This is a genomic window from Pseudaquabacterium pictum (assembly GCF_005403045.1).
Lineage (GTDB): Bacteria > Pseudomonadota > Gammaproteobacteria > Burkholderiales > Burkholderiaceae_C > Pseudaquabacterium > Pseudaquabacterium pictum.
In genome coordinates, this window is the sequence record NZ_BJCL01000020.1 from 1 (window position 1) to 54,789 (window position 54,789).

General features: G+C 70.6%; 54 protein-coding genes, 2 pseudogenes and 1 riboswitch (1 of these 57 only partly in view). Of the genes and pseudogenes, 26 read left to right on the forward strand and 30 right to left on the reverse strand.

Translation table 11 applies throughout. The features are described from left to right. Window positions 1-121 (forward strand): annotated as a pseudogene (locus FFT10_RS27850) (IS110 family transposase); the annotation flags it as partial. A gap of 248 nt (window positions 122-369) precedes the next feature. Here the strand turns inward: FFT10_RS27850 and FFT10_RS24250 are convergent. After that, a complete protein-coding gene (locus tag FFT10_RS24250) occupies window positions 370-1,212 on the reverse strand; it encodes a phytanoyl-CoA dioxygenase family protein (RefSeq protein WP_137735466.1) in 843 nt (280 codons plus the stop codon). Between the two features lie 93 nt (window positions 1,213-1,305). Between FFT10_RS24250 and FFT10_RS24255 the strand changes: the two genes are divergently transcribed. Continuing rightward, on the forward strand, window positions 1,306-2,589 hold the full coding sequence (locus tag FFT10_RS24255; protein ID WP_137735467.1) for an amidohydrolase family protein: 1,284 nt from the start codon (window positions 1,306-1,308) through the stop codon (window positions 2,587-2,589). Window positions 2,590-2,705: 116 nt separating this feature from the next. Next, a complete protein-coding gene (locus FFT10_RS24260; RefSeq protein WP_137735468.1) occupies window positions 2,706-3,317 on the forward strand; it encodes a glutathione S-transferase family protein in 612 nt (203 codons plus the stop codon). A gap of 85 nt (window positions 3,318-3,402) precedes the next feature. Here the strand turns inward: FFT10_RS24260 and FFT10_RS24265 are convergent, their stop codons facing one another. Both FFT10_RS24265 and FFT10_RS24270 read right to left on the reverse strand, forming a co-directional pair. Next, window positions 3,403-3,954, reverse strand: a complete 552-nt coding sequence (locus tag FFT10_RS24265; RefSeq protein WP_137735469.1) for a PEP-CTERM sorting domain-containing protein — start codon at window positions 3,952-3,954, stop codon at window positions 3,403-3,405. Window positions 3,955-4,020: 66 nt separating this feature from the next. Continuing rightward, the gene (locus FFT10_RS24270) at window positions 4,021-5,766 is read right to left on the reverse strand and encodes an FMN-binding glutamate synthase family protein (RefSeq protein ID WP_137735470.1); all 1,746 of its coding nucleotides are present in this window, start codon (window positions 5,764-5,766) and stop codon (window positions 4,021-4,023) included. A gap of 78 nt (window positions 5,767-5,844) precedes the next feature. Further along, window positions 5,845-5,920: riboswitch (SAM riboswitch) on the forward strand. 66 nt (window positions 5,921-5,986) lie between these two features. On the opposite strand from FFT10_RS24270, the gene metX reads away from it, so the two are divergent. The 4 genes from metX to FFT10_RS24290 all read left to right on the forward strand — a co-directional run bounded on the left by metX (window position 5,987) and on the right by FFT10_RS24290 (window position 9,694). Next, complete coding sequence (metX, locus tag FFT10_RS24275) at window positions 5,987-7,123, forward strand: homoserine O-succinyltransferase MetX (protein WP_137735471.1); 1,137 nt, start codon at window positions 5,987-5,989, stop codon at window positions 7,121-7,123. Beyond that, window positions 7,120-7,707: a methionine biosynthesis protein MetW gene (gene metW / locus FFT10_RS24280; protein WP_137735472.1), complete on the forward strand. Its 588-nt coding sequence runs from the start codon at window positions 7,120-7,122 to the stop codon at window positions 7,705-7,707. The genes metX and metW overlap by 4 nt, the downstream gene beginning before the upstream one ends. Window positions 7,708-7,780: 73 nt before the next feature. Beyond that, window positions 7,781-8,149, forward strand: a complete 369-nt coding sequence (locus FFT10_RS24285) for a VOC family protein (protein WP_137735473.1) — start codon at window positions 7,781-7,783, stop codon at window positions 8,147-8,149. A gap of 57 nt (window positions 8,150-8,206) precedes the next feature. Further along, window positions 8,207-9,694: a M20 family metallopeptidase gene (locus FFT10_RS24290; RefSeq protein ID WP_137735474.1), complete on the forward strand. Its 1,488-nt coding sequence runs from the start codon at window positions 8,207-8,209 to the stop codon at window positions 9,692-9,694. Window positions 9,695-9,774: 80 nt separating this feature from the next. Here FFT10_RS24290 and FFT10_RS24295 read toward each other — a convergent pair whose 3' ends face one another. Then, window positions 9,775-10,116 (reverse strand): DUF4148 domain-containing protein, encoded by a 342-nt coding sequence (locus FFT10_RS24295; protein ID WP_137735475.1) that lies wholly within the window; start codon window positions 10,114-10,116, stop codon window positions 9,775-9,777. Window positions 10,117-10,159: 43 nt separating this feature from the next. Beyond that, entirely contained in the window at window positions 10,160-10,501 is a 342-nt protein-coding gene (locus tag FFT10_RS27855) for a DUF4148 domain-containing protein (RefSeq protein WP_162520908.1), read from the reverse strand. Between the two features lie 241 nt (window positions 10,502-10,742). Between FFT10_RS27855 and FFT10_RS24305 the strand changes: the two genes are divergently transcribed. Next, the gene (locus FFT10_RS24305; protein WP_137735477.1) at window positions 10,743-11,738 is read left to right on the forward strand and encodes a LysR family transcriptional regulator; all 996 of its coding nucleotides are present in this window, start codon (window positions 10,743-10,745) and stop codon (window positions 11,736-11,738) included. On the opposite strand, the gene FFT10_RS24310 is transcribed toward FFT10_RS24305, so the two are convergent. After that, on the reverse strand, window positions 11,727-12,824 hold the full coding sequence (locus FFT10_RS24310) for an aminoglycoside phosphotransferase family protein (protein WP_137735478.1): 1,098 nt from the start codon (window positions 12,822-12,824) through the stop codon (window positions 11,727-11,729). The genes FFT10_RS24305 and FFT10_RS24310 overlap by 12 nt on opposite strands. Window positions 12,825-12,935: 111 nt before the next feature. Between FFT10_RS24310 and FFT10_RS24315 the strand changes: the two genes are divergently transcribed. Genes FFT10_RS24315 through rsmA form a run of 3 tightly spaced genes read left to right on the forward strand, consistent with a single transcriptional unit; the run spans window position 12,936 to window position 17,379 of the window. Then, the gene (locus tag FFT10_RS24315) at window positions 12,936-15,272 is read left to right on the forward strand and encodes an LPS-assembly protein LptD (protein ID WP_228027290.1); all 2,337 of its coding nucleotides are present in this window, start codon (window positions 12,936-12,938) and stop codon (window positions 15,270-15,272) included. After that, window positions 15,269-16,612, forward strand: coding sequence for a peptidylprolyl isomerase (locus tag FFT10_RS24320; RefSeq protein ID WP_137735479.1), 1,344 nt, complete (start codon window positions 15,269-15,271; stop codon window positions 16,610-16,612). The genes FFT10_RS24315 and FFT10_RS24320 overlap by 4 nt, the downstream gene beginning before the upstream one ends. After that, entirely contained in the window at window positions 16,609-17,379 is a 771-nt protein-coding gene (gene rsmA / locus FFT10_RS24325; protein ID WP_228027291.1) for a 16S rRNA (adenine(1518)-N(6)/adenine(1519)-N(6))-dimethyltransferase RsmA, read from the forward strand. The genes FFT10_RS24320 and rsmA overlap by 4 nt, the downstream gene beginning before the upstream one ends. 295 nt (window positions 17,380-17,674) lie before the next feature. Here rsmA and FFT10_RS24330 read toward each other — a convergent pair. From FFT10_RS24330 to FFT10_RS24350, 5 genes and pseudogenes are all read right to left on the reverse strand, one after another. Beyond that, window positions 17,675-18,064 (reverse strand): annotated as a pseudogene (locus FFT10_RS24330) (barstar family protein); the annotation flags it as partial. A 51-nt stretch (window positions 18,065-18,115) separates the two neighbouring features. Continuing rightward, on the reverse strand, window positions 18,116-18,451 hold the full coding sequence (locus FFT10_RS24335) for a guanyl-specific ribonuclease (RefSeq protein WP_228027297.1): 336 nt from the start codon (window positions 18,449-18,451) through the stop codon (window positions 18,116-18,118). A gap of 333 nt (window positions 18,452-18,784) precedes the next feature. After that, the gene (locus FFT10_RS24340) at window positions 18,785-21,079 is read right to left on the reverse strand and encodes an NADP-dependent malic enzyme (RefSeq protein ID WP_137735483.1); all 2,295 of its coding nucleotides are present in this window, start codon (window positions 21,077-21,079) and stop codon (window positions 18,785-18,787) included. A 103-nt stretch (window positions 21,080-21,182) separates the two neighbouring features. Then, window positions 21,183-22,532 carry a heavy metal sensor histidine kinase gene (locus tag FFT10_RS24345; protein WP_137735484.1) on the reverse strand — a complete coding sequence of 450 codons (1,350 nt, stop codon included), beginning with the start codon at window positions 22,530-22,532 and terminating at the stop codon, window positions 21,183-21,185. Continuing rightward, a complete protein-coding gene (locus FFT10_RS24350; RefSeq protein ID WP_137735485.1) occupies window positions 22,529-23,215 on the reverse strand; it encodes a heavy metal response regulator transcription factor in 687 nt (228 codons plus the stop codon). Before FFT10_RS24350 ends, FFT10_RS24345 begins: the two co-directional genes overlap by 4 nt. A gap of 181 nt (window positions 23,216-23,396) precedes the next feature. Between FFT10_RS24350 and FFT10_RS24355 the strand changes: the two genes are divergently transcribed. From FFT10_RS24355 to FFT10_RS24395, 9 genes are all read left to right on the forward strand, one after another. Beyond that, on the forward strand, window positions 23,397-23,738 hold the full coding sequence (locus FFT10_RS24355) for a DUF4148 domain-containing protein (RefSeq protein WP_137735486.1): 342 nt from the start codon (window positions 23,397-23,399) through the stop codon (window positions 23,736-23,738). 73 nt (window positions 23,739-23,811) lie between these two features. Then, complete coding sequence (locus FFT10_RS24360) at window positions 23,812-25,920, forward strand: two-component system sensor histidine kinase NtrB (protein ID WP_137735487.1); 2,109 nt, start codon at window positions 23,812-23,814, stop codon at window positions 25,918-25,920. Between the two features lie 57 nt (window positions 25,921-25,977). After that, window positions 25,978-26,634: a response regulator transcription factor gene (locus FFT10_RS24365; protein ID WP_137735488.1), complete on the forward strand. Its 657-nt coding sequence runs from the start codon at window positions 25,978-25,980 to the stop codon at window positions 26,632-26,634. Further along, the gene (locus tag FFT10_RS24370; protein WP_137735489.1) at window positions 26,634-29,909 is read left to right on the forward strand and encodes a transporter substrate-binding domain-containing protein; all 3,276 of its coding nucleotides are present in this window, start codon (window positions 26,634-26,636) and stop codon (window positions 29,907-29,909) included. The genes FFT10_RS24365 and FFT10_RS24370 overlap by 1 nt, the downstream gene beginning before the upstream one ends. Window positions 29,910-29,949: 40 nt before the next feature. Next, the gene (gene thiL, locus FFT10_RS24375) at window positions 29,950-30,927 is read left to right on the forward strand and encodes a thiamine-phosphate kinase (protein ID WP_174246146.1); all 978 of its coding nucleotides are present in this window, start codon (window positions 29,950-29,952) and stop codon (window positions 30,925-30,927) included. Continuing rightward, a complete protein-coding gene (locus FFT10_RS24380) occupies window positions 30,924-31,463 on the forward strand; it encodes a phosphatidylglycerophosphatase A family protein (RefSeq protein WP_137735490.1) in 540 nt (179 codons plus the stop codon). The genes thiL and FFT10_RS24380 overlap by 4 nt, the downstream gene beginning before the upstream one ends. Window positions 31,464-31,487: 24 nt before the next feature. Next, window positions 31,488-31,994 (forward strand): CinA family protein, encoded by a 507-nt coding sequence (locus tag FFT10_RS24385; protein WP_137735491.1) that lies wholly within the window; start codon window positions 31,488-31,490, stop codon window positions 31,992-31,994. Then, on the forward strand, window positions 31,991-32,932 hold the full coding sequence (locus tag FFT10_RS24390) for a 2-hydroxyacid dehydrogenase (RefSeq protein ID WP_137735492.1): 942 nt from the start codon (window positions 31,991-31,993) through the stop codon (window positions 32,930-32,932). Before FFT10_RS24385 ends, FFT10_RS24390 begins: the two co-directional genes overlap by 4 nt. Window positions 32,933-32,962: 30 nt before the next feature. Then, window positions 32,963-33,487, forward strand: a complete 525-nt coding sequence (locus tag FFT10_RS24395; RefSeq protein ID WP_137735493.1) for a YybH family protein — start codon at window positions 32,963-32,965, stop codon at window positions 33,485-33,487. 4 nt (window positions 33,488-33,491) lie between these two features. Here the strand turns inward: FFT10_RS24395 and holA are convergent, their stop codons facing one another. Genes holA through FFT10_RS24430 form a run of 7 tightly spaced genes read right to left on the reverse strand, consistent with a single transcriptional unit; the run spans window position 33,492 to window position 40,326 of the window. Further along, window positions 33,492-34,598: a DNA polymerase III subunit delta gene (holA, locus tag FFT10_RS24400; protein WP_137735494.1), complete on the reverse strand. Its 1,107-nt coding sequence runs from the start codon at window positions 34,596-34,598 to the stop codon at window positions 33,492-33,494. Between the two features lie 13 nt (window positions 34,599-34,611). Next, window positions 34,612-35,070 carry an LPS-assembly lipoprotein LptE gene (locus FFT10_RS24405; RefSeq protein WP_228027292.1) on the reverse strand — a complete coding sequence of 153 codons (459 nt, stop codon included), beginning with the start codon at window positions 35,068-35,070 and terminating at the stop codon, window positions 34,612-34,614. Between the two features lie 56 nt (window positions 35,071-35,126). Beyond that, window positions 35,127-37,817 (reverse strand): leucine--tRNA ligase, encoded by a 2,691-nt coding sequence (gene leuS / locus FFT10_RS24410; protein ID WP_137735495.1) that lies wholly within the window; start codon window positions 37,815-37,817, stop codon window positions 35,127-35,129. Between the two features lie 38 nt (window positions 37,818-37,855). Further along, window positions 37,856-38,287 (reverse strand): ExbD/TolR family protein, encoded by a 432-nt coding sequence (locus tag FFT10_RS24415; protein ID WP_137735496.1) that lies wholly within the window; start codon window positions 38,285-38,287, stop codon window positions 37,856-37,858. 1 nt (window position 38,288) lies between these two features. Beyond that, a complete protein-coding gene (locus tag FFT10_RS24420) occupies window positions 38,289-38,960 on the reverse strand; it encodes a MotA/TolQ/ExbB proton channel family protein (RefSeq protein ID WP_137735497.1) in 672 nt (223 codons plus the stop codon). Window positions 38,961-38,968: 8 nt separating this feature from the next. Next, window positions 38,969-39,772: a 4-hydroxy-tetrahydrodipicolinate reductase gene (dapB, locus tag FFT10_RS24425; protein ID WP_137735498.1), complete on the reverse strand. Its 804-nt coding sequence runs from the start codon at window positions 39,770-39,772 to the stop codon at window positions 38,969-38,971. Further along, window positions 39,769-40,326: an outer membrane protein assembly factor BamE gene (locus tag FFT10_RS24430; protein WP_228027293.1), complete on the reverse strand. Its 558-nt coding sequence runs from the start codon at window positions 40,324-40,326 to the stop codon at window positions 39,769-39,771. Before FFT10_RS24430 ends, dapB begins: the two co-directional genes overlap by 4 nt. A gap of 109 nt (window positions 40,327-40,435) precedes the next feature. Here FFT10_RS24430 and fur point away from each other — a divergent pair, with 109 nt between their 5' ends. After that, on the forward strand, window positions 40,436-40,888 hold the full coding sequence (gene fur, locus FFT10_RS24435; protein ID WP_137735500.1) for a ferric iron uptake transcriptional regulator: 453 nt from the start codon (window positions 40,436-40,438) through the stop codon (window positions 40,886-40,888). A gap of 13 nt (window positions 40,889-40,901) precedes the next feature. On the opposite strand, the gene hprK is transcribed toward fur, so the two are convergent. The 3 genes from hprK to hpf all read right to left on the reverse strand — a co-directional run bounded on the left by hprK (window position 40,902) and on the right by hpf (window position 42,900). Then, a complete protein-coding gene (gene hprK, locus FFT10_RS24440; protein ID WP_137735501.1) occupies window positions 40,902-41,855 on the reverse strand; it encodes an HPr(Ser) kinase/phosphatase in 954 nt (317 codons plus the stop codon). 34 nt (window positions 41,856-41,889) lie between these two features. Then, window positions 41,890-42,360, reverse strand: coding sequence for a PTS sugar transporter subunit IIA (locus FFT10_RS24445; protein ID WP_137735502.1), 471 nt, complete (start codon window positions 42,358-42,360; stop codon window positions 41,890-41,892). Window positions 42,361-42,558: 198 nt separating this feature from the next. Then, a complete protein-coding gene (hpf, locus tag FFT10_RS24450; RefSeq protein ID WP_137735503.1) occupies window positions 42,559-42,900 on the reverse strand; it encodes a ribosome hibernation-promoting factor, HPF/YfiA family in 342 nt (113 codons plus the stop codon). Window positions 42,901-43,304: 404 nt separating this feature from the next. On the opposite strand from hpf, the gene FFT10_RS24455 reads away from it, so the two are divergent. The 4 genes from FFT10_RS24455 to FFT10_RS24470 all read left to right on the forward strand — a co-directional run bounded on the left by FFT10_RS24455 (window position 43,305) and on the right by FFT10_RS24470 (window position 46,218). Next, on the forward strand, window positions 43,305-43,931 hold the full coding sequence (locus tag FFT10_RS24455; RefSeq protein WP_137735537.1) for a response regulator: 627 nt from the start codon (window positions 43,305-43,307) through the stop codon (window positions 43,929-43,931). A 145-nt stretch (window positions 43,932-44,076) separates the two neighbouring features. Then, complete coding sequence (locus FFT10_RS24460; protein ID WP_137735504.1) at window positions 44,077-44,448, forward strand: response regulator transcription factor; 372 nt, start codon at window positions 44,077-44,079, stop codon at window positions 44,446-44,448. Between the two features lie 209 nt (window positions 44,449-44,657). Then, window positions 44,658-45,620 carry a magnesium/cobalt transporter CorA gene (corA, locus tag FFT10_RS24465; RefSeq protein ID WP_137735505.1) on the forward strand — a complete coding sequence of 321 codons (963 nt, stop codon included), beginning with the start codon at window positions 44,658-44,660 and terminating at the stop codon, window positions 45,618-45,620. A 130-nt stretch (window positions 45,621-45,750) separates the two neighbouring features. Next, a complete protein-coding gene (locus tag FFT10_RS24470) occupies window positions 45,751-46,218 on the forward strand; it encodes an energy transducer TonB family protein (RefSeq protein ID WP_228027294.1) in 468 nt (155 codons plus the stop codon). Between the two features lie 4 nt (window positions 46,219-46,222). Here the strand turns inward: FFT10_RS24470 and FFT10_RS24475 are convergent, their stop codons facing one another. The 9 genes from FFT10_RS24475 to FFT10_RS24515 all read right to left on the reverse strand — a co-directional run bounded on the left by FFT10_RS24475 (window position 46,223) and on the right by FFT10_RS24515 (window position 54,285). Beyond that, window positions 46,223-46,657 carry a nuclear transport factor 2 family protein gene (locus FFT10_RS24475; RefSeq protein WP_137735539.1) on the reverse strand — a complete coding sequence of 145 codons (435 nt, stop codon included), beginning with the start codon at window positions 46,655-46,657 and terminating at the stop codon, window positions 46,223-46,225. A 10-nt stretch (window positions 46,658-46,667) separates the two neighbouring features. Beyond that, on the reverse strand, window positions 46,668-47,453 hold the full coding sequence (locus tag FFT10_RS24480; RefSeq protein ID WP_137735506.1) for an SDR family NAD(P)-dependent oxidoreductase: 786 nt from the start codon (window positions 47,451-47,453) through the stop codon (window positions 46,668-46,670). Between the two features lie 22 nt (window positions 47,454-47,475). Then, window positions 47,476-48,048: a DUF3833 domain-containing protein gene (locus FFT10_RS24485; RefSeq protein WP_137735507.1), complete on the reverse strand. Its 573-nt coding sequence runs from the start codon at window positions 48,046-48,048 to the stop codon at window positions 47,476-47,478. Next, window positions 48,045-49,349 (reverse strand): MFS transporter, encoded by a 1,305-nt coding sequence (locus FFT10_RS24490; protein ID WP_137735508.1) that lies wholly within the window; start codon window positions 49,347-49,349, stop codon window positions 48,045-48,047. The genes FFT10_RS24485 and FFT10_RS24490 overlap by 4 nt, the downstream gene beginning before the upstream one ends. 22 nt (window positions 49,350-49,371) lie before the next feature. Then, entirely contained in the window at window positions 49,372-49,965 is a 594-nt protein-coding gene (locus FFT10_RS24495; protein WP_228027295.1) for a chalcone isomerase family protein, read from the reverse strand. Then, window positions 49,965-51,206 (reverse strand): SAM-dependent methyltransferase, encoded by a 1,242-nt coding sequence (locus tag FFT10_RS24500; protein ID WP_137735509.1) that lies wholly within the window; start codon window positions 51,204-51,206, stop codon window positions 49,965-49,967. The genes FFT10_RS24495 and FFT10_RS24500 overlap by 1 nt, the downstream gene beginning before the upstream one ends. Before the next feature lie 38 nt (window positions 51,207-51,244). Beyond that, window positions 51,245-52,042 carry a DUF1365 domain-containing protein gene (locus FFT10_RS24505; protein ID WP_137735510.1) on the reverse strand — a complete coding sequence of 266 codons (798 nt, stop codon included), beginning with the start codon at window positions 52,040-52,042 and terminating at the stop codon, window positions 51,245-51,247. A 17-nt stretch (window positions 52,043-52,059) separates the two neighbouring features. Then, window positions 52,060-53,406 (reverse strand): NAD(P)/FAD-dependent oxidoreductase, encoded by a 1,347-nt coding sequence (locus FFT10_RS24510; RefSeq protein ID WP_137735511.1) that lies wholly within the window; start codon window positions 53,404-53,406, stop codon window positions 52,060-52,062. Window positions 53,407-53,697: 291 nt separating this feature from the next. Beyond that, window positions 53,698-54,285, reverse strand: coding sequence for a glutathione peroxidase (locus FFT10_RS24515; protein WP_137735512.1), 588 nt, complete (start codon window positions 54,283-54,285; stop codon window positions 53,698-53,700). Between the two features lie 161 nt (window positions 54,286-54,446). On the opposite strand from FFT10_RS24515, the gene FFT10_RS24520 reads away from it, so the two are divergent. Next, window positions 54,447-54,789 carry the 5' portion of a ferritin family protein gene (locus FFT10_RS24520; protein WP_137735513.1) on the forward strand. It continues 530 nt past the right edge of the window, so the window shows 343 of its 873 coding nt (coding positions 1-343); the start codon lies at window positions 54,447-54,449; the stop codon falls past the right edge of the window.

Consider the following 54,789-nt stretch of genomic DNA (forward strand, 5'->3'; position numbering starts at 1 on the left):
AGGCAAGCCGGGCAAGGTGATCGTGGTGGCGTGCATGCACAAGCTGCTGGCCATCGCCTACGGCGTGCTGCGATCTGGCAAGCCCTTCAATGCTGACCATCTGAAGCCAAGCGCCGCTTGACACGCACAACGGTGTCTTGACCTCCGCAAAGCAGGCCCTCCCGGCCCGGCGCTCAGCCACCACTGGGACCTTCGCCGCGCGCGGAGACGGTGGCTGGACGAGGACGGCGGGTGACTGGCTGACGTAAGTGGAGGAGGAGTCCTATGCGCCGCTTGCGGCGTGTAGGACGGGGGACATGGAGTCAGCCAGTCACCCGCCGGCCTCGTCCTCGCGCAAATCAAGGCATGTCCGCAACGAGCCCAAGCCCGTCAATCAAATCCTCTGACCGGGAACCCCGCAGCCCGCTGCAGCCAGTTGTGCGCTGCGTAGGTGGCACGGCCATCGGTGGCATGCAGGGTGTACGCGTGCCGCGACCGGTCGGACCGGTTCGGTGCGCTCCAGTGCGGCAGCAGGCCGTGGAAGACCACCAGCGTGCCCGCCTCGGCCGGCACCGGCACGGCGGTGGACCTGTCGGGCCAGGGCGTGGTGTCCAGTGCCTCCATGCGCACCGCATCGCCCTCGCGCACGAAGCGCTCGCGCAGCGGCCCGCAGTGGCCGCCAGGTTGCATCCACAGACAGCCGTTGTCCACCGTGGCGTCTTCCAGCGCAAACCAGAAGCCGGTCACCGTCGATGGCGTGGTGTCGAAGAAGCTGGCGTCCTGGTGCCACTTCACCTCGCCACCGATGCCCGGCTGCTTGAAGATGTACATGCTCTGCCACAGCTGCGGCTGCTGCAGGCCCAGGTCGGCCGCCAGTTCGGCCAGTGCCGGCCCGCGTGAGAAGGCGGCGAATACCGGGTCCAGGTCGTGCATCGCATGGCCGATCTTGTTGATCGACAGCGCCTTGGCCTGCCGCAGCCGGCCGGTGGCGTCGAACGCTTCCTCCTCGAAGAAGCACTGGATGCCCCCGGCCGAGGCCAGGAAGTCATCGCTGGCCGCACGGCGCGCCTGGTCGCTGGTGGAGAAGATGGCGCGGTGGCTGTCGGCGTCGAAGGCGTCGACGATCTCGCCGGCGCGCTGGCGAAGCGCCGCCACCTCGGCGGCCGACTTGAAGCCGGGCAGCACCAGGAAGCCGTCGGCCTGGTATCGCAATTGCTGTGCAGGGCTGAGCATGCGCCGATGTTGCCACCGCACGCACCAACCTGGAGACACTGCCGGCCCGCCGGGCGACACTGCCGGCCTCTTCCGACCACCGACACGCCCGCCATGCTGATCCGCAACGCCACCCTGCCCGACGGCCGCACCGGCATCGACATCCTGGTGCAGGACGGCCGCATCGCCGCCCTGGGCGACCACCTGTTCCACGGCCAGCCGGCCCCGGCCGGCAGCGACGACATCGACGCCGCCGGCTGGCTGCTGAGCCCGCCCTTCGTCGACCCCCACTTCCACATGGACTCGACGCTGAGCTACGGCCAGCCACGGGTCAATGCCAGCGGCACGCTGTTGGAGGGCATCGCGCTGTGGGGCGAACTGAAGCCGCTGCTGACCGAAGAGGCCCTGATCGAGCGCGCACTGCAGTACTGCGACTGGGCGGTGGCCCGCGGCCTGCTGGCCATCCGCAGCCATGTGGATGTGTGCGATGCGCGCCTGCTGGCGGTGCGCGCGCTGCTGGAGGTCAAGCGCCGGGTGGCGCCCTATCTGGACCTGCAGTTGGTGGCCTTCCCGCAGGACGGCGTGCTGCGTGCGCCCGGCGCGCTCGACAACCTGCAACGCGCGCTCGACCTGGGCGTGGATGTGGTCGGTGGCATCCCGCACTTCGAGCGCACCATGGCCGATGGCGCCGAGAGTGTGAAGATCCTCTGCGAGCTGGCCGCCGCGCGCGGCCTGCGCGTGGACATGCACTGCGATGAAAGCGACGACCCGCTGTCGCGCCACATCGAGACCCTGGCCTTCCACACCCGGCGCCTGGGCCTGCAGGGCCGCGTCACCGGCTCGCACCTCACGTCCATGCACTCGATGGACAACTACTACGTCAGCAAGCTGCTGCCGCTGATCGCCGAGGCCGGCGTGCATGCGGTGGCCAACCCGCTGATCAACATCACGCTGCAGGGCCGCCACGACACCTACCCCAAGCGCCGCGGCATGACCCGCGTGCCCGAGCTGATGGACGCCGGCGTCAACGTCGCCTTCGGGCAGGATTGCGTGATGGACCCCTGGTACGCGCTGGGCTCGGGCTGCATGCTGGAGGTGGCCTCGATGGGCCTGCATGTGGGCCAGATGACCAGCCAGGCCCGCATGCGCGCCTGCTTCGACGCGGTGACGGTGAACGCTGCCCGCGTGCTGGGCCTGCCGGCCGACGGCCTGGTGGTGGGCGCGCCGGCCGACATGGTGCTGCTGCAGGCCCGCAACCCGGTGGAGGCGCTGCGCCTGCGGGCCACCCGGCTGCTGGTGGTGCGGCGCGGCCAGGTGCTGGCCCGCACGCCGGCGGCGACGGCCAGCCTGGCGCTGCCGGGGCGCCCGGCGCGGGTCGACTGGACGCTGCCGCGATGATCCCCACACGCCGGTGCCTTGTCCGCGGCGCCCGGGGCGCCTTGGCTAGAATGAATTTCAGCGTTGTTTCCTGCCAGCGTGCTTCCCTCCAAACCCGGGCGACCTGACCCCCCACCATGAAACTCATCGGATCCCTCACCAGTCCCTACGTGCGCAAGGTCCGCGTGGTGATGGCCGAGAAGAAGCTCGACTACCAGCTGGTGATCGAGGATGTCTGGGGCAGCGACGCGATGCTGAAGATGAATCCGCTGGGCAAGGTGCCTTGCCTGGTGCTCGACGGCGGCGAGGCGGTGTTCGACAGCCGGGTGATCGTCGAATATGTCGACACCCTGTCGCCGGTGGGCAAGCTGATCCCGCCGTCCGGCCGTGAGCGGGTGGAAGTGCGCACCTGGGAGGCGCTGGCCGATGGGCTGTGCGATGCCGCGCTGCTGGCGCGCATGGAGGCCACCTGGGGCCCGCGCGAAGGCGCCCGCAGCCAGGCCTGGATCGACCGCCAGATGAGCCGCATCAAGTCGGCCGTCAAGGCGATGAGCCTGGGCCTGGGCGACAAGCCCTGGTGCAACGGCAACCACTTCACCCTGGCCGACGTGGCGGTGGGCGTGGCGCTGGGCTACCTGGATTTCCGCTTCAGCCACATCGACTGGCGCGGTGACCACCCCAACCTGGCCAAGCTGGCCGAGAAGCTGGCCGCGCGGCCCAGCTTCATCGACACCGCCCCGCCGGCCTGACGCGCCGCGTGCAGCGCCCATGCAAAAGGCCGGCATCTGCCGGCCTTTGCACTGGTGCGGCGCGCCAGGCGCGGCTGGCGCGCGATCAGCCGGCGCGGCGGCGCAGCTTCAGACCCAGGGCGGCGATGCCGCCCAGCATCAGCGCCAGGGTTTCGGGCTCGGGCACCGGGGCGGCCACGCCATTGAATTGCAGTTCACCGACGCTGTAGGAGCCGTCGCCAGCCAGCGCGGTCACGCGGGCAAGGCGGTAGAAGTCAGCGGTGGCCGGCTTGCTGGGGGTGAAGGTGTCCATGCCGAAATCGGCCGCGCCATCGAAGGCCAGCACCGTGTGGTAATCGACCCAGCTTGTGCCGTCGGTCGACAGGTCGACACGGTAGAAGTCGTTGTTGTCGACATTGATGGTGATGCCGGTGATCTGGTAGGCCTGGTCGAAGGTGAAGGTCAGGGCCTCGTCCAAGCCGTACCACCAGGCGGTTCCCTCCTGCCATGGCGTCTCGAATGCTGGCGTTTCGCCATCGGCCGCGAAGATGTCGTTGTTCACACCGGCCGAGCCGACCACCGTCATGCCCACCGTGGCGGCCTGCGCACCCACCGCACCCAAGGCCGCGACGACGGCGGCGATCTTCAACAGCTTCATGACCTGATCCTGGTTGGACTGCAAAACGGGCCGCCGGACAACCAGGCGACCACAATTCACCAGATGCTAGCTGTGGACGGCGATGGTGTGGGTGCTGCCAATCCCCGCGTCTGCGGGGGCGCTGGCACCCGGTTCGCGGTGCCGTCCGGCCGTGCGGCGGTCTGCCTGCTGCGCAAAGCTGTCCGCGCTGGCCTGCGGCCAGTAGGTGCTGAACACCGCATGCGGCCACGGCGTCTCGCCGCGCTCGGCCGCCAGCAGTTCGCCCGGCGCCACTGTCTGCAGCAGGCTGCTGAGCAGGCGCACCTCCTGGTCGCCGGTGCGGCGCACGATGTGGCTGGCGGTGATCTGCCGCGGATGCTGCAGGCCCGCGGCCTGCACCAGCTCGCGCAGCGCCTCCAGCGTGTTGCGGTGGAAGTTGGCCACGCGCGTCATCTTGTCGGGCACCACCAGCGCCTGCTGGCGCACCGGGTCCTGCGTGGCCACGCCGGTGGGGCAGGTGCCGGTGTGGCAGTGCTGGGCCTGGATGCAGCCCAGCGAGAACATGAAGCCGCGCGCCGAGTTGCACCAATCGGCACCCAAGGCCATCGCGCGGGCGATGTCGAAGGCGCTGACGATCTTGCCGGCGCAGCCGATCTTGATGCGCTGGCGCAGGTTCATGCCGACCAGCGTGTTGTGCACCAGGCGCAGGCCCTCCTGCATCGGCGCGCCCACATGGTCGGCAAACTCCAGCGGTGCGGCGCCGGTGCCGCCCTCGGCGCCGTCGACGACGATGAAGTCGGGCAGCAGGTCGGTGGCAGCCATGGCCTTGACGATGGCGAACCATTCCCAGGGATGGCCGATGCACAGCTTGAAGCCCACCGGCTTGCCGCCGGACAGGCTGCGCAGCCGGTCCATGAAGCGCAGCATCTCGATGGGCGTGTCGAAGGCGCTGTGCGCCGCCGGGGACACGCAATCCTGCCCCACCGGCACGCCGCGGGCGGCGGCGATCTCGTCGGTCACCTTCGGGCCCGGCAGCATGCCGCCGTGGCCGGGCTTGGCGCCCTGGCTCAGCTTCAGCTCGATCATGCGCACCTGCGGGTCGCGCGCATTGGCGCTGAACTTGTCGGCGCTGAACGTGCCGTCGTCGTTGCGGCAGCCGAAGTAGCCCGAGCCGATCTCCCAGATCAGGTCGCCGCCGTGCACCCGGTGGTGCTGGCTGATCGAGCCCTCGCCGGTGTCGTGCGCAAAGCCGCCGGCCTTGGCGCCGCCGTTGAGCGCCATGATGGCGTTGGCCGACAGCGCGCCGAAGCTCATCGCCGAGATGTTGAACAGGCTGGCCGCATACGGCCGGGTGCAGCGCGCTCCGCCGATGGACGTGCGGAAGTCGTGGCTGGCCACCGTGCTGGGTTGCAGGCTGTGGTTGATCCACTCGTAGCCCACGCCGTGCACGTCCAGCTGGGTGCCGAAGGGCCGCTTGTCGCTCTCGTTCTTGCTGCGCTGGTAGACCAGGCTGCGCTGGGCGCGGCTGAAGGGCACGGCCTCGCGGTCGCTCTCCAGGAAGTACTGGCGGATCTCCGGCCGGATCCACTCGAACAGGAAGCGCAGGTGGCCGATGACCGGGTAGTTGCGCAGCAGCGCATGGCGGGTCTGGCGCAGGTCGCTGATGCCGATGGCCAGGCCCGCGGCGCCGGCGGCCACCAGGGCCAGCGGCCAGCCCGGCACCGGCTGCACCAGCCACAGCGCCAGCCCGCCGGCGAGCAGCAGCGCCGCGGTGGCGAGGGTGAGGTAGCGGATCGGGAAGTACCGGTCCAGCGTGATCAACCAGGAGGGCATGCGGTCGATTGGACGCCGCGAGGTCGGCACCGATCGGTCGAACAGCGCCGGCCAAAGGCTGCATTTCCCGCTGATAGACTCCGGCGCAGCGCCGATTTGGTCCTGATTGCGGGCGCTTTAAAAATGCCGCTAAAAGTGTGACGCCCGACCCGGTGGACCGCTTGGCTAGCGGCACCGGGTTTTTTCTTGGCAGCTGTCACACACGCACTCGTCATCCACCATGGGCGCCCTCGGCCACGTCACTCCCCAGACCCAGCGCTTCGACGCGCCGCTGCCGCTGCGCAGCGGTGCGCAGCTGCCCGGCTATGAACTGGTCTACGAGACCTATGGCACGCTGAACGCCGCGCGCAGCAATGCGGTGCTGGTCTGCCATGCGCTGAACGCCAGCCACCACGTGGCCGGCACCTACGCCGGCCAGGACAAGAGCGAGGGCTGGTGGGACAACCTGGTGGGCCCCGGCAAGCCGCTGGACACCGACAAGTTCTTCGTCATCGGCATCAACAACCTGGGCTCCTGCTTCGGCTCGACCGGGCCGATGCACATGCATCCGGCCACCGGCCGGCCCTGGGGCGCCGACTTCCCGGTGGTGACGGTGGAAGACTGGGTCGACGCCCAGGCCCGCCTGCTGGACGTGCTGGGCATCGACCGCCTGGCCGCCGTGCTGGGCGGCAGCCTGGGCGGCATGCAGGCGCTGAGCTGGACGCTGCGCCACGGCCAACGCGTGGGTGAATGCGTGGCCGTGGCCACCGCGCCCAACCTGTCGGCGCAGAACATCGCCTTCAACGAGGTGGCGCGCCGCGCCATCATCACCGACCCCGACTTCCACGGCGGCCACTTCTACGCCCATGGCGTGGTGCCGCAGCGCGGCCTGCGGGTGGCGCGCATGATCGGCCACATCACCTACCTCAGCGACGACTCGATGGAGGAGAAGTTCGGCCGCCAGATGCGCGCCGCCGAGCTGGGCTATTCCACCCAGGACATCGAGTTCCAGATCGAGAGCTACCTGCGCTACCAGGGCGACAAGTTCAGCACCTACTTCGACGCCAACACCTACCTGCTGATCACCCGCGCGCTGGACTACTTCGACCCCGCGGCGGCGTTTGGCGGCGATCTGTCGGCGGCGTTCGCCGCGGCCCGGGGCAAGCGCTTCACCGTGGTCAGCTTCACCACCGACTGGCGCTTCTCGCCGGCACGCAGCCGCGAGATCGTCAAGGCCCTGGTCGACAACCGCATCGACGTCAGCTACGCCGAGATCGCCGCACCCCACGGGCACGACGCCTTCCTGCTGGAGGACCCGCGCTACCACGGCGTGCTGCGCGCCACCTTCGACCGCATTGCCCGGCAGGTGCAGCGATGAACGGCGTGACCACCGAAATGGAACTGATCGCCGACCTGGTGCCCGCCGGCAGCCGGGTGCTCGACCTGGGCTGCGGCGATGGCGCCCTGCTGGCCCACCTGCAGCAGGCCAAGGGCTGCACCGGCTACGGCGTGGAGATCGCCGACGAGAACGTGCTGGCCTGCGCCCGGCGCGGCGTCAACGTGGTGCAGCTGAACCTGGAGGACGGCCTGGCGCTGTTCGATGACCACAGCTTCGATGTCGTGCTGCAGCTGCAGACCCTGCAACACCTGCGCAACACCGAGAAGATGCTGCGCGAGACGGCGCGGGTGGGCCGCATCGGCATCGTCAGCTTCCCCAACTTCGCCCACTGGCCCAACCGGCTGAGCGTGGCCCAGGGCCGGATGCCGGTGACGCGGACGCTGCCTTACCAGTGGTACGACACGCCCAACATCCGCGTCGGCACCTTTGCCGACTTCGAGGTGCTGGCCCGCCGCAACGGCCTGCAGATCCTCGACAGCTTCGGCTTCCACGCCGGCCGCGCGGTGCGCCGCTGGCCCAACCTGCGCGCCAGCGTGGCGGTGTTCAAGATCGCCCGCGGCTGAACCGGGGCCAACCCGCTGGCGCGACCGGGGCCACCGGCCGTACGCTGGCCACCCCTGCACACCGGAGATCCCCATGATCGGTTACGTCTGCCTCGGCACCAGCGACCTGGAACGCGCCACCGCCTACTACAACGCCCTGCTGGCCCCGATGGGCGGCAAGATGCTGATGGACTTCGGCCGCGGCCGCGCCTGGGGCACCGCGCCCGACCAGCCGATGGTCAGCGTGATCCTGCCGTTCGACGGCAAGCCGGCCCACCCCGGCAACGGCACGATGACGGCGCTGATGTGCGGCAGCAAGGCGCAGGTCGACGCGCAGTACAAGCTGGCCATCGACCTGGGCGGCACCGACGAAGGCCCGGCCGGCCAGCGCGGCGAGGGCTTCTACGCCGGCTACTTCCGCGATCTGGACGGCAACAAGCTCTGCTTCTGCCACTTCGGCTGACCTGCACCGGCCCGCCGGCGCGGCGCTACGATGGCGGCTTCCCGCAAGGAGCCCCGCATGAACGCCCGTGATCCCCACCTGCCGCTGCAGCCCGACGAGGCCAGCGCGCTGGGCAGCTTTTCCCGCCAACGCTGGGACGAGGCCATCGTCCCGGCGCTGACCGACTACATCGCCATCCCGGCCAAGAGCCCGATGTTCGATGCCGACTGGGCGGCCCATGGCCACATCGAGCGGGTGGTGCGCGATGCCGCGCAGTGGGTGGAGGGCCGCAAGGTGCCCGGCCTCGCCCTGGAGGTGGTGCGCATCCCCGGCCGCACGCCGGTGATCTTCTTCGAGATCGCCGGCACCAAGCCCGGCGCCAATGACGCGGGTGCCGACACCGTGGTGGCCTACGGCCACCTCGACAAGCAGCCCGAGTTCACCGGCTGGCGCAACGACCTGGGCCCGTGGACGCCCAAGTACGTCGATGGCCTGCTGTACGGCCGCGGCGGCGCCGACGACGGCTATGCCGTCTACGCCACCATCACCGCGGTCGAGGCGCTGAAGGCCCAGAACCTGCCGCACCCGCGCATCGTCGGCCTGATCGAGACCTGCGAGGAAAGCGGCTCGCACGACCTGCCGGCCTACCTGGACGTGCTGCGGCCCCGCCTGGGCAACGTCAGCCTGGTGGTGTGCCTGGACTCGGGCGCCGGCAACTACGACCAGCTCTGGCTCACCACCAGCCTGCGCGGCATGGTCTCGGGCGTGCTGAAGGTGGAGATCCTCACCGAGGGCGTGCACTCGGGCGACAGCTCGGGCGTGGTGCCCAGCAGCTTCCGCATCCTGCGCAACGTGCTCGACCGGCTGGAGGATTCGGCCACCGGCCGGCTGCTGCCGGAGTTCTTCCACTGCGCCATCCCGGCCGACCGCGTCGCCCAGGTGCAGGACGCTGCCAAGATCCTGGGCGACCAGGCCTGGAAGACCTTCCCCTGGGCCTGCGGTGCCGACGGCACGGCCACGCTGCCCACCACCACCGATCCGGCCGAGGCCCTGCTGAACCGCCACTGGCGGCCCACGCTGTCGGTCACTGGCGTTGACGGTTTCCCGGAGATGAAGAGTGCCGGCAACGTGCTGCGGCCCCACACCGCCTTCAAGCTCAGCCTGCGGCTGCCGCCACTGGTGGATGGCAACGAGGCTTCGGTGAAGCTCAAGGCGCTGCTGGAAGACAACGCGCCCTACAACGCCAAGGTCACCTTCCATCCCGACGGCCGCGCCGGTGCGCTGGGCGCCAACGGCTGGAACGCGCCCAGCCTGGCGCCCTGGCTGGAATCGGCGCTGGACACGGCGTCGCGCGCGCAGTTCGGCGCGCCGGTGGCCTACATCGGCCAGGGCGGCACCATCCCGCTGATGAGCATGCTGCAGCAGGGCTTCCCGCGGGCGCAGATGATGGTCTGCGGCGTGCTGGGCCCCAAGAGCAACGCCCACGGGCCCAACGAGTTCCTGCATGTGCCGTATGCGCAGAAGCTCACCGCGGCGGTGGCCCAGGTGATCGCCGCGCATCCCTGATCGGCAGGCGCCGCCAGAAACACCAACGGGCCCCGCGGGGCCCGTTGTCATGCCTGGCCCTTGCGGGCCTGGGTGCTCGCTCAGCGCGCGGCCTGCGACAGGCGCACCGGGGCGGCCGGCGTGTAGCCGTAGACCTCGGCATTGATCGCCTTGATCTCGCCGCTGCCGATGGCCTGCAGCGTGGCAGCCTTGATCTCGGCGCGCAGGGCGCTGGAGCGCACCGGCTCCATGTAGCCGGCCGACCAGGCCTTGGTCAGGCCCGACTGGCGGGCGGCGGTCAGTTCGGCGCTCACGTCGGCACGGCTCTTGGTGCTCTGCGCGCTCTGCAGCCAGGTGTCGGGCGTGGCTTCCTGGGCGAAGGCGGCGCTGGCGCCCAGCAGGGCGATGGCGGCGGCGGCGATGCGTTGGCGGGTGGTGGTCATGGTGGTGTCCTGTGGATGGGTTGGATGCGGTGGGGCTGTCGGCTTACTTGGCGGCCAGGGTCGGGGCGGCGGCCGGCGTGAAGCTGTAGACCTCGGCGTTGATGGCCTTCAGTTCGCCGCTGGCGATGGCCTGCAGCGTGCTGGCCTGGACCGTGGCGCGCAGGGCGCTGGTGCGCACCGGCTCCATGTAGCCGGCCGACCAGGCCTTGGTCAGGCCCGACTGGCGGGCGGCGACGAGCTCGGCGCTCACGTCGGCGCGGCTCTTGGTGCTCTGCACCTGCAGCCAGGTGTCGGGGGTGGCTTCCTGGGCGAAGGCTGCGCCGGCGCTGAGCAGCGATGCAGCGGTGACAGCGGCGACGGCGAGGAGTTGGCGGGTGTGGGTCATGATGATTTCCAGTGGTTGCGTTGAACGAAAGCCGGAGCGTCGGGGCCCGTCAGGGCGGCGGTTCTGTCCGGTCTCGGTGAGTCGCTTGGTGTGTTCCGGCTCATCGATGGGGTGAACTGTAGAGATCAACCCTGATGGGAAAAACCAGCAGATCCGCAATGGTTCGTTGCTGATTTGGGAATAATCGCCTTTCAGAACCCAGATTACCGAAAGATTACAACTTTGTAATCCATAATCAGCCATGGACCAATTGCGTGCAATGCGGGTGCTGGCCAAGGTGGCCGACGAGGGCAGCTTTGCCGGTGCCGCCCGGGTGCTGGACATGGCGCCGGCCGTGGTGACGCGGGTGATCGCCGAGCTGGAAGAGCACCTGGGCGCGCGGCTGATGAACCGCACCACCCGGCGGCTGAGCTTCACCGAGGCCGGTGACGACTACCTGCAGCGGGTGCGCCAGATCCTGGCCGATGTGGACGAGGCCGCGGTGCGGGTGGCCAATGCCGTCGGCGAGCCGCGCGGCCATCTGCGGGTGCTGCTGCCGCCCGCGCTGGCGGTGCACCAGGTGGTGAAGAACCTGGCCGCCTTCCGCCGCCTGTATCCGCAGGTGACGGTGGAACTGCACTCGCCCGGCCCGGTGGAGACCATGGACGACAGCTTCGACCTGACCATCGTGGCCTCGCGCCGGCCGCTGGAAGGCGACTTCATCGCCCGCCGACTGGCCCGCACCGAAGTGGTGATGTGCGCCTCGCCCGAGTACCTGGACGCCCGCGGCCGCCCCAGCCACCCCAGCGAGCTGGTGCACCACGACACCCTGCTGCCACCGATCAGCGACCTGCAGCGCGGCATCACCTTCCAGGCCGGCGGCAACGGGCCCGATGACGCCCCGGCCGAGTCGGTCACCCTGGTGCCCAGCCGGTCGGTGCTGTCGTCCACCCACATCGACACCACCTATGCCGGTGCGCTGCACGGCCTGGGCATCGCCGGCCTGCCGTCCTTCGTGCTGGAGGATGCGTTGCTGGAGAACGCGCTGGAGCGGGTGCTGCCGATGTGGCGGCTGTTCTCCATCACCATCTGGGCGGCCATGCCCAGCCGCAAGCACCTGCCGGCGCGCACCCGGGTGTTCCTCGATTTCCTGATCGACCTGTTCGGCGGCGAGGACAAGGACCCCTGGCTCACTGCCGCCGGCTGCGAGACGCGGCCCTGGGCCGGGCCGCCGCCGGCCGGGCCGTCAGCGCAGTGAGAAGGCGGTGGTGGTCAGCGCGCCGGTCATCGGCTCGATCAGCCCGACCAGCGGCTTGAGCTCGCGGTAGCGCAGCGCCACCTTGGTGGCATAGGCGAAGAAACGCGGCAGGTCGGCCGCATAGGCCGGCTTGCCGTCGCGGTGCTTCAGGCGGCAGAAGATGCCCAGCACCTTCAGGTGGCGCTGCAGGCCCATCCATTCCAGCGCGCGCCAGCATTCGCCGAAGTCGGTGGCGAAGTCATGCTCGCCGAACAGGCCGGCCGCACGCGCCTGCTGCCACCAGCGGGCGGCCCAGTCGATCTCCTGCGCCTCGTCCCAGCTGTGGAAGGCGTCGCGCAGCAGCGAGGCGATGTCGTAGGTGATGGGCCCGACCACCGCATCCTGGAAGTCCAGGATGCCGGGATTGGGCGTGGCGATCATCAGGTTGCGCGGCATCCAGTCGCGGTGCACCACCACCGTGGGCTGGGCCAGGGCGCTGGCCACCAGGGTGTCGCACAGCCTGTCCCAGGTGGCCTGCTGGGTGGCCGTCCAGGTGATGCCGTGTTCGCGCTGCACGCACCAGTCGGGGAACAGCGCCAGCTCGCGGCGCAGCAGCGCGTCGTCGTAGGCCGGCAGGCCGGTGCCGTCCATGTGGCGCTGCCAGTGCACCAGGGCAGTCACGGCCTCGCGCATCAGTTGGTCGGCCTGGTCCGGTGCGGCGGCCTGCAGCGTGGGCAGGTAAAGCTGGCGGCCCAGGTCGGCCAGCAGCACGAAGCCCTGGTCCGCGTCGCTGGCCAGCACCGCCGGCGCATGCAGACCCGCGGCGGCGATGCGGCCGGCGATGTCGATGAACGGGCGCACGTCTTCCTGCGGTGGCGGCGCGTCCATCACGATGCGGCTGCTGCCGTCGGCTGCCTGCACCCGCAGGTAGCGGCGGAAGCTGGCATCGGCCGAGGCCGGCGCCAGGCTGTCGGCCTGCAGGCCCAGTTGCGCCGCCAGCGGCGTGAACCAGCGCCAGAACGCTGCCTCGCGCTGGGCATCGGGCCAGGCCACGCCGGTGGCGGCGGGCGGCTGGTGGGACGAGGACGCGGGCAGGGCAGACGACATAATCGAACGATTCTACGAACCGCCGGCGCAGCGCCTGGGGCACGGGCCCCGGCGACTGGCCGGTGTCGCGGTGGCGCCAGCCGGCCGGCCATCCTGTCTTCCCGCCCTGCCGTGCACCCTGTCCGCGCCGCCTCCACCGCCGTCTCCTGCCCCCGCCGCCTCGCGCTGATTCCGCTGGCCGCGGCGCTGCTGTGCCAGTCCGTCTGGGCGGCCGAGCCGGCGCCGCTGCAGCCCAGCACTTCGCTGGCGCCGGCGGCCGGCAGCGCGGCATCGCGTCAGCGGCCGATGATCCTGCTGGCCGACGAGGTCAAGGTGCGGCCCGACCTGGACGCGGTGGCCGAGGGCGCGGTGGAGTTCCGCCGCGCCGGCGTGCTGATCAAGGCCGACCGGCTGCGCTACGACAGCGCCAGCGACACCGCGCTGGCCAAGGGCAAGGTCTTCATCGGCCGTGACGGCGTGCGCTACACCGGCACCGAGCTGCAGCTGCAGGTGCAGCGCTTCGAGGGTTTCTTCCTGCAGCCCGAGTTCGAGTTCGACCGCGTCGGCGCCGGCGGCCGTGCCGACCGCATCGATTTCCTCGACAGCGAGCGCTCGCGCGCCTACAACGCCATCTACTCCAGCTGCCCGCGCGATGGTGGCGGTGAACCCGACTGGCTGCTGCGCACCGACCGCGTCAAGCTCGACTTCGAGGCCAACGAGGGCGTGGCCGAGGGCGCGGTGCTGCAGTTCCTGGGCGTGCCCATCCTCGGCCTGCCGGTGCTGAGCTTTCCGCTGACCGACGACCGCAAGAGCGGCTGGCTGCCGCCCACCATCGGGCTGGACAGCCGCAGCGGCTTCGAGCTGGGCGTGCCGTACTACTGGAACATCGCGCCCAACCGCGACGCCACCTTCACCCCCACCGTGCTCACCCGCCGCGGCCTGGCGCTGGACAGCGAGTTCCGCTACCTCGAGCCGCGCCACAACGGCCGCCTGCGCCTGCACCTGCTGCCCGACGACCGCACCGTCAGCAGCACCCGCTTCGGCTGGGAGATCGACAACGCCGGCTGGCTGGGCCGCTCCACCCGGTACCGCGCCAGGCTGCTGCGGGTGTCGGACGACAGCTACTGGAAGGACTTCCCGGCCATCGTGCCGTCCACCTCGCCGCGCCTGCTGGGGCAGGACGTGCAGCTGCAGCGCGAACTGACCACCGCGCTGGGCCCGCTGCAGGCCTATGCCCGGGTGCAGCACTGGCAGGTGCTGCAGACCGGCACCGGCAGCGACCTGATCGTGGCGCCCTACCAGCGCAGCCCGCAGCTGGGCCTGCGGCTGGCACCGGTGCTGCCCGCCGGGCTGCGCGCCTCGCTGGAAACCGAGGTCAACCACTTCACCCGCACCACCGGCACGGCCGACCGCAACGTGCCCACCGGCTGGCGCTGGCATGTGCTGGGCCAGCTGAGCCGGCCGTTCACCTGGCCCGGCGCCTGGCTGACGCCGCGGCTCACCCTCAACGCCGCCAGCTACAGCTTCGAGTCCCCCGGCCAGCCGCGGCAGCGTGATTCGCGGGTGATTCCGACCACCAGCGTCGATGCCGGCATGGTGTTCGAGCGCGACAGCCACTGGTTCGGCCGCGCCCAGCGGCAGACGCTGGAGCCGCGCCTGCTCTACGTCAACACGCCGTTCCGCGACCAGGCCGGCCTGCCGAACTTCGATGCCGCCGAGCGCGACTTCAACGCGGTGTCGATCTACGCCGAGAACGCCTTCTCCGGCATCGACCGCGTCAGCGACGCGCACCAGGTCACCGCCGGCGTCACCACCCGGCTGGTCGATGCGGCCACCGGCGCCGAAACCCTGCGCCTGGGCCTGGCCCAGCGCATCCGTTTCCGCGACCAGCGGGTGGTGCTGTCGGGCGACGTGCTGTCGCAGCGCTTTTCCGATGTGCTGGTCGAGGGCAGCAGTTCGGTCTTCAACCCCTGGAAGCTGGATGCCGCGCTGCAGTACAACCCCGACAACCAGCGCGTGGTGCGCTCGATCATCGGCGTGCGCTACCAGCCCGGGCCGTTCCGCACCCTGTCGGCCGGCTACCGGCTGGCGCGTGGCCTGTCCGAGCAGGTCGAGCTGGGCTGGCAATGGCCGCTGTGGAAGGGCCAGGCCACGCCGGTGGGCGCGTCCGGTGGCTGCGGCGGCACGCTGTATGTCGTGGGCCGGCTCAACTACAGCCTGCGCGACCGCCGCATGACCGATTCACTGGTCGGCGCCGAGTACGACACCGGCTGCTGGATCGCCCGCATCGTCTCCGAACGGCTGTCCACCGGCCGCGCCGAGGCCACCACCCGGCTGATGCTGCAGCTGGAGCTGGTCGGCCTGTCGCGCCTGGGTTCCAACCCGCTGCAGGCCTTGAAGGACAATGTCCCTGGCTACCGGCTGCTGCGCGAGCCGCGAAGCACCCCGTTCTCCAATCCCGAGCCATGACCCACACACCACCTCCTTCCGGCATCTCCGGCCGGCGCACCGCCGCCTGGGCCCTGGCCGTGCTGCTGGCCTGCAGCAGCGTGCAGGCGCAAACGGCAGGTGGCCGGGCGGCCAGCCGCCCTGGCGACTTCATCGTCGCGGTGGTCAACACCGAGCTGGTCACCGCGGTGGAGCTGCAGCAGCGGCTGGACCGGATCAAGGCCGACGCCCGCCGCGACAACACCCGTCTGCCCGACGACGACAGCCTGCGCCAGCAGGTGCTGGACGCGCTGATCGACGAACGGGTGCAGATCACCCATGCGCGGGAGAGCGGCCAGCGGGTGGACGATGGCGACATCGACCGCGCCATCGCCAACATCGCGGCGCAGAACCAGCTCACCGTGCTGCAGCTGCGCGACCGCCTGCGCGCCGACGGCATGGACCTGCCGCGCTTCCGCAGCAACCTGCGCGACCAGATCCTGGTCGAGCGGGTGCGCGAGCGCGAGGTCAACCAGCGCATCCGCATCACCGATGCCGACATCGACCAGGCCCTGGCTGCACGCCAGGCCCAGGCCGCCGTCGGCGACGAGCTGAACCTGGCGCAGATCCTGGTGACCGTGCCCGAAGGTGCGGCGGCCGACGTCGTGGCCCAGCGCCAGGCCCGTGCCGAGCAGGCCCTGGCCCGGCTGCGTGCCGGCGAGGATTTCTCCAAGGTCGCCCGTGAACTCAGCGAAGACGCCAACCGCGAGGCCGGCGGCGAGCTCGGCATGCGGCCGGCCGACCGCCTGCCGGACCTGTTCGTCTCCGCCACCAAGGGCGTGGCGGTGGGGCAGATCACGCCGCAGCCGGTGCGCAGCGCCGCCGGCTTCCACATCCTGAAGGTGATCGACCGCCAGGGCGACGACCCCTACAAGGTCACCCAGACCCGCGCCCGCCACATCCTGATGCGCGCCGCCGATGCCGCCCAGGCCGCCCAGGTGGCGCGCCGGCTGGAGACACTGCGCGCGCAGATCGAGCGCGGCGAGCGCAAGTTCGACGATGTCGCCCGCGAGGTGTCCGAGGACGGCAGCGCTGCCGGCGGTGGCGACCTGGGCTGGGCCTCGCCCGGCAACTTCGTGCCCGAGTTCGAGGAGGCGATGAACCGCCTGTCGCCGGGCGGCATCTCGCCGCCGGTGGGTTCGCGCTTCGGCGTGCACCTGATCCAGGTCCTGGAACGGCGCAGCGCCACGCTCGACCCCAAGGAAGTGCGCGAGCAGGCCCGAGCGCGGCTGCGCGAATCCAAGTTCGAGAGCACCTACCTGGAATGGGCCAAGGAGCTGCGCCTGCGCGCCTACGTCGAGATGCGCGAGCCGCCGGTGTGAGCCAGCACATCGCCCGCAAGCGCTTCGGCCAGCATTTCCTGGTCGACGCGGTGGTGATCGACCAGATCGTGCGGGCCATCGCGCCCAAGCCGGGCCAGCCGCTGGTGGAGATCGGGCCCGGGCTGGGCGCCATGACCCAGCCGCTGCTGGAGCGCTGTGGCGCGCTGACTGTCGTCGAGCTCGACCGTGACCTGGCGGTGCGCTGGCGCCAACGCCCGGGCGTCACCGTGGTCGAGGCCGATGTGCTGCAGGTCGATTTCGCTGCGCTGGCGGATGCCGCCGGTGCACCGCTGCGGGTGGTCGGCAACCTGCCCTACAACATCTCCACACCGATCCTGTTCCACCTGCTGGCGGTGGCGCCGCGGGTGGTCGACCAGGTCTTCATGCTGCAGAAGGAGGTGGTCGACCGCATGGCCGCCAGCCCCGGCGGCAAGGATTACGGCCGCCTCAGCGTGATGCTGCAGTGGCGCTACCGCATCGACGCGCTGTTCGACGTGTCGCCCGAGGCTTTCGACCCGCCGCCGCGGGTGGTGTCGGCCATCGTGCGCATGGTGCCATTGGCCACGCCGCCGCAATTGGACGAAGCCCGCCTGTCGGCCCTGGTGACGGTGGCCTTCTCGCAGCGCCGCAAGCTGCTGCGCCACACCCTGGGCCGCTGGCTGGACGAGCAGGGCTTCGCCGGCAGCTTCGACACCCAGCGCCGCGCCGAGGAGGTGCCGGTGGCCGAGTACGTGGCATTGGCGCAGGCCGTCAGCGTGTCGCCATGAGAAAGGCGGCCCGCAGGCCGCCGATCAAACCAAGTGGGCGCCGCGGAACCGGCTTTGCCGGGCCGCTGGGGCCGCCCCCCTGGGGGGGGAGCGCCGCAGGCGCTTCGGGGGGGCCTTGTCAGGCCGCGTTGAGCCACATGGCGGTGTCGAAGGCGCTGCTCATCATCGGCATGTTCATGCCGAAGTTGGGGTTGGCGCCGTTCTTCGGCGCGGCCTTCGGTGCGGGCTTGGCGGGCTCCTGCGCGGCCTCGTTGACACGCTCCCAGGCGCTCGACTCGTTGGCGCGGGCCACGGCGAAAGAGTAGAAGCAGCGGAACGGGATGCGCCGCTCGCCCCAGAAATCGGCCGCGTCGCGGAACACGTCGAGCAACTGCTCGCGGGCTTCACGGTCGAAGCGGGCGTTGTCGGGCAACTGCTCCAGCACCACCACGAAGCCGGGCTGGCTGCCGGCGCGGTGCACCAGGTCGGTCATGCAGTCGAACAGCGCGTCCAGGTTCTTGCCGAAGTGCGCCGGGAACAGGAAGGACTCGGCGATCTTGTCGAGCACGTCCTGCTTGGATTGCGCCTCGGTCAGGTTGGCGTACAGGAAATGCTGGCCAGCGCCTTCGGCGGCGGCCATCAGGTCTTCGACACGGTAGGCACGGATGGCCTGCACGATATTGGGACGGACGGTCTGCAGCAGCATGGTCACGTTCCTCCTGGCTCTAAGAGTGGTCGGTTCCGGATCGAGCGCCGCTCACTGCGCGATCAGCTTGAAGCTGGCGTAATGGTCGGCGGTGTAAAAACAGGCTTCAGGAGCAGTGGGCTGCTGGCCGCCGCACACGATGCGCCGGGCGCCGCGGTCTGGCGACCCCGGCGTGCGCACGGTGTACTCGCGGTAGAAGCCCCGTTCCGCGCGCGGCAGCAGCCGCTCCCGGTTGCCGAAGACCGACCCATCCTTGCGGTAGGGGAATGGTCCACCGGACAGGATGAGGCGGTGCGTGGTGCGTGCTTCCGGCGGCAATGCGGCCAGTGCCACGGTGCCCAGCGTGTCTGCCGGACCCCTGGCCTGCGCCGCTCCACCCACCAGCATGGCTGCCATCAGCAGCACCTGCCCAGCCACTGCCGACGATCTGGCCCCCCAGCTGCGCAGGGGATGCTTCATCGGTGACCGGCTGGTCTCGCAAACGGGTTCCACGGGTTGACCCTGAAATCTGAGTTGCGAATGCTACCGGAACGGCCCCCGGAACTCAAGCCGGTGCCTCAAATTTGGGCAGCCACCAGGGGAATTGAGTGGGTGCTCACAATCCAGAAACATGACATGAATCAGGGACTTACAGACTTGTCAAGTCCTTGACATCCGCGTTTTCATGGTCCCCGACCACCTGGATGCAGGTCGCACCAGACTGGTGCAAGCCGGCCTGACTCAACGGGCGGCGTTGGCGTCGGCCACCGTCAGCGCCGTCATGTTGACGATGCGCCGCACCGTGGCGGACGGCGTCAGGATGTGCGCCGGCCGCGCCGCGCCCAGCAGCACCGGGCCGATGGCGATGCCACCGCCAGCGGCCGTCTTCAGCAGGTTGTAGCTGATGTTCGCGGCATCGATGTTCGGCAGAACCAGCAGGTTGGCCTCGCCGTGCAGGGTGCTGCGCGGCATCAGTTCGGCGCGGTGGGCGGCGTCCAGCGCGGCGTCGCCGTGCATCTCGCCGTCCACTTCCAGCCAGGGCGCGCGCTGCTGCAGCAGCGCCAGCGTCTCGCGCATCTTCACCGCCGACGGCTGGTTGCTGCTGCCGAAGCTGCTGTGCGACAGCAGCGCGGCCTTCGGCTGCACGCCGAAGCGCAGCATCTCCTCGGCCGCCAGGATGGTGATCTCGCACAGCTGCTCGGCCGTGGGGTCGTAGTTCACATGGGTGTCGACCAGGAACACCTGGCGCCCGGGCAGGATCAGCCCGTTCATGCAGGCGTAGACATTGACGCCGGCGCGGCGGCCGATGATCTGGTCGATGTGCGCCAGGTGCTGCTGGGTGCTGCCCCAGGTGCCGCAGATCATGCCGTCGACCTCGCCCTTGTGCAGCAGCATCGCGGCGATCAGCGTCAGCCGGCGGCGCATCTCGATCTTGGCGAACTGCTCGGTGACGCCCTTGCGCTCGGTGAGGCGGTGGTAGGTCTGCCAGTAGTCGCGGTAGCGCGGGTCGTCGTCGATGTTGACGATGTCGAAATCCCGCCCGGGCTGCAGCCGCAGGCCCAGCTTCTCGATGCGGGTGTGGATGACGCTAGCACGGCCGACCAGCCAGGGCCGGGCCAGGCCTTCGTCGACCACCACCTGCACCGCGCGCAGCACCCGGCGGTCTTCGCCTTCGGCGAAGGCGACGTTGCGGCGCTGGGCGCGCTTGGCCTGGCTGAAGATCGGCTTCATCGCGTTGCCGGAGGCGTAGACGAAGCTCTGCAGCTTTTCCTCGTAGGCGGCGAAGTCGGTCACCGGCCGGGCGGCCACGCCCGAGGCGGCGGCGGCGCGGGCCACGGCCGGGGCGATCTTCATCATCAGCCGCGGGTCGAAGGGCTTGGGAATCAGGTACTCCGGCCCGAAGCTCAGCGTGCTGCCGGCGTAGGCGGCGGCCACCTTGTCGTCCTGCTCGGCCTGGGCCAGTTCGGCGATGGCGTGCACCGCGGCGATCTCCATCTCGTCGGTGATCGTGGTCGCCCCCGAATCCAGCGCGCCGCGGAAGATGTACGGGAAGCACAGGACGTTGTTGACCTGGTTCGGATAGTCCGTCCGGCCGGTGGCCATGATGGCGTCGCTGCGCACCGCGGCCACCTCCTCCGGCATGATTTCCGGGTTCGGGTTGGCCAGCGCGAAGATCAGCGGCCTGGCGGCCATGCTGGCCACCATCGGTGCCTTCAGCACGCCGCCGGCCGACAGGCCCAGGAACACGTCGGCCCCGGCGATCACCTGGGCCAGCGTGCGGTGCGGCGTTTCCTGGGCGAACTCGGACTTGTCCGGGTCCATCAGCTCCACCCGGCCCTGGTACACCACGCCGGCCAGGTCGGTGACGAAGATGTTCTTCTTCGGCAGGCCCATCTTCACCAGCAGGTTCAGGCAGGCCAGCGCGGCGGCACCGGCGCCCGAGGTGACCAGCCGGACCTCGTCCAGCCGCTTGCCCACCACCTTCAGGCCGTTGAGCAGGGCCGCGCCCACCACGATGGCCGTGCCGTGCTGGTCGTCGTGGAAGACCGGGATCTTCATGCGCTCGCGCAGCTTGCGCTCGACGTAGAAGCAGTCCGGCGCCTTGATGTCCTCGAGGTTGATGCCGCCGAAGGTGGGCTCCAGCGCGGCGATGATGTCGACCAGCTTGTCGACATCGTTCTCGGCGATCTCCAGGTCGAAGACGTCGATGCCGGCGAACTTCTTGAAGAGGACGCCCTTGCCCTCCATCACCGGCTTGCTGGCCAGCGGGCCGATGTTGCCCAGGCCCAGCACCGCGGTACCGTTGGAGACCACGGCCACCAGGTTGCCGCGCGAGGTGTAGCGCCAGGCATTGGCTGGATCGTCGACAATCTCCTCGCAGGCGGCTGCCACGCCGGGCGAATAGGCCAGCGCCAGATCGCGCTGGTTGACCATCTGCTTGGTCGCGGCGATCGCCACCTTGCCCGGGGTGGGGAACTCGTGGTACTCCAGCGCGGCACGGCGCAGCTCGGCGCGCTTTTCTTCCTGGTTGGGCATGGGTCGGCGGTCCTGAATCGGGGGGGCGGATTCTAGGAGTGTCGCGCCCGCGACGCGCCTGTCCATGCGCGAAACTGCGTAGCCCCCGAGGGGGTAACCGGCGTCAGGTCGCCAGGGTGAATCCGACCCGCGTGGTGCCGCTGGCGCTTTCGGCCACGGTGCGGCCGGCATGCATGCGGGCGATCGCCGCCACGATGGCCAGGCCCAGGCCGTGGTGCTGGCCGTCCTCGCAGCAGCGGGCGCTGTCGACGCGGAAGAAGCGGTCGAACAGCCGCGGCAGGTGGTCGGCGGCAATCGCCTCGCCGCGGTTCTGCACCACCACCTGCACCTGCTGCGGCTCGGGCGCCGGGGCGATGGCGATCACCACGGTGCTGCCCGGCTCGGCAAACCGGGTGGCGTTGCCCAGCAGGTTGGACAGCGCGCGCTTGACCAGCGGCTCGTCCACCGGCAGCGTGGCATCGCCTTCGATGCGCAGTGCCAGGCCGGCGTCTTCCAGCGTGGCCTCGTGGAACTCGCTGACCTGCGCCGCCAGCCCGGCCAGGCTGACCGGCGCGCCGCGCCGCGCCGTCACGCCGCGGTCGGCCTGCGACAGGAACAGCATGTCGTTGACCAGGGCCGACAGCCGCTGCATCTCTTCCAGGTTGGACTGCAGCGTTTCGCGCAGGGCCTGCGGGCTGCGCTCGCGCGACAGCGCCACCTCGGTCTCGCCGATCAGCGTGGCCAGCGGCGTGCGCAACTCATGGGCGACGTCGGCGTTGAAGGCCTCCAGCTGGCCATAGGCCTGCTGCAGCCGGTCCATCAGCGCGTTGAACTGCACGATCCAGGGCGACAGCTCCTCGGCCGGATCGGCCAGCGCCAGCCGCTGGTCCAGCTGGCGCGGCGAGATGGCACGGGTCTGAGCGGCCAGCAGGTTCAGCGGCTTGAGGCTGCGGCGCACGAACCAGGCGGAACCCAGCGCCACGACCACGCCGGCCATCAGCGTGACCACGCTGAGGATGATGGCCCAGCGCGCGCCGAGCTTGGCGCTGCTGGTGAAGTCCACCGAGTAGCGCGCGCGCAGCTGACCGCCGGGCAGGCCGGGAGCGTCGATGGCGAACTCGTGGGCGCGCACATGCTCGCTGGCCTGCATCGACGCCGGCGTGGCGTCTGCGTAGAACAGCTGGCCGTCCGGTCGCCACACTTCCAACCGGGTGCGGGCGCGCATCGGTGCGTCGGTGTGCAGGCGCTGCAGCACCGCGGTCTCGCCGCCGTTCTGCGCCTCCAGGCTCAGGATGTCGGCCAGCAGGTCGCAGCGCACGCCGAGGTCCTGCAGGTTGCGCTGCTTGACCATCATCGCCACCGAGAACCAGCTGGCGGAGGACACCATGCCGATGACGATGGCGGTGAAGATGGCGAGCTTCTTCGACAGCCGGTGGGCGATCGAGTGGCTGCAGAGCATCGTCGGGCAGCTCATGGTGCACGGTCTTCCAGCACGTAGCCCATGCCGCGCACCGTGTGCAGCAGCTTGTGGGGGAAGGGGTCGTCCAGCTTGGCACGCAGGCGGCGCACGGCCACCTCGACGATGTTGGTGTCGGAGTCGAAGTTCATGTCCCACACCTGCTCGGCCAGCGTGGTGCGCGACAGGATCTGCCCGCGCCGGCGCAGCAGCAGGGCCAGCAGCTTGAACTCCTTGGCGGTCAGGTCCAGCCGCTCGCTGCCGCGCTCGGCGCGGCGGCTCAGCAGGTCCAGCCGCAGGTCGGCCAGCTGCAGTTCGGTGGCCGGTGCGGCGCCGGCCTGCTGGCCGCGGCGCAACAGCGCACCCACGCGGGCCAGCAGCTCGCTGAAGGCGAAGGGCTTGACGAGGTAGTCGTCGGCGCCTTGCTCCAGGCCGCGCACACGGTCTTCGACCCGGTCGCGGGCGGTGAGCATCAGCACCGGCAGGCTGCGCTTCTCGGCGCGGATGGCCTGCAGCACACCGAAGCCGTCGACGCCAGGCAGCATCACGTCGAGCAGCACCAGGTCGTAGTCGCCGCCGGTGGCCAGGCGCCGGCCTTCGATGCCGTCGTGTGCCACGTCGACCACATGGCCGTTCTCGCCCAGGCCCTTGTGCAGGTACTGGGCGAGCTTCACCTCATCTTCGATCACCAGGAGTCGCATCGGCCGTGATGGTGCCACCGCCGGCGCCGGTGGTGGATGACGTTTTTGTCATGTGGCTGTTCGGCGTGCGTCGGTTGCGCTCTTCAAACTTCGTTCCGTGGTCGGCGCTGTGACAGCACTGCAAGGCCACCAGCAACCGACCGGAACCATCCACGCCAACCCACCCTTGAAGGACACCACCATGAACGCCACCCAATCCCTGATCGCCGCCATCGCCCTGACCGCCGCTGCCGCCGGCTCGGCCTTCGCCCAGGAAGCCACGCCCGACAGCTGGCTGCAGGGCGTGCAGAGCACCAAGACCCGCGCCGAGGTCGGCGCCGAGCTGACCGCCGCCCGCCAGAGCGGCCTGACCAAGGCCTGGTCGGCCGGCTACATGGAGCCGGTGCGCAGCACCGCGCTGCGCGCCTCGGTGAAGGCCAGCACGCTGCAGGCCATCCAGTCTGGCGAACAGCGCGCGATCAACGCCGAGGTCTACAGCCACCTGCCGGCCGGTGCCGTGCTGGTGGGCCAGGCCGCCCGCTGATGGACCGAAGCCCGGCCATGCGCACAACTGCGTAGGCCGGGCCCGCTGCCGGCGGGAAATACTGGCGGTCCTGATGACCGCCGTTGCGCCGCCCGCCACCCCAGCATCCGCACCACCCCAGGACAGCCCCCGCTCGCGGCGGCTGTTGCTGTGGGTGGCGCTGGTCGTGCTGCTGGTGGTGGCGCAATCGCTGCTGGTGCTGCTGACGCTGCGCTACGAGCAGGCCCGCGCCCAGGAGCGCACCGACGACCAGGCCACCGCGGCGCAGGGCGAGATCCGCCGCCGCGCCCAGTTGGTGCTGCAGGGCCTGCAGGGCCTGCAGACACGCGAGGCCGATGCCCAGGCCTGGCAGCGCCATGCCGAGACGCTGCTGCGCAGCCAGCGCGAGATCGGCCGCATCGAGCGCCGCGACGCGCGGCTGCGCATCCTGGAAGCAGCTGACTCGCCGTTCCGCGAGCCGCTGTTCCAGCGCATGTCGCGTGCCGAGATGGCGCTGGAGGCCGAGGTGGCCTGCGGCATCGCCCGCCGGCTGGCCACGCCGGCGTTTTCGCGCAGCCAGTTCGTGCCGCTGCCCGGCGGCCTGGGCGCCGAGGTGGTGGATGTCTGCGTGCCGGTGCAGCAGGCCGGCGAGCTGGTCGGCTTCCATGTGGCCACGCTGCTGTTGTCACAGTGGCTGGACGAGGTGCGCGGCAGCGATGCCGGGCGCAGCCATGAGCTGAGCTTCATCGAAGGCGATGGCACCCGCCTGGCGCGCAGCGGCGCGGTGCGTGGCGCCGGCGTCTATGTGGCCGAGCGGGTGGTCGACCTGCCCGGCTCGCCGCTGCAGCTGCGGGTGGATGCGGCCGAGCGCGCGCCCAGCCTGATCCCCAACCTCGCCACCGCCCTGGTGATGGGCCTGTCGATCGCGCTGTTCGCGGTGGTGCTGCTGCTGGTGCGCGACGGCCGCCGCCGCGCCGCCGCCGAGGAGGCGCTGGCCGAATCGCTGGGCTTCCGCAAGGCGATGGAGGATTCGCTGCTGACCGGCCTGCGCGCCCGCGATCGCCAGGGCCGCATCGTCTACGTCAACCCGGCGTTCTGCCGCATGGTCGGCTTCAGTGCCGACGAGCTGCAGCACGCCACGCTGCCGCCGTACTGGCCGCCCGAGCACGCGGCCGACTACCAGCGCCGCCAGGCCGAGCGCCAGGCCGCGGCCACCGACGAAGAGCAGCCGCACCAGGGCTACGAGACGGTGTTCATGCGCAAGGACGGCGAGCGCTTCCCGGTGATGATCTACGAGGCGCCGCTGGTCACCGGCACCGGCAAGCAGACCGGCTGGATGAGCGCGGTGCTCGACCTGTCGTCGCAGCGCCGGGTGGAAGACCTGTCGCGCCAGCAGCAGGAGCGGCTGCAGGCCACCGCCCGCCTGGCCAGCGTGGGCGAGATGGCCTCGCTGCTCAGCCATGAGCTGAACCAGCCGCTGTCGGCCATCGCCAGCTATGCCACCGGCTCGCTGAACCTGGTGCATGCGCCGGCGCTGCCGGGCCAGGACCCCGATCGGCCCGATCCCGACCTGCTGCCCTCGCTGCAGCATGCGCTGGAGCGCATCGCCGAGCAGGCCGAGCGTGCCGGCCGGGTGATCAAGAGCGTGCACGACTTCGTGCGCCGCCGCCACCAGGCCCATGAGGTGATCGCCGCAGACCTGCTGATCGAGTCGGTGCTGCCGCTGGTGCGGCTGCAGGCACGCAAGAGCGGCGCGCGGGTCGAGCTGGACATCGCACAGCCGGTGCCGCGGGTCAAGGTCGACCGCACGATGGTGGAGCAGGTGCTGCTGAACCTGGCGCGCAACGGCATCCAGGCGATGGAGGCCGACACGCCACTGGCCGAGCGGGTGCTGACGCTGCGCGTGCGGCTGGCGCCCGCGGCGGCTGGCACGCCGGGCCGCTGGGTGGTGTTCTCGGTGGTCGATGCCGGCCCCGGCATCCCGGCCGAGGTGGCGCAGCGGCTGTTCACCCCGTTCTTCACCACCAAGCCCGAGGGCATGGGCCTGGGCCTGTCGTTGTGCCGCACGGTGGTGGAGCAGCATGGCGGTGCGATGGACTTCGAGAATCTGCCGCCGCGGCCAGGTGACGCCAGTGGCCGCGCCGGCGGCACCGGGTTCCGCTTCACCCTGCCGCAGCTGGTGGGCCGTCCACCGGCCGGCTGACGCCGCCCCGGGATCGCCCGTGGCGCTGCCTGGCCCGCCGTGCTGGATACTCCGGCCATGGCCTCCACAGCAGCACCGCCATTGGGGATTCCGGTTGTCTACCTGGTCGACGACGAGTCGGTGGTCCGTGATGCCCTGGCCTGGCTGCTGCGCTCGCGCCGCCTGCTGTCCGAAGGATTCGGCCATGCCGAGGCCTTCGAGGCCTTCCTCGCCACCCGCGACCTGACGGCCTGGCCCGATGCCCCGTCCTGCCTGCTGCTGGATGTGCGCATGCCCGGCACCAGCGGCCTGGTGCTGTTCGAGCGGCTGGTCGAGCGCGGGCTGACCACGGCGCTGCCGGTGATCTTCCTCACCGGCCATGGCGACGTGCCCACCGCGGTGGCCGCGGTCAAGCGCGGCGCCTTCGACTTCGTCGAGAAGCCGTTCTCCGACAACGCCCTGGTCGACCGGGTGGTGCAGGCGCTGGAGGTCAGCGGCCAGGCCATCGTCCGCCGGCGCGCGCGGCTGGCGGTGCAGCGCGCGCTGGCCGAGCTGACCGACCGCGAGCGCGAGGTGATGGAGCGGGTGGTCGCCGGCCTGGCCAACAAGCTGATCGCCGACGCGCTGGACATCAGCGTGCGCACGGTGGAGGTGCACCGTGCCCGCCTGTTCGAGAAGATGAACGTGCGTTCGGCGGTGGAACTGGCCAATCTGCTGCGCGAGCAGGCGCCGTGATGCGCAGGGCAGTCGGGGCGCTGCTGGCGGCCTGGCTGCTGTGGATGTGCGCAGCGGCTGCCCTCGCGCAGGCGGCCGGCGGGCCCTACCGCTTCCGCCAGGCGCCGCAGCCGGGCATCGTCACCCCGGCCTCCGACCTGCTCGATGCCAAGGAGCAGGCCTTCCTGGCCAGCCTGCCGCCGCTGCGCGTGGGCCTGAACCTGCCGGACAACCGGCCCTACGAGGTGATCGCCGACAACGGCGAGATCTCCGGCATCCAGGTGGAGATCCTCACCCGGCTGGCGCAATCCCTGGGCCTGCGGCTGGAGCCGGTGGTGCTGCCCGACTTCCCCAGCACCCTGGCCGCGCTGCGCGAGCGCCGCATCGACCTGATGACCACCGTGGGCTACGAGCCCGCGCGCGAGGCCTACATGGCCTACACCCTCGGCACCGCCCCCAATCCCGGCGCCCTGATCGGCCGCCAGGCCGACAACCGGCTCAGCACCGAGCCCTCGCTCAATGGCCGGCGGGTGGCCATCGAGCGCGGCTATGTCACCCGCTACTACCTGCAGCGGCTCTACCCCGACGCGCTGATCACCGAGCACCCCGACACCGCCGAGGCCCTGCGCGCGGTGGCCCTGGGCGAGGACGACTACTACTTCGGCAGCCTGCTGATGGCGCTGGACCGGCTGCAGCGCGAGGGCATCGGCGGCCTCGGCGTCAAGCGGTCGATCGTCTATGCCACCGGGCAGATGCACTTCGGCGTGCGCAGCGACTGGCCGCTGCTGGCCAGCGCACTGAGCAAGGGCGTGGCGGCGATGCGGCCGTCGCCGATGCCGTCGCTGCAGGCGGCCCTCAGCAACCTGGGCCAGCAGGCCGGCAACGTGCCGCGCTTGCTGCCCTTGCCGCCAGAGGAGCAGGCCCAGCTCGCCGGCCGCAGCGTGCTGCGGGTGGGCGCGGTGCGCGGCCTCACCCTGCTGAACGAGGCCACGGCCAGCGGCGGCCATGCCGGCATCGCCGCCGACTACACCGCCGAGGTCGCCGCCCGCCTGGGCACGGCGATCGACGTCGTGCCCTTCGACAGCGTGGCCGACATGCTGGACGCGCTGCGCGCCGGCCGCATCCACCTGGTGCCCTTCCTCACCCGCACGCCGGCGCGGGCGCGCGAATTCAGCTTCTCCGACCCCTACCTGGAGATGCCCTACCAGATCGTCGCCCGCAGCGACGCACCGCTGTACTGGGACCTGAACAGCCTGCGCGGCAAGCGGCTGGCGCTGGCCGCCCAGCACCCGCTGCGCGACCTGCTGGCCGAGCGCTATGCCGACATCCGCATCGTCGACGCGCCCTCCGGCCAGGCCGCGATGGACATGGTGGCCGCCGGTGATGCCGATGCCGCGGTCGAGGCCAAGCTGTACGCCAACCTGCGCATCCACAGCGACAACAACGGCGTGCTGCGCCAGGTGGCACGGGTCGACGAGCTGCCGGCGCAGTTCCACTTCGCCACCTCGGTGGCGTCGGCGGCGCTGGTGCCGCTGATCAACCGCGCGCTGGCCGACATTCCGCCGGCCGAGCGCGAGCGCATGATGCGCCGCTGGGTGGCGGTGGACGTGGTGCCCGGCTTCCCCTGGCGGCGCTGGCTGCCGCTGATGGTGACCGCCGGCGTGGCCCTGCTGCTGCTGGCCGCCGCCAGCGCCTGGTGGATGCGCCGGCTGTCGAAGGAGGTGGCCCAGCGCCGCCAGGCCGAGCAGCGCCTGCTGGCGGTGGCCAACAGCCTGCCCGGCGTGGTGTTCCAGTACATCGCCAGTGCCGACGGCAAGCTGCTGCAGCGCTATGTCAGCGACGCGGTCGACACCTTCCTGGGCCCCGGCCTGCGCGACGTGCCCAGCCTGTTCGAGGCGGTGGCCCTGCGCGCCCCGGCGCCGCAGGCCGCCCGGCTGCGCGCGGCGCGGGCCGAATGCCTGGCCACCCGCCAGCCATTCAAGCAGACGGCGCACTACAACCACCCGCTGCACGGCCCGCGCTGGCTGCACTGCGAGGCGGTGGCCCGCACGCTGGAGGGCGGCCGCATCGCCTGGACCGGCTATGTGGTCGATGTGTCGAGTGAGCGGGCGCTGCAGGCCGAGCTGGTGGATGCGGTGCAGGCCAAGAACCTGTTCGTCGCCAGCGCCAGCCATGAGCTGCGCGCGCCGCTGCAGGCCATCACCCTGGCACTGGCGCGACTGGGCCAGGGCCCGCTGGACGAGGCCCAGCGCCTGCTGTGGCAGATGGCGCAGCAGGCCTCGGGCACCCTGGTGCAGCTGATCGACGACGTGCTCGACCTGGCCCACTATGAATCGGGCCGGCTCACGCTGCAGCCCGCCAGCGTGGCGCTGGTGCCGCTGCTGCAGCAGATCGTCGAGCCGCACCGGCTGGCGGCCCAGGCCCGCGGCCTGGTGCTGCAGCTGCAGCTGTCGCCCGCGCTGCCGGCCCAGGCCAGTGTGGACGCGCTGCGGCTGCGCCAGCTGCTGGCCAACCTGGTCGGCAATGCGGTGAAGTACACCCCGGCCGGCCAGGTGCTGGTCAGCGCGGTGCTGGACGGCGAGACCGTGGCCGACGCGCCCGACGCCGCCACCCCGGTGGCCAACGGCTGGCTGCGGCTGACGGTGCGGGACACCGGCGTGGGCATCGCGCCCGAGCGGCAGCCGCTGCTGTTCACCCCGTTCAGCAGCGCCCAGGGTCTGGCCAGCCTGCCCGCCGGCGAGCGCAGCCACGGCCTGGGCCTGGCCATCTGCAAGCGCCTGGCCGAGGCGATGCAGGGCGAGATCAGCCTGCGCAGCCAGCCCGGCCAGGGCACCGAGGTGGTGGTGCGCCTGCCCCTGCTGACCGCGGCCACCACCGCGCCCGAAGCACTGCCGCTGCCCGCTGCCGGCGGGACCGCCGACCTGGTGCTGCTGGTGGACGACGATGCGCTGTCGCGCCTCCTGCTGGCCGAGCTGCTGCGCTCGGCCGGTTACCGGGTGACCGAGGCGGCCGATGCGGCCGAAGCGCTGGCACAGTGGCGCGGCCAGCCGGTGGCCGCAGTGATCAGCGACCGCCACATGCCGGGCGACGATGGGCCCACGTTGCTGCAACGCATCACCGACGAGGCCCGCGCCGCCGGCCGGCCGCCGCCGGGCCGCATCCTGTGCACCGGCCACCCGGGTGATGCCGCCGCGCTGGGCGTCGACCTGGTGCTGGAGAAGCCGGTCACGCTGGCCGCACTGCACCGGGCGCTGCTGGCCGCCGGCGTGCACCCGGCGGCCCCGGTCAGCGCCTGAGGCCCGGCACGCCCGGCCGGGTCGGCCACAATCACCGGCCATGGCCCTGGGCGAATTCGACCTGATCCAGAAGTACTTCACCCGCCCCACGCCGCAGGCGGTGCTGGGCGTGGGCGACGACTGCGCGCTGCTGCAGCCCGCCGCCGGCATGCAGTGGGCCATCTCCAGCGACATGCTGGTCGAGGGTCGGCACTTCCTGTCGACGGTGCGGCCTGAGCGGCTGGGCCACAAGGCGCTGGCCGTCAACCTGAGCGACCTGGCCGCCTGCGGCGCGAAGCCGGTGGCCTTCACCCTGGCGCTGGCGCTGCCGCGGGTGGACGAGGCCTTCCTGGCCGGCCTGGCCCAGGGCCTGTTCGATCTGGCCGACGCGCACGGCATTGGCCTGGTGGGCGGCGACACCACCGCCGGGCCGCTGAACCTCTGCATCACCGTCTTCGGCGAGGTGCCGCCCGGCCAGGCGCTGCGGCGCGATGGCGCCCGCGCGGGGGATGCGCTGTGGGTCAGCCACCCGCTGCACGGCGGCCTGGGCGATGCGCGGCTGGCGCTGGAGGCCTTCCGCGGCCATGTCAGCCTGGATGGTGCCGATTTCGAGGCGGTGCGCACGGCCATGGAGCAGCCGCAGCCGCGGGTGGCACTGGGCCTGGGCCTGCGCGGCCTGGCCACCGCGGCCATCGATGTCAGCGACGGCCTGGTCGGCGACCTGCGCCATGTGCTGCGCCGCTCGGGCGTGGGCGCCGAGATCGGGCTGGCCGATCTGCCCATCGGCCCGGTGCTGGCACGCCAGCCGCAGCAGCAGCAATGGCAGTGCTGCCTGGCCGGTGGTGACGACTACGAGCTGCTGTTCACCGCGCCGCCGGCGGCCGGTGCCGCGGTGCAGGCCGCGGCGGCCGCGGCCGGTGTCGGCGCGCGCTGCATCGGCCGCCTGACCGCCGAACCCGGCCTGCGTCTGCTGGACGCCCAGGGCCGTGCGGTGCCGCTGCAGCTGCAGGGCTTCGACCACTTCGCGGCGGGCGCATGACGGCCGCTGCCCCCACCGCGCCGATTCGGCCCACCGCCCGCTTCATGCGCGGCCACCTGGCGCACTGGGTGGCGCTGGGCTTCGGCAGCGGCCTGTCGCGCTGGGCGCCGGGCACGGTGGGCACGCTGTGGGCCTGGGCCGCCTTCGTGGTGGCCGACCGCTGGCTGACCAGCGCGCAGTGGGGCTGGGTCATCGCCGGCGGCCTGCTGCTGGGCTGGTGGGCCTGCACCCGCACGGCGCAGCACCTGGGCACGGCCGACCCCGGCGCCATCGTCTGGGACGAGGTGCTGGCCTTCTGGCTGATCCTCTGGCTGGTGATGCCCACCGGCCTGCTGGGCCAGGCCGTGGCCTTCGGCCTGTTCCGTTACTTCGATGCCGCCAAGCCCGGCCCGGTGCGCTGGGCCGACCGGCTCTACAAGCTGCGCCCCGGCCAGGCCATCGGCTGGCGCCAGGGCTGGGGCATCCTGTTCGACGACCTGGTGGCGGCGCTGTGCACGCTGCTGGTGATCGCGCTGTGGCTGCGGCTGACTGTCTGAGCTGACTGGCTGAGGAACAACCCGATGTCCGACCCCATCCCCACCCTGGTACATGCCCTGGCGGACGCGCTGCGCCAGCGCGGCCAGATGATCGCCACCGCCGAGAGCTGCACCGGCGGCCTGATCGCCGGTGCCTGCACCGACCTGGCCGGCTCCAGCGACTGGTTCGAGCGTGGCATCGTCAGTTACAGCAACGCCGCCAAGACCGAGCTGCTGGGCGTGCCGGCGGATCTGATCGGCGCCCATGGCGCGGTCAGCGAGCCGGTGGCCCTGGCCATGGCCGCGGGTGTGCTGCAGCGCTCGCACGCGCAGCGGGCGGTGGCCGTCACCGGCGTGGCCGGGCCCGGCGGCGGCACGGCCACCAAGCCGGTGGGCCTGGTGTGGCTGGCCTGGGCGCAGCGCGGGGCGGATGGCGCCATCACCAGCCGCGCCGTGGCGCAGCACTTTCCCGGCGACCGCGCGGCGGTGCGCCAGGCCACCATCGCCTGCGCACTGCAGGGCCTGATCGACGACCTGGCGGTGCCCGCATGAACCTGCTGCTGACCGGCAACTTCGACGCCGCCGAGCGCGACGCCTGGGCCTCCGCGCTGCGCCAGGCGCTGCCCGGCCACCGCCTGTGCCTGGCCCGCGGCGAAGCGGCCGATGACCAGATCGATGCCGCCATCGTGGCCAATCCGCCGCCCGGCCAGCTGCAGGGCCTGCCGCGGCTGCGGCTGATCCAGAGCCTGTGGGCCGGCGTCGACCGCCTGCTGGCCGATGCCACGCTGCCGGCCGGCGTGCCCATCGCCCGCATGGTCGATCCGGCGATGAATGCGGCGATGGCCGAAACCGCGCTGTGGGCCACGCTGGCGCTGCACCGCGGCTTCTTCGGCTATGCCCGCCAGCAGAAGGCGGCGGTGTGGCAGCAGCACCCGCAGCGCCGGGCCGACGAGGTGCCGGTGCTGGTGCTGGGCCTGGGCCAGATGGGCCGCACCTCGGCGCTGCGGCTGCAGCAGCAGGGCTACCCGGTGGCCGCCTGGCGCCGCGGCGCCGGCACAGCCGCACCGCCGGGCGTGCAGGTGCACACCGGCACCGACGGCCTGCACACGGCGCTGGCCGGCGCCCAGGTGGTGATCAACCTGCTGCCGTTGACGCCCGACACCCGCGGCTTGCTGGATGCATCGCTGCTGGCCCGCCTGCCGCATGGCGCTGGCCTGGTGAACCTGGCGCGTGGCGCCCACCTGGTCGATGCCGACCTGCTGGCCGCGCTGGCCAGTGGCCAGGTCGGCCATGCGGTGCTGGATGTGTTCCACACCGAGCCGCTGCCGGCCGACCATGCGTTCTGGGCCCACCCGCAGGTGACGCTGCTGCCGCATGTGGCCGCGCAGACCGACGAGCGCAGCGCCGCCGCGGTGGTGGCCGCCAACATCCGCGCGCTGGCCGACGGTGCGCCGCTGGCCCACCTGGTGCAGCGCGACGCCGGTTACTGAATCCCGCCTTCCTCACCCCACGGAGCTTGCATGGCTGTCCTGTCCCGTTCCCTGATCGCCACGGCGCTGGCCGCGGTCACCACACTGACGAGTGCCCAGACCACGCCGCCGCAGCGCGACGCTGCCACGCTGGCGCGCGAGGAGGCGGCCATCAAGGCTGCCCGCATTGCCCAGACCCAGGCCATGGCGGTGGACGATCTGGACAAGGTGGTCACCTGGTGGGTGCCCGACATCACCATCCGACGCGCCCTGGGCCAGCCGGTGGAGGGCGCCGAGGCCGCACGCAAGCTGCTGGTGCCGCCGGCCAATCCGTCGCCCAACCGGCTGATCTACCAGCGCGAGCCGGTGTCGGTGCAGGTCAGCCCGAACTGGCCGCTGGCCTACGAGGAGGGCCGCTGGTCGGGCCACCCGGGCAGCGTGGCCAATGCGCCGATGCTGGGCGGCCGCTACTCGGCGCAGTGGGTGCTGCGTGACGGCAAGTGGCTGATCCGCAGCGAGGTGTTCGTGGCGCTGACCTGCAGCGGCGCGGGCTGCACCTTCCCCGCTGCACCCTGACGCGTCAGGCTTCCAGCGCCAGGCGCGGGCCCGCACGCAGCAGCGGCGCCTTGCCGCGCGGCGCGGGCGGGCTGGCCACGGCTTGCACCAGCAGCAGCACCAGGTGGCGCAGGGCATCCCAGGCGTCCAGCGGCCACAGCGGGTGCTTCAAGCCCTTGACCACACCGTCGCAGATGCTGGCGGCCTCCACCAGGTGGGCCAGCTGGTGCTCGGCCAGCAGCGGCAGCACACGTTCATACAGCCGCTGCTTGACGCCCCAGACCCGGCCTTCCTGGAAGGCGACCGGCAGCGGCTTGCCCTGGGCCAGCGCGTCCTTCACCCGCTTCAGCCCGGCGATGGTGTCGGCCACATGCCAGTGCACCAGCACCGCGGCCTCGCCTTCGGCGCGCAGGCCGTCCAGCATGCGCAGCACGCGGGCGGTCTGGCCGGCCAGCACCGCATCGCACAGCTTGCTCACGTCGTAGCGGGCCACGTTCAGCACCGCGGCTTCCACCTGCTCGAAGGCCAGCGTGCCAGCGGGGTACAGCAGGGCCAGCTTCTGCAGCTCTTGATGGGCGGCCAGCAGGTTGCCTTCCACCCGGTCGGCAAAGAAGGCCAGGGTCTGCTGGCCGGCGTCGCCCTCGGCCACCCGCTGGCCCTGGGCGGCCAGGCGCTGGGCGATCCAGGTGGGCAGCTGGCGGCGGTCGACCGGCAGCACCTCGATCGTGGGGCCGGCCTGCGACAGCGCGCCGAACCAGGCGCCCTGCTGTTGCTGGCGGTCGAGCTTGGGCAGGTGCACGATGGTCAGCACGTCGTCCGACAGGTGGCCGCAGTAGCGCTGCAGCGCCTCGCTGCCGTCCTTGCCCGGCTTGCCGCTGGGAATGCGGATCTCGATGAGCTGCCGCTCGGCGAACAGGCTCATCGCCTGCGCCGCGCCCAGCAGGCCCGACCAGTCGAAATGCTGGCCGCTGACGGTGAACACCTTGCGCTCGACAAAACCCGCCGCGCGGGCGGCCGTGCGGATGGCGTCACCCGCCTCCTGCGCCAGCAGCGGCTCGTCGCCGTGGATGGTGTAGACCGGCTGCAGCCCGCGGGCCAGGTGCTGGGGCAGTTGCTCCGCGCGCACTTGCATGGGGTGGCTCCGGTCAGGGGCGGGCCTGGGCCAGCCGGCGCAGCACCTGCTGCACGATGTCGTCCTGCATGGCGGTCAGCAGCTCGGCTTCCTCCTGCGCCTTGGCCAGGGCGAAGCTCTCGCTGTAGCTCATGTCGCGGGTCAGCAGCAGTTCGTTGGCAGGCACCAGCTCGCGTCCGCCGGGCGAGACCACGCGGAACTCGAAGCGCACCCGCAGCTGCAGTTCACGCACCTGGCCGGCGGCAGTGGACGCGACCACGCTGCGCTCACGCTTGTCGGTGATGGATTGCAGCACCACCTCGGCCTGGCCGGGGGTGTCGACCACCTGGGCGGCGTCGGCGAGGCGCTGGCGCAGGCTGCCGGCCAGCGGCGAATCGGCCACGAAGCCGGTCAGCGCGATGCGGCGGAAGGGCAGCGGCGGCGTCTGCCGCAGGGCGAAGCCGCAGCCGCCCAGCAAGGCGGCTCCGCCCACGGCAGCCAGGGCGGCCAGGAGGCGTCGGCGTGCGTGACTGTGCACCATGCAGCCGGTCAGACCACCACGTTGACCAGCCGGCCCGGCACCACGATCACCTTCTTCGCCGCCTTGCCCTCGCTGAACTTGGCGAACTCGGGCGAGGCCAGCGCAGCCGCCTCGATGGCAGCCTTGTCGGCCGCCGCCGGCACACTGAGCGCGCCGCGGGTCTTGCCGCTGATCTGCAGCACCAGGCTGATCTGGTCCTGCACCAGGGCGGCCTCGTCGACCGCAGGCCAGGGCGCATCCAGCAGGTCGCCCACGGCCTGGGCGAAGCCGAGTTCGGCCCACAGCGCATGGGTGATGTGCGGGCAGGCCGGGTACAGAGCGCGCAGCAGCACCGACATGCCTTCGCACAGCGTGGCGGTGTCGCCGTCGCTGCCGTCCGCCTTGAAGCCTTCCAGCGCATTCAGCAGCTTCATGCAGCCCGACACCACGGTGTTGTACTGCATGCGGTCGAAGTCATGGCTCACCTGGCGCAGCACCAGGTGCACCTCGCGGCGCAGCGTGGCGGCCTCGGGGCGCAGCGTGGCGCCGCTCAGGTTGCTGCTGGTCGCACGCTGCAGCAGCGCGGCGTTCTTCGCGCCGAAACCCCACACCCGCTTGAGGAATCGGTGCGCGCCTTCCACGCCGGCGTCGTTCCACTCCAGCGTCTGTTCGGGCGGGCTGGCGAACATCACGAACAGCCGGGCGGTGTCGGCGCCGTACTGGTCGATCAGGGCCTGCGGGTCGACACCGTTGTTCTTGGACTTGGACATCGTGCCCACGCCCTCGTAGTCGACCAGGCTGCCGTCGGCCTTGACGCGGGCCTGGGTCACCTTGCCGGCGTCATCACGGATGTCTTCCACCTCGTGCGGCCAGAAGTACTCGATGCCGCCCTTGTCGCTGCGCCGGCTGTAGATGTGGTTGAGCACCATGCCCTGGGTCAGCAGCTTGGTGAACGGCTCGGACACCTTGACCAGGCCCAGGTCGCGCATCACCTTGGTCCAGAAGCGGGCGTACAGCAGGTGCAGGATGGCGTGCTCGATGCCACCGATGTACTGGTCCATGCCAGGGTGGCCCGCGGTGTCCCCCATCCAGTACTGCGTGCCGTCGGCCACCATCGCCTCGGCGTTGGTGGGGTCGCAGTAGCGCATGAAGTACCACGACGAATCGACGAAGGTGTCCAGCGTGTCGGTCTCGCGCCGCGACGGCTTGCCGCAGACGGGGCAGGGCACGTTCAGGAAGTCGGCGCGCTTGTTCAGCGGGTTGCCGCTGCCGTCGGGGATGCAGTCTTCGGGCAGCACCACCGGCAGGTCCTTCTCGGGCACCGGCACCGCGCCGTGGTCGTCGCAGTGGATGATCGGGATCGGCGTGCCCCAGTAGCGCTGGCGGCTCACGCCCCAGTCGCGCAGGCGCCAGGTGGTCTTCTTCTCGCCCAGGGCCTTGGCCGCCAGCAGCTCGGCCACTTTGGACACTGCCGCCTTGTGCGGCAGGCCGTCGAGCACGCCGGAGTTGACGCACACCGCACGCTGCTTGTCGCCGTACCAGTCGGCCCAGGCGTCGGTGCTGAAGGTCTCGCCGTCGGCCGCCACCACCTGCTGGATGGCCAGGCCGTACTTCCGGGCGAAGGCGAAGTCGCGCTCGTCATGCGCCGGCACGCCCATCACCGCGCCGTCGCCGTAGCCCATCAGCACGTAGTTGCCCACCCACACGTCCACGGCCGCACCGGTCAGCGGGTGTGTCACCGTCAGGCCGGTGGCCACGCCCTTCTTGTCCTGCGTGGCCAGCTCGGCCTCGGTGGTGCCGCCCTGGGCGCACTCGGCGATGAAGGCGGCCACGGCGGGGTTGGACGCCGCGGCATGCGCGGCCAGCGGATGCTCGGGCGCCACGGCGCAGAAGGTCACGCCCATGATGGTGTCGGCGCGGGTGGTGAACACCCACATGCGCCCATCGCCGATCAGCGCGCCATCCGCACCACGGATGTCGTGGGTGAAGGCGAAGCGCACGCCCTCGCTCTTGCCGATCCAGTTCTCCTGCATCAGCCGCACCCGCTCGGGCCAGCCGGCCAGGTACTGCGGGTCGTCGGGGTTGTTCACCGCCGACAGCAGCTCTTCGGCGTACTGGGTGATCTTCAGGTAGTAGCCGGGGATCTCGCGCTTCTCGACCACCGCGCCGCTGCGCCAGCCCTTGCCGTCGATCACCTGCTCGTTGGCCAGCACCGTCTGGTCGACCGGATCCCAGTTCACCACCTGGGTGCGGCGCTCGGCGATGCCGGCTTCCAGCATCTTCAGGAACAGCCACTGGTTCCACTTGTAGTACTGCGGCGTGCAGGTGGCGACCTCGCGGCTCCAATCGATGGCCAGGCCCATGGCCTGCATCTGGCCCTTCATGTGGGCGATGTTCGAGTAGGTCCACGCAGCCGGTGGCACCTTGTTCTTCATCGCCGCGTTCTCGGCCGGCAGGCCGAAGGCGTCCCAGCCCATGGGCATCAGCACGTTCATGCCCTTCATGCGCAGCTGGCGCGCGAGCATGTCGTTGATGGTGTAGTTGCGCACATGGCCCATGTGCAGCTTGCCGCTGGGGTAGGGCAGCATCGAGCAGGCGTAGAACTTCGGCTTGCTCTGGTCCTCGGTCACGCGGTAGGCGTTGTGGCCGTTCCACAGCGGCTGCGCCCAGTGGGCATGGGCCGCGGCTTCCACCTCGGCGGGGGCGTATTTCTCGTTCATCCCTTCATTGTAGAAGGGGGGTCTGCGGGCAGATGCCGCTATTTGGCCGATGGCGCGGCCGCGACCTCGGTGACAAAGCCCACGCGGTTCAGCCCGCCCGCCTGCACCAGGCCGATCAGCTCGGCGATGCGGCCGAAGGGCACGGCCTGGTCGGCGCGCAGCTGCACCTCGGTGGCCGGGTTGCGGCGGGCGCTGTCGCGCACCTTGGCCTGCAGCTGTTCTGGGGTGACGGGTTCATCGCCCCAGAACAGCTGGCCGCCGGCATCCACCGCCACGGCGACGAACAGCGGCGCATCGGTGGGCGTGGCGCCGTCGGCCTTGGGCAGATCGAGCCGCAGGCTGCTGCTCATCAGCGGTGCGGTGATGATGAAGATCACCAGCAGCACCAGCATCACGTCGATCAACGGCGTCATGTTGATCTCGCTCATCGGCTGCGATGCGCCAGGGCGCTGCAGGCGGCCGAAGGCCATGTCAGCCGGCCTGGCGGGCGCCGGCGCCCGCCGCATCGAGGGCCATCTCGCGCAGGTCATGCGCAAAGCCTTCCAGCGCGGCCTCGCAGGACGCGACCCACTGGCCGAACAGGTTGTAGGCCAGCACCGCAGGGATGGCCACTGCCAGGCCGGCTGCGGTCATCACCAGCGCCTCGCCCACCGGGCCCGAGACCTTGTCGATGGTCAGCGAGCCGGCCGCCGAGATGCTGATCAGTGCGTGGTAGATGCCCCACACCGTGCCGAACAGGCCGATGAACGGCGCGGTGCTGCCGATCGACGCCAGCAGCACCTGGCCGAAGCGCAGGTGGGCCAGGCTGCGCTGCAGCGCATCACGCAGGCGGCGCGTCAGTTGCGAGCCGAGTGCGGCCTGGGTGGCCAGGGTGCCGGCCGGCTCGGCCAGCAGGCCGGCGTCCAGCATCGGCAGCAGCACCTGTTCACGGTCCAGCGCGGCCAGGCGGGTGCGGCCGGCGGCCAGGGTGTCGGCCGACCAGAAGGCGGCCACCGCACGGTCGATGTCGCGGCGCGCGCGCTGCAACACCCAGCCCTTCCAGAAAATCAGCACCCAGGCGCTGACCGACATGGCCAGCAGCAGCACCACCACCGTGCGGCCGATGGCGTCGTTCTCGTGCCAGAACTGCAGCAGGCCTTGCATGCCCAGGCTCAGGCCAGGCCGAGCACGTCGTTCATGTCGAACAGGCCGGTGGCGTGCCCCGCCAGGAAGCGTGCGGCCCGCAGGCTGCCCTGGGCATAGCCGGCGCGGCTGCTGCTCTTGTGGCTGATCTCGATGCGCTCGCCGGTGCCGGCGAACAGCACGGTGTGGTCGCCGATGATGTCGCCGCCGCGGATGGCCGAGAAGCCGATGGTCGACGGATCCCGCTCGCCGGTGACGCCTTCGCGCGCATAGACCGCGCAGTCCTTCAGGTCGCGCCCCAGCGCGGCGGCCAGCACTTCGCCCATCTGCAGTGCGGTGCCGCTGGGTGCATCCACCTTGTGGCGGTGGTGGGCTTCGATCACCTCGATGTCGTAGCCCTGGCTCAGCGCCCGGGCAGCCTGGTCCAGCAACTTCAGCACCACGTTGACGCCCACGCTCATGTTGGGCGCGAACACCACCGCCGTGTGCGCGGCATGGGCGGTGATGGCGGCCTTCTGCTCGGGCGAGAAGCCAGTGGTGCCGATCACTGCCTTGACGCCCAGCCGGCGGCAGGCCGCCAGATGCGCCAGCGTGCCGGCGGGCCGGGTGAAGTCGATCAGCACCTGGGCGTTGGCCAGGCCGGCGTCCAGGTCGCTGGTGATGGCCACGCCGGTGTGGCGTCCGGCAAAGGCGCCGGCATCCTGGCCCAGGGCCGGGCTGTCGGCGACGTCGAGCGCGCCAGCCAGTTGCAGGTCGGGCGCAGCCAGCACCGCCTCGACCAGCATGCGGCCCATGCGGCCGGACGCACCGGCAATCGCGATGCGCAGCGTCATGGTTCCAGCGGCGGGTAGCTGCGCACGGCACCCATCGGAACGGTGGGCTCGGGCGCGGCTGCCGGTGGCTTGGGCAGGGCCTTGATCTGCTCGTCGGTCAACGCGATCGGCTGGGTGCGCTGGCCTTTCAGCGGTCGGCTGATGGCGGCGACGAAGTCACGCTCGGTCGGCAGGTCCTTGGCTTCCAGCCGCTCCAGCTTGTCCTCCTTGAAGAAGGCGACCACGTCGCGGCGTTGCGGTGGCGTGCCTTGGCGCCGGATGGTGAAGATGTAGTCCCAGCGGTCGGCGTGGAACGGGTCGGTCAGCATCGGCGAGCCGAGGATGTCGCGCACCTGGGCCCGGGTCATGCCCGGTTGCACCCGCGCCGCCAGCTCCTGGGTCACCACATTGCCCTGCACGATGTCCATGCGGTAGGGCGTGACCACACCCAGGAAGCTCTCGCCCGACTGCAGCGAGGGCAGGGCGGGCAGGTAGGCGCAGGCGCCCAGGGCCAGGGGCAGGCCGGCCAGGCCGGCCAGGCGGAGGATGCGGCGAAGAGGGGCGGATGTGCTCAAGGTGCCTGCCGTAGACGGGGTGCAGCTGGGGTGCAGCCGGGGTGTTGCCACGGCGCGCTGGGCGCCGCCGGCCGGGCTGGATATCATCGAACGATTCTATCCACCCACCATGCCGACCCGCGCCGACCCCTCCCAGTCCCACGCCGACGAGCTCAAGAGCAGCGGCCTGAAGGCCACGCTGCCGCGCATCAAGATCCTCGAGGTCTTCCAGCGCACGTCGCAGCGGCACATGACGGCCGAGGATGTGTTCAAGGCCTTGCTGATGGAAGGCGCCGACATCGGCCTGGCCACGGTGTACCGGGTGCTGATGCAGTTCGAGCAGGCTGGCCTGCTGTCGCGCAGCCACTTCGAATCCGGCAAGTCGGTGTTCGAGCTCAACGAGGGCCAGCACCACGACCACCTGGTCTGCCTGACCTGCGGCCGGGTGGAGGAGTTCTACGACCCCGAGATCGAGCAGCGCCAGCGGGCCGTCGCCCAGGCCCACGGCTTCGACCTGCAGGACCACGCGCTGTCGCTGTACGCGGTGTGCACCAAGCCCGCCTGCCCGCACAAGGGCAAGTGAGCGCGCCGGCGGCTCACTCGTCGGGCTGCTGCATCGCGCGCTGGTGGCGCTCGATGAATTCCTGGTAGGTGTCGATGCCGCGCAGCTGCAGGATGGTGTTGCGCACCGCTGCCTCCACCAGCACCGCCAGGTTGCGGCCGGCATCCACCGTGATCACCACCTTGCGGATGCCGATGCCGAGAATGTCCTCGTACAGCGGCTCGTAGGGCAGGCGTTCGAACTCGCGCTCCATCGTCTCCTTGCGCACCAGGTGCACGATGAGCTTCAGGCGCATCTTGCGGCGCACCGCCGTCTCGCCAAAGATCGCCTTGATGTCGAGCAGGCCAATGCCGCGCACTTCCAGCAGGTTCAGCAGCAGGTCGGGGCAGCGGCCCTCTAGCGCGCTCTGGCTGATCTTGTAGAGGTCGACCGCATCGTCGGCCACCAGGCCGTGGCCACGGCTGATCAGCTCCAGCCCCAGCTCGCTCTTGCCCAGGCCGCTCTCGCCCGTCAGCAGCACGCCCAGCCCCAGGATGTCCATGAACACGCCATGGCGGGTGATGCGGTCGGCGAACAGCTGCGCCAGGTAGGCGCGCACGATGTCGATCACCTGGCCGGCGGATTCGCTGGTGACGAACAGCGGGATCTCGGCACGGTCGCACATCGCCACCAGGCGGTCGGGCGGCGTCACGCCGTCGGCGGCGATCAGCACCGGCGGCTCCAGCGTGACGATGCGCGAGATGCGGCGCTCCTGGTCCTCGGGGCTGTTCTCGGAGAGGTACTTGACCTCGCGCCAGCCGACGATCTGGACCCGGTAGGGGTGCACATAGTTCAGGTAGCCGACCAGGTCGGCGGCTGACTGCGCATCGCGCACCGCCGCGTCGTCGAAGCGGCGCTCGGGGTGTGCGTGGCCAGCGATCCAGGCCCAGCGCAGCAACTCGCGGTGGGCTTCGAACAGCGCCTCGGCGCTGATCGAGGTCGGCTTCAAGCGGTGGCCCCGGGCAGCACGGCAGCGTGGCGGCTCAGGCCACCGACTTCAGCGGCGCCCAGTCGGCGATCAGCTTGTGCAGCGCCACGGCGGTCTCGGCGGTCTTCATGCGCTCGCGCAGGTCGCGGTCGGACAACAGCTCGGCGATCTCCGACAGGATCTCCAGGTGCCGCTGCGTCGCCGCCTCGGGCACCAGCAGGAAGATCAGCAGGCCCACCGGCTCGTCGTCGGGCGCGTCGAACGGGATCGGCTGCTGCACGCGGATGACCGCCGCCAGCGGGTTCTTCAGGCCCTTGATGCGGCCGTGCGGGATCGCCACGGCATGGCCCAGACCGGTGGAGCCCAGGCGTTCGCGTGCGAACAGGTTGTCGGTGACGGTGGCCCGCGCAATGGCGTGCTGGTTCTCGAACAGCAGACCGGCGTGCTCGAAGGCGCGCTTCTTGCTGGTGGCATCCACATCCACCATCACATTGGCGACGGGCAGGATGGCGGCGAGACGGTTCATGGCGTTCCCCCCGCATCGCGCCGGTTCTTGGCTGGCGCCATCACGGGTCCTGTGACTGAAAAATGATTATAGAAACGCATTGCTGCACCGCAATGTAGACACCACCCTCGACTGCGGGATGTTGCCAATCCGCTTCAAATCATGCAGATGTGAACAAAACGGCCCCCGCAGGGGCCGTCGGTTGCAGAGGTGGACGGCCTAGACCACGCCAGCATCCAGGCGCTTGGCGGCCGGGTGGTGGTGGTCCTGCAGTTTGTCCTTGTGCTTGACGACCTGGCGGTCGAGCTTGTCCATCAACTGGTCGATGGCGGCGTACAGATCCTCATGCGACTGCTCCACGAAGATGTCCTTGCCCTTGGCATGCAACGTCACTTCGGCCTTCTGCCGTCGTTCCTTCTCCTTCAGCTTTTCCACTGTCAGCAGAACACTGATGTCGACCACCTGGTCGAAGTGCCTTGTGACCCGATCCAGCTTGGTGAGCACGTACTCACGAAGCGCCGGAGTGACATCCAGATGGTGTCCGCTGATCGTCAGGTTCATCAGAGCGTCCTTTCAAAAAGGGTTTCTCGGAGCAGGACGGTGTGCAGGCACTTCGCCGACGCAGCACGGAGCGCCCACCGTCCGAGCCCAGTGTGCGCCCGATGTCAGGGCGATGACAAGGGGTGACTGGGCGCCATGGGCGGTGCTTTTGAGAGGTTCAGCACAATCTGCAAGCTTGACAATTTCGCCGTGTCCCTGGTGTCCTGTCAGATGTGACATCCGTGTTTTCCTAGGGGTGCCCCCTCACCCGATGGGTTAAACAGGGTAAAGTGAAAAAAAGTGGCGGCTCGTGCCGGGTGCGTGCAAGTGGGCGCTCCTGGCCGGGCCGCAGTCGATCCCCACGTTCCTGCATGCCTTGCCCGGCAGGCGGGGCGGCCTCCAAGCCCGGTCTGGCCGGCAGCGTGATGCGCAAGAACCCCACCAACGACGACGTCCTGTCCACCCGCGAAGCCGCCGAGCAGTTGGGTGTTGCCTTGCGAACCGTGCAGTTGTGGGTGGAAAGCGGTGTGTTGCCAGCATGGAAGACGGCCGGCGGCCACCGCCGCATCTCCCGCATCGCCGTCGAGCGGCTGATCGGCGAGCGCCGTGCAGCGCTGTCGGGCGACACCCAGCCTGCCCCGTTGGCGCCAGGCGGGGAAGCCCGTCTGCGGGTGATGGTGGTCGAGGACGAGCCGGAGCTGCTGCGCCTGTTCATGATGGTGATCGCCGGCTGGGACCTGCCCATCGACGTGACCCCGGCCTCCGACGGCTTCGAGGCCCTGTTGCGCATGGGTCAGCAATGCCCCGACCTGCTGGTCACCGACCTGAACATGCCGGGCATGGACGGCTTCAAGATGATCCAGTCGCTGCGCGGCGTCGGTCCGGCCTACGACGACATGGAGATCGTCGTCGTCACCGCCTTGTCCGAGGCCGACATCGCCCAGCGCGGCGGCCTGCCGGCGCAGGTGCGGGTGTTCCACAAGCCGGTGCCGTTCGACGAGCTCGAAGCGCTGGTGCGCGACCGCGTCGCCGCGCTGGCCTCGGTGGCCTGATCGCCCGCCAGGGCTGGGCCAGCCGCCGGCCCGTGGTGGCCGTTGCACCGGCCGGCCATTTCCGGTCTTCGGCCAGGTGCAATCCGCCTGACAATGTGGCGTGGGGTTGCCGGCCGAAGGCTGCCGGCCCCGGGGAGCCCTTGCCATGAAACGCGTGCTGATCGTCGAAGACCAGGCTGACATCCGGAAGCTGATCCGGATGACGCTGGAGTTCGAGCCCTACGAGATCCACGAGGCTGCCAACGGCACGGACGGCCTGCAACTGGCCGTCTCGGTGCAGCCGGACCTGATCCTGCTCGACGTGATGATGCCCGGCGAGCTCGATGGCCTGCAGGTGTGCGCCCGCGTGCGCGCGCTGCCGGCGCTGCAGGGCACCCGGGTGGTGCTGCTCACCGCCCGCGGGCAGACCCAGGACCGCGATGCCGGCCAGGAAGCAGGGGCCGACGAGTACCTGATCAAGCCCTTCAGCCCGCTGCAGCTGATCGAGACCATCGAGCGGCTGATGCCTGCGGCCTGAGCCTGCCGCACCGGCAGGCTGCCAGGGTGCCGATGCCATAATCATCGGCTGATCCACTCGGAGCACCACGTTGGACCCCAGTCACCCTCGGTGACCGTCCACGCCAGGCCAGACCTGGGGTGAGGCGGTCGCAGACACACGTCATCCCCCAGCCTTCCACGGCCGCCCGTGCCCTTCGGCATGCAGGCCGCCGCGTCCTGGAGAGCGCCATGCTCAACGTCTTCACACTGGCCCAAGGCAGGCTGGTGCAGCATGAAATCGACAGCCCCGACACCCTGGCCCAGGCGGCGCCGGTGTGGGTGGACCTGGAAGCGCCGTCGCCGATGGAAAAGGGCTGGATCAGCGCCCGCTTCGGCCTGCACATCCCCGACGACATCGTCGACGACGACCTCGAGGAATCGGCCCGCTTCTACGAGGAGGACAACGGCGAGCTGCACATCCGCTCCGACTTCCTGATCGACGACGACGTGACGCCGCGCAACGTGCGGGTGGCCTTCATCCTGAAGGACGGCGTGCTGTTTTCGGTGCACGGCGAGGACCTGCCGGTGTTCCGCCTGCTGCGGCTGCGGGCGCGCCGCATCCCGGCGCTGATCGGCGACGCCAAGGATGTGCTGCTGAAGCTGTACGACGCCGATGCCGAGTACTCGGCCGACGCGCTGGAGGGCATCTACGACAGTCTGGAGAAGGTGAGCGCCCGGGTGCTGAAGCAGGACGTGGACGACCGCGCCGCCGGCGACGCGCTGAGCGCCATCGCCAAGGAGGAAGACCTGAACGGCCGCATCCGCCGCAACGTGATGGACACCCGCCGGGCGGTGAGCTTCATGATGCGCAGCCGGCTGCTGAATGCCGAGCAGTTCGAGGAGGCGCGCCAGATCATGCGCGACATCGATTCGCTGGACAGCCACACCGCCTTCCTGTTCGACAAGATCAACTTCCTGATGGATGCCACCGTCGGCTTCATCAACATCAACCAGAACAAGATCATCAAGATCTTCTCGGTGGCCAGCGTGGCGCTGCTGCCGCCCACGCTGATCGCCAGCATCTACGGCATGAACTTCCAGCACATGCCCGAGCTGCAGCACCCCTGGGGCTACCCGTTTGCGCTGGGGCTGATGGTGGCCTCGGTGGCGGCGCCGTTCATCTACTTCCGGCGCAAGGGCTGGCTGCGCTGACGGCCTGGCCGTCCGTGAAGGGTTGCATGCGCGCCACAGCCGATGCGGCTGCCGCGGTTTCGGCGGCAGGTGGCTGTGCTAGCGTGCGGCCGGTTGTCCGTATTGCCGGGCGCTGCACTCCTGTCTGACCATGCTGCCAATCGCCCCCCCGCTCCTGCGCACGCTGCGCACCCTGTTGCTGCTGGCCGCCGGCGGTGTGGCCGGGGTCGCCCAGGCCCAGTTCGCGATGGTGCCTTCACCGCTGGCGGCAGCGGGTGCCCCCAGCGAGGCCGACACCGACCAGGTCTACAAGCTGGAGGCCGCCAAGCATCTGTATGCCAGCTATCCGATGCGGGTGTTCAAGGGCCGCATGCCGCCGCTGCTGTACGGCGTGATGATCGTCGACACCGAAATCGACGCGCAGGGCCAGATCGTGGATGTGCGGGTGCGCCGGCCGCCGGCCGCGCCCGAGGTCGGCCCCTGGGTGGTGGCGATGATCCGCAAGGCGGGGCCGTTCCCGGCGCCGGCCAAGCTGGGCAAGGCGGTTTACACCGACATCTGGCTGGTGCACAAGAGCGGCAATTTCCAGCTCGACACGCTGACCGAAGGTCAGAACTGAAGCTTCATCCGCCGGCGCGCTTCTTCAGCCAGCGCATCAGGACGCCCAGCACGGGCAGCTTCTCGTACAGCTCCTCGGCCGCATCCCAGTAGTCGCGGTGCGATTGCACCTGGCCGGCGGCATTGAAGCGGATGTGGCTGCCACCGTGGATCGCCACGGCCGCCGCGCCGGCGCCGCGGGTGCGGAAGGTGAAATCCCAGGTGAGGAACAGCGCGTCGCCGTCGGCCACGATCTCCAGCACCTGGAAGCGCGGGTGGTCCAGCGTGCGGAACATGTGGCTGAAGATGCGGGCGATCGCGGCCACGCCCTGCACCTCGTTGAACGGGTCCTTGAAGCGGGCGTCGTCGGCATAGACGCCGCGCAGCGCCGGCAGGTCGGCTGGCGTCAGGGTCTCGTACAGCGCCACCACCCGCTGCACCCGCGGGTCGGCATGGCGCATGGCGGCCGGCTCAGACACGCACGGCGCGGCGGATGGCGCCGAAGTACATGCCGTCGGGCATCGGCCGCAGGGCCTTGAGCATGCGGGTGAAGCGCTTGGGGAAGTGGATCTCGAACTCGCCGGCCTCCCAGCCCGCGACGATGGCCAGCGCGGCATCCTCCGGGCTCATCAGCGCCGGCATCTTGAAGCTGTTCTGCGCGGTCAGCGGCGTCTCGACGAAGCCGGGGTTGATCAGCGACACGCCCACGCCGCGGGCATGCAGGTCCAGGTACAGCACCTCGGACAGGTTGATCAGCGCGGCCTTGGTGGGGCCGTAGGCCAGCGCATTGGGCAGGCCGCGGTAGCCGGCCACGCTGGCCACCAGGCTCAGGTGCGCCGGCGTGCCGGCGGCGGCTTGCCGCAGCAGCGTGGGCAGCACCGCATCCAGCATGTTCAGCGCGCCCACGTAGTTGATCTGCTGGTGGCGCACCGCGTCGGCCAGGTCGAAGCTGGTGGCCTGCATCGCGTGGTAGTGGCCGGCGCAGTACAGCGCCAGGTCGATGCGGCCGTCCTCGGCCAGCAGCTGGGTGGCGGCGGCGCGCACGGCGCCAGCATCGGTGGCATCCAGCGGCAGAGCGCGGGCGCCGGGGTGGTCGGCAACGAAGCTGTCCAGCGCCGGCAGGCCGCGCGCCGACACCGTGACCTTGGCGCCCAGCGCATGCAGCCGGGCCGCGGTGGCGCGGCCGATGCCGGTGGAGGCGCCCACCAGCCAGACATGCTGGCTGCGCCAGTCGGTGATGCGGGGATTCAGGGCCATCGTGGGCTTTCTCGCCGGGCGGTCAGCCGGGCAGGCGTTGGAAGGACAGCAGCACCTCGCCCAGGCGGATGCCGAACTTCGACATCACCGCACGGTTGAGCATCACCTGGTCGTCGACCAGGAACATCCAGTCGTCGAACTGCACTTCCCAGGTGCGGCCGTCCACCGGCAACAGCAGGGTGTAGCGCCAGTTCAGCGCATTGCCCGCGGCCTGGCCCTGGGCCTCGCCCAGCACGTCGGCGGCGGTGCCGATGTAGCGGCCGTCGGCGCCGCGTTGGAGCGTCCAGACGCGCGTCTCCTTGCGGCCATCGGCATAGGTGAAGCGTTCGTCCAGCGTGCCGGTGTCGCCCACCCAGGTGCCGGTGAGCTGCACGGTGAAGCGCTGCAGCACCTTGCCGCCGCGGTCGGTGACGATGCCGTGGGCCAGCAGCTTGCCGTTGAAGTACTGCTTGAGGTCGAGCTTCGGGCTCTGGCTGGCGTAGTCGGCCGGCGTCGGGCTGGCGCAGCCGGACAGGCCCAGCGTGGCCAGGCCGGCGATGGCCAGGGTGGCGCCGGCGGCCAGCCGGCGCAGGGTGGGGGTGAAGCGCGGTGTCATGGGCGGTCCAGGTGGGTGCGAAAGGTCCAGAGCAGGCCGGCGGCGCCGGCCTTCAGCAGGCAGGGCACGGCGGCATAGACCACGGCCAGCGCGTTCAGCGCCGTGGGGTCGGTGGCGCCGGGGGCATAGCCCAGCCACTGCAGCGCCGGCAGGGCCAGGCCGGCGGCCAGCGCCAGGTTGAGTTTGTTGGCGCAGGTCCACCAGCCGAAGTAGTTGCCCTCGTGGCGCAGCGCATGGCCGGCGCGCTGGATCACGCCGGTCAGCAGCGCGCCGGGCACGGCCAGGTCGGCGCCCAGCGCCACGCCGGAGGCGATGCAGATCGCCAGGAAGGCGGCGGTGTCGTCGCTGCCCAGCCGCGCCGCCCACATGAAGGCGGCAATGGCCAGGCCCATGCCGGCCAGCCAGCAGCGCAGCAGGCCGAACCTTGCCACCGCCCGCACCCACAGCGGCATCGACAGCGCTGCCGCGGCGAAGTAGCTGCCGAGAAAGGCCGGCTCCCAGGCCGGCGCCTGCAGCCGGTCGCGGATGAAGAAGATCACCAGCGTGGCCGGGATCGCGCTGGCCACGCCGTTGAGCAGGAACACCGCCATCAACCGGCGGAAGGCCGGCGTGCGCCAGGGCAGCAGCCAGGCGCCCGGCTCGCTCGCTGTGCCGGTCTGCAGCAGCCGCAGCGGCGCGGCGCGGAACGGCGCGCCGGACAGCGCCCAGATCGCCAGCGCCAGCAGCGTGATGCAGGTGACCACCATCACCGGCACGCCGGCCAGCGCGGGCAGCACGCTGGCGGCCAGCACGCCGGCCAGCGACAGGCCCTCGCGCCAGCCGGTGATGCGGGCCTGTGCAGTGGCCCCGCCGCCCAGCCGGGCGCCCCAGGCCTGGTGCAGCACGCCCAGGGCGCTGTAGCCCAGGCAGGTGACCACCAAGGCCACGGCGCACCAGGCCAGCAGCGCGTCCGAACCCTGCACCTGCGGGAAGAACAGCGCCGCGAAGCCCAGCGCCATCAACAGCGCCGCGCCGGCCGCAGCCGCCAGCACCTGGCGGCGCGGGCGCGCCAGGCCGGCATCGACCATCCGGCCCAGCCAAGGGTCGATCAGCGCATCCAGCGCGCGGGTGCCTAGCAGAACGGCGCCCAGCCCGGCCAGCGGCACGCCCAGCTGGGCGGCGTAGTGGTTGGGCAGCAGCACGTACAGCGGCAGCGCGGCAAAGGCCAGCGGCGCGCCCAGCGCGCCGTAGCGCAGGCCATCGGCCAGGCTGAAGCCGGAGGACGCGGCGCCAACAGGTTGGCTGAGCGTGCGGTTGGTCATGGTGCTGGGCGGGGTCGGCCGGTCAGGCGCCGCCGCTCACCAGCTGCTGTCGCAGCTGCGGGTCGGAGGTGCGCGGCGACAGCCAGATGCCGAAGAACAGGCGGGTGAACTCGGCATCGGCCACCTCGCCGCGCAGCGCGCCGTTGAAGTAGAACCGTGCCGACTGGCCCGGCCGCTGGATGCCGGTGATGCGGTCGCCCGGCTTGACGTTGGGGAACAGCGGCGTCATCGCCTGCGTCCAGCGCGCCGATTGTTCTGCACTGAAGGTGGCCAGCCGCTGCATCTCGCGCAGCGAGCTGCTGACGATCAGGTCGGCCTTGATGTTGCGGGCATAGACCAGCTCCAGCGCCAGCGGCTGGCTGGCCCCGTCACCGTTGACGGCCGCGGGCGCCCACAGCCGGGCGTCGTAGATGCGCATGCCGAGGAAGCGCATCGCGCCGCTGCCGCGCAGGTGGGCGCCGGGCAGCTCGCCGGCCAGCTCGGGCGGTGCAGCCATGTCGGACCGTGCCCGCACCGCCACGCCGGCCGACAGCAGCACGCCGCCCGTCAGCGCGGCCAGACAGGCGCGGCGGGTGGTGCCGCAGCGGGGCCGGACAGGAGCGGCAGGATGGCGCATCAGGCCCCCGGTCGGCGCAGGGTGAACTGCATCACGTCGGTGTTGCCGCTGGCGAACGCCGCTTCGCAGTAGGCCAGGTAGAACTCCCAGGTGCGCATGAAGCGGGTGTCGAAGCCCAGGCCGCGCACCTGCGTGTCCTGGTGCAGGAAGTCCTGCCGCCAGCGGCGCAGCGTCTCGGCATAGTCGGTGCCGAAGCGCAGCTCGCGCTCCACCTGCAGGCCGGCCTTCGCCGCCTCGGCGCGGAAGGCACTGGGGCTGGGCAGCAGGCCGCCCGGGAAGATGTACTGCTGGATGAAATCGGTGCCGCTGACGTAGCGGTCGAACAGTGCATCGTCGATGGTGATCGACTGGATGCAGGCGCGGCCACCGGGCTTGAGCTGGTCGTGCACCGTCTTGAAGTAGCTGGCCCAGTATTCGCGGCCCACGGCCTCGAACATCTCGATCGACACGATGGCGTCGAATGGGCCGTCGCCGATGTCGCGGTAATCCTGGAAGCGCAGGGTGGCACGGTCGGCCAGGCCGGCCTGGGCCAGCCGCTGCTGGCCGAAGACGAGCTGCTCGGCCGACAGCGTGACGCCGGTGATGCGGGCGCCGAAGTCGCGCGCCGCGCATTCGGCCAGGCCACCCCAGCCGCAGCCGATCTCCAGCACCCGGCTGGCCGGCGTCACATGGCACTCGCTCAGCGCGCGGCGCATCTTGGCCTGCTGCGCGGCGGCGGTGTCCTGCGCGGTGTTGCCGTTGAACCAGGCACTGGAATACGTCATCGTGTCATCCAGCCACAGCTTGTAGAAGCTGTTGCCCAGGTCGTAGTGGGCGTGGATGTTGCGTTTGCTGCCGGCGCGGCTGTTGCGGTTGAACAGGTGGCGCATGCGGTGGATCAGGTTGCCCCACCAGGTGCCGTAGACCACCGACTCCATGGCATCGCGGTTGGCGATGAACAGCTGCAGCAGCGCCACCAGGTCGTTGGCCGCCCAGTCGCCGGCGATGAAGCTCTCGGCGAAGCCGATGTCGCCCGAGCGCAGCGCGGCGCTGCAGATGTTCCAGTTGTGCAGACGCAGTGCGGCATGCGGCTCGTCGGCCTTGCCGCTGCCGAAGTGCAGCTGGCTGCCATCGGGCAGCTGGACATCCAGCGTGCCCACCTGCAGGCGCCGCAGCAGCGCGAACACCGCGCGGGCCGCAGCGGGTGCAGTGTGGGGCAGGGCCAACGAGCCGGTGTCGACGGTGGTGGAGGCAGAGCGCATCGTGGAGATCCTGGGTCCGGTGCGGTGAACGGGAGGGGTCAGCGGGTGGGCAGGGCGGGCGCCACGGCGGCGCCTGGTGCCTTGCCGAAGAACGGCACCCGCTTGAGCAGCAGACGCAGGGCCTGCCAGTGGATGCGGGCGATCACGCCCAGCGTGAGCAGCGGCATGCGCCACAGCGCGTGGTGCAGGCGCTGCGGCGTCAGCGCGGCCAGCTCGCCGCTGACGCTGGTCAGCAACAGCGGGCCTTGGGCGTCGTCATGCACGATGCGGGCCACGGTGCGGCCGGCGCCGTCGTTGCCGGTGGTGGTGCGCATGAAGCGGAAGCGGTAGCCGCCCTCGATCTGGCAGAACGGCGACACATGGAACTGCTTGACGGCCGGCAGCTCCTGGCCCCAGGCCAGCTGCGGGTCGGTCAGCAGATAGCAATGGCGGCCGCCGAAGGTGTTGTTGACCTCGGCGACGATGGCCGCCAAGCTGCCGTCGGCCCGGTGGCAGTACCAGAAGCTGACCGGCTTGAAGGCCACGCCCAACATGCGCGGGTAGGTGTGCAGCCACACCTCGCCGGTGGCGTCGGCGATGCCTTCGGCCTGCAGGCGCTCGTCCAGCCAGGCCAGGCAGTCGGCGCGGCCATCGCCATGGTCGGCATCGTGGAAGCTGACCCAGCCGCCGCGGTTGCGCCGCAGGCTGGGGTTGGGCTGCTGGCGCAGCTGGCGCATCGGCAGCAGCAGGAACCAGGTCGGGTAGTCGAAGCCATGGCCCACCGGGCGCAGCCGCTGGTGGCGCACCCGGCCAATGCCCAGCTGGGCCTGTGGCGCGGTGGCGGTGCGGGCGTCCATGGCTGTCACTGACGGCGTCAGGCGGCGGCGCGCACCGGCGTGCCAGTGATCTCGGCGGCCCAGCGGGCGCGCAGGCCCTCGGCCACGGCCATGCCGGACATCAGGCCGTCCTCATGGAAGCCGTAGCGCGTCCAGGCGCCGGCAAACCACACATGCGACTGGCCCTGCAGCAGCGGCACGCGGACCTGCGCGGCGATGGCGGCCAGGTCGAACACCGGGTGGGCGTAGTCGTATTCGCCCAGCACGGTGGCAGGCGCCGGGTCGCGCACCGGATTCAGCGACACCACCACCGGCTGCTGCCAGGGCAGCGGCTGCAGGCGGTTGATCAGGTAGTGCAGGCACACGGCCGATTGCTCCTGCGCATGCTGCGGCGCGCGCAGGTAGTTCCAGGCCGCCCAGGCCTTGGGCCGCTCGGGCAGCACGCTGGCGTCGGTGTGCAGCACCGCGCGGTTGCGGTGGTAGCCGATGGCGCCCAGCACGGCGCGCTCGTCGGCGCTGGCATGGTTGCCCAGCAGGGCCAGGCTCTGGTCGCTGTGGCCGGCCAGCACCACCTCGTCGAAGCGCTCGCTGCCGTGGTCGGTGTCGATCCACACGCCGGCATGGCCGCTGTCGGGCGGCAGGCGGCGCACCGCGCGCACCGGAACGCCAGCGCGGGCATCGGGAATGCGCTGCAGCATGCGCTGCACATAGTGCTTCGAGCCGCCACGCACCGTGTACCACTGCGGCCGGTCGGTCACCCGGATCAGGCCGTGGTTGTGGCAGAAACGGATCATTGTGGCCACCGGGAAGCGCAGCATCTGGTCGGTGGGGCAGCTCCAGATGCAGCCCAGCATCGGCAGCAGGTACCAGTCGCGGAAGGCGTTGGAGAAGCCGCGCTCGGTGAGGAACTCGCCGATCGGCTGCTGCAGCGCGGCCTCCTGCTGGGCTTCGGCGATCTGCGTGGTCACGCGGTTGAAGCGCAGCAGATCCCGCAGCATGCCCAGGAAGCGTGGGTTCACCAGGTTGCGGCGCTGGGCGAACACGGTGTCCAGGTTGCAGCCGCTCCACTCCAGCGCGTTGCGGCCGTCCGGGCCGGGCACCTGCACCGAGAACGACATCTCCGACGGTGCGGTGTCCACGCCCAGGTCGGCAAACAGCTTGCGCAGATGCGGATAGGTGGCGTGGTTGAAGACCAGGAAGCCGGTGTCGACACCGTGGGTGGTGTCGTCGATCGTCACATCCACCGTGTGGGCATGGCCGCCAAAGCGCGGGTCAGCTTCGAACAGCGTGACCTGGGCGTGGTCGGCCAGGTGCCAGGCGGCGGCCAGGCCGGAGATGCCGGCGCCGACGACGGCGACGCGCCGCGTGGGGCGGGTGCCGGTCATGCAGCACCCCGGGGGCTGGAAGAAGAAAGAGCCGTGCAGCGCCCTGAGGCCAACGAGGGAGGGAGGGAGGAGGAGGAGAACTGCCTCAGGATTGCTTGTCGGTCATCCGACAGGCTGCACGGCGCGAAAACTGATGACAGGCTTATCGGCCTGCACACAGACACATTGAGCCCAAGTCGTTGCGAAGGTTCCGCAGCGCGCGGCACCTTTGCACGCCAGCAACGATTCAGGTCGGTCATGGTCTGTTGGGTATTGATTTGAACTGATGAGTTCAAGTGTGACTGCTCAGTCTCACTTTGTCTTCAGTAGTTTCTCCAAGTCCTTCACGAAAGCCGGGTCTTTCGGATCGACCGCCGAGGCGTGGCTGATGACCACATCGCCCTGGCGGCTGACCAGGTACTTGTGGAAGTTCCACTTCGGCGTGGCGCCGCTGCGCTGGGCCAGCGCCACGAACAGCGGGTTCACGGTGCGGCCCGGTCCTGGCGCCACGCTGGACTTGGCGAACATCGGAAACTTGACGCCGAAGGTGTTCTCGCAGAAGTCGGCGATCTCCTTGGCGCTGCCGGGCTCCTGCTGGCCGAAGTCGTTGCTGGGAAAGCCCAGCACCACCAGGCCGCGCGGGCCGTAGGTGGCATGCAGTGCCTCCAGGCTCTTGTACTGCCCGGTGAAGCCGCAGAAGCTGGCGGTGTTGACCACCAGCAGCACCTTGCCGGCGTAGCTGCACAGATGGACCGGCTTCTCGTCCTGCAGCCGCGGTTGCGTCTGCTGCAGCATCGCCGGGCAGGCGGCGGCCGGGATGGCCGGATGGGCTGCCTGGGCATGGGCTCCCGTCGGCAGCAGCGCGGCAAGCAGCAACGGGACGATCAAGGCATGGCGCATGGGTGGACTCGCAGGGTGCGTGGATGGGGATACGGTGGCCGGGGCCGACCGGATGCGCAGGGGGGCCGGCGGCCCCCCGCGCCCTGTGGTTGCTGGCGCCTGGCGTGGTGCGCGTTGGGGGTGGCGCCCTAGAATCATGCCCTTGCTTCGGAAAGACCCTCATGCTCTACCCTGAACTCTTCAAGCAGCTGGAAGCCGTGCGCTGGAACATGGACACCGACATCGCGTGGGCCCAGTTCGACGCGAGCCTGCTGACCGAGGACCAGGCGCAGACCATCAAGATGAACGCCATCACCGAGTGGGCGGCGCTGCCGGCCACCGAGATGTTCCTGCGCGACAACCGTGACGACAGCGATTTCTCCGCCTTCATGAGCGTCTGGTTCTTCGAGGAGCAGAAGCACAGCCTGGTGCTGATGGAATACCTGCGCCGCTTCCGGCCCGACCTGGTGCCCACCGAGGCGGAACTGCACGCGGTGCGCTTCGAGTTCGACCCTGCGCCCGCGC

Bases quoted from the DNA above. Each gene is read 5' to 3' on its own strand.
- FFT10_RS24505 (WP_137735510.1), bottom strand. From the start codon at position 52,042: ATGGACGCCCGCACCGCCACCGCGCCACAGGCCCAGCTGGGCATTGGC.
- FFT10_RS24470 (WP_228027294.1), top strand. From the start codon at position 45,751: ATGCTGCCAATCGCCCCCCCGCTCCTGCGCACGCTGCGCACCCTGTTG.
- fur (WP_137735500.1), top strand. From the start codon at position 40,436: ATGCCGACCCGCGCCGACCCCTCCCAGTCCCACGCCGACGAGCTCAAG.
- FFT10_RS24480 (WP_137735506.1), bottom strand. From the start codon at position 47,453: ATGGCCCTGAATCCCCGCATCACCGACTGGCGCAGCCAGCATGTCTGG.
- metX (WP_137735471.1), top strand. From the start codon at position 5,987: ATGGGCGCCCTCGGCCACGTCACTCCCCAGACCCAGCGCTTCGACGCG.
- FFT10_RS24380 (WP_137735490.1), top strand. From the start codon at position 30,924: ATGACGGCCGCTGCCCCCACCGCGCCGATTCGGCCCACCGCCCGCTTC.
- corA (WP_137735505.1), top strand. From the start codon at position 44,658: ATGCTCAACGTCTTCACACTGGCCCAAGGCAGGCTGGTGCAGCATGAA.
- metW (WP_137735472.1), top strand. From the start codon at position 7,120: ATGAACGGCGTGACCACCGAAATGGAACTGATCGCCGACCTGGTGCCC.
- FFT10_RS24455 (WP_137735537.1), top strand. From the start codon at position 43,305: ATGCGCAAGAACCCCACCAACGACGACGTCCTGTCCACCCGCGAAGCC.
- FFT10_RS24415 (WP_137735496.1), bottom strand. From the start codon at position 38,287: ATGGCCTTCGGCCGCCTGCAGCGCCCTGGCGCATCGCAGCCGATGAGC.
- FFT10_RS24335 (WP_228027297.1), bottom strand. From the start codon at position 18,451: ATGCTGGTGGGTGGAGCGGCGCAGGCCAGGGGTCCGGCAGACACGCTG.
- FFT10_RS24500 (WP_137735509.1), bottom strand. From the start codon at position 51,206: ATGCGCTCTGCCTCCACCACCGTCGACACCGGCTCGTTGGCCCTGCCC.
- holA (WP_137735494.1), bottom strand. From the start codon at position 34,598: ATGCAAGTGCGCGCGGAGCAACTGCCCCAGCACCTGGCCCGCGGGCTG.
- FFT10_RS24490 (WP_137735508.1), bottom strand. From the start codon at position 49,349: ATGACCAACCGCACGCTCAGCCAACCTGTTGGCGCCGCGTCCTCCGGC.
- FFT10_RS24485 (WP_137735507.1), bottom strand. From the start codon at position 48,048: ATGACACCGCGCTTCACCCCCACCCTGCGCCGGCTGGCCGCCGGCGCC.
- FFT10_RS24250 (WP_137735466.1), bottom strand. From the start codon at position 1,212: ATGCTCAGCCCTGCACAGCAATTGCGATACCAGGCCGACGGCTTCCTG.
- FFT10_RS24265 (WP_137735469.1), bottom strand. From the start codon at position 3,954: ATGAAGCTGTTGAAGATCGCCGCCGTCGTCGCGGCCTTGGGTGCGGTG.
- thiL (WP_174246146.1), top strand. From the start codon at position 29,950: ATGGCCCTGGGCGAATTCGACCTGATCCAGAAGTACTTCACCCGCCCC.
- FFT10_RS24285 (WP_137735473.1), top strand. From the start codon at position 7,781: ATGATCGGTTACGTCTGCCTCGGCACCAGCGACCTGGAACGCGCCACC.
- FFT10_RS24295 (WP_137735475.1), bottom strand. From the start codon at position 10,116: ATGACCACCACCCGCCAACGCATCGCCGCCGCCGCCATCGCCCTGCTG.
- FFT10_RS24255 (WP_137735467.1), top strand. From the start codon at position 1,306: ATGCTGATCCGCAACGCCACCCTGCCCGACGGCCGCACCGGCATCGAC.
- FFT10_RS24395 (WP_137735493.1), top strand. From the start codon at position 32,963: ATGGCTGTCCTGTCCCGTTCCCTGATCGCCACGGCGCTGGCCGCGGTC.
- FFT10_RS24495 (WP_228027295.1), bottom strand. From the start codon at position 49,965: ATGCGCCATCCTGCCGCTCCTGTCCGGCCCCGCTGCGGCACCACCCGC.
- FFT10_RS24290 (WP_137735474.1), top strand. From the start codon at position 8,207: ATGAACGCCCGTGATCCCCACCTGCCGCTGCAGCCCGACGAGGCCAGC.
- FFT10_RS24445 (WP_137735502.1), bottom strand. From the start codon at position 42,360: ATGAACCGTCTCGCCGCCATCCTGCCCGTCGCCAATGTGATGGTGGAT.
- FFT10_RS24350 (WP_137735485.1), bottom strand. From the start codon at position 23,215: ATGCGACTCCTGGTGATCGAAGATGAGGTGAAGCTCGCCCAGTACCTG.
- FFT10_RS24320 (WP_137735479.1), top strand. From the start codon at position 15,269: ATGACCCACACACCACCTCCTTCCGGCATCTCCGGCCGGCGCACCGCC.
- FFT10_RS24365 (WP_137735488.1), top strand. From the start codon at position 25,978: ATGGCCTCCACAGCAGCACCGCCATTGGGGATTCCGGTTGTCTACCTG.
- FFT10_RS24370 (WP_137735489.1), top strand. From the start codon at position 26,634: ATGCGCAGGGCAGTCGGGGCGCTGCTGGCGGCCTGGCTGCTGTGGATG.
- FFT10_RS24360 (WP_137735487.1), top strand. From the start codon at position 23,812: ATGACCGCCGTTGCGCCGCCCGCCACCCCAGCATCCGCACCACCCCAG.
- FFT10_RS24460 (WP_137735504.1), top strand. From the start codon at position 44,077: ATGAAACGCGTGCTGATCGTCGAAGACCAGGCTGACATCCGGAAGCTG.
- hpf (WP_137735503.1), bottom strand. From the start codon at position 42,900: ATGAACCTGACGATCAGCGGACACCATCTGGATGTCACTCCGGCGCTT.
- FFT10_RS27855 (WP_162520908.1), bottom strand. From the start codon at position 10,501: ATGACCCACACCCGCCAACTCCTCGCCGTCGCCGCTGTCACCGCTGCA.
- FFT10_RS24340 (WP_137735483.1), bottom strand. From the start codon at position 21,079: ATGCCCAACCAGGAAGAAAAGCGCGCCGAGCTGCGCCGTGCCGCGCTG.
- FFT10_RS24515 (WP_137735512.1), bottom strand. From the start codon at position 54,285: ATGCGCCATGCCTTGATCGTCCCGTTGCTGCTTGCCGCGCTGCTGCCG.
- FFT10_RS24260 (WP_137735468.1), top strand. From the start codon at position 2,706: ATGAAACTCATCGGATCCCTCACCAGTCCCTACGTGCGCAAGGTCCGC.
- FFT10_RS24420 (WP_137735497.1), bottom strand. From the start codon at position 38,960: ATGCAAGGCCTGCTGCAGTTCTGGCACGAGAACGACGCCATCGGCCGC.
- FFT10_RS24385 (WP_137735491.1), top strand. From the start codon at position 31,488: ATGTCCGACCCCATCCCCACCCTGGTACATGCCCTGGCGGACGCGCTG.
- FFT10_RS24310 (WP_137735478.1), bottom strand. From the start codon at position 12,824: ATGTCGTCTGCCCTGCCCGCGTCCTCGTCCCACCAGCCGCCCGCCGCC.
- leuS (WP_137735495.1), bottom strand. From the start codon at position 37,817: ATGAACGAGAAATACGCCCCCGCCGAGGTGGAAGCCGCGGCCCATGCC.
- FFT10_RS24355 (WP_137735486.1), top strand. From the start codon at position 23,397: ATGAACGCCACCCAATCCCTGATCGCCGCCATCGCCCTGACCGCCGCT.
- FFT10_RS24510 (WP_137735511.1), bottom strand. From the start codon at position 53,406: ATGACCGGCACCCGCCCCACGCGGCGCGTCGCCGTCGTCGGCGCCGGC.
- FFT10_RS24305 (WP_137735477.1), top strand. From the start codon at position 10,743: ATGGACCAATTGCGTGCAATGCGGGTGCTGGCCAAGGTGGCCGACGAG.
- dapB (WP_137735498.1), bottom strand. From the start codon at position 39,772: ATGACGCTGCGCATCGCGATTGCCGGTGCGTCCGGCCGCATGGGCCGC.
- FFT10_RS24390 (WP_137735492.1), top strand. From the start codon at position 31,991: ATGAACCTGCTGCTGACCGGCAACTTCGACGCCGCCGAGCGCGACGCC.
- FFT10_RS24345 (WP_137735484.1), bottom strand. From the start codon at position 22,532: ATGAGCTGCCCGACGATGCTCTGCAGCCACTCGATCGCCCACCGGCTG.
- FFT10_RS24475 (WP_137735539.1), bottom strand. From the start codon at position 46,657: ATGCGCCATGCCGACCCGCGGGTGCAGCGGGTGGTGGCGCTGTACGAG.
- FFT10_RS24270 (WP_137735470.1), bottom strand. From the start codon at position 5,766: ATGCCCTCCTGGTTGATCACGCTGGACCGGTACTTCCCGATCCGCTAC.